This window comes from Paenibacillus sp. sgz302148 (assembly GCF_056120465.1).
Genome location: NZ_JBVYOJ010000007.1, coordinates 173,014 through 228,815, shown reverse-complemented (window position 1 = coordinate 228,815; position 55,802 = coordinate 173,014). Strand labels below are relative to the sequence as shown.

65 protein-coding genes and 1 pseudogene (2 of these 66 only partly in view) are annotated in these 55,802 nt (G+C 52.6%); 11 read left to right on the top strand and 55 right to left on the bottom strand.

Annotated features, from left to right (window positions below):
* The 4 genes from sigF to AC0LWM_RS12635 form a co-directional block, all read right to left on the bottom strand.
* Positions 1-197: the 5' end (the start) of an RNA polymerase sporulation sigma factor SigF gene (sigF, locus tag AC0LWM_RS12650; RefSeq protein ID WP_474675302.1), read on the bottom strand. It extends 559 nt beyond the left edge of the window; 197 of the gene's 756 nt are visible here — the first part of the coding sequence; the start codon lies at positions 195-197; its stop codon lies beyond the left edge, outside the window.
* Positions 198-208: 11 nt separating this feature from the next.
* Positions 209-655, bottom strand: a complete 447-nt coding sequence (gene spoIIAB / locus AC0LWM_RS12645; protein ID WP_474675301.1) for an anti-sigma F factor — start codon at positions 653-655, stop codon at positions 209-211.
* Complete coding sequence (gene spoIIAA / locus AC0LWM_RS12640; RefSeq protein WP_474675300.1) at positions 652-1,005, bottom strand: anti-sigma F factor antagonist; 354 nt, start codon at positions 1,003-1,005, stop codon at positions 652-654. Before spoIIAA ends, spoIIAB begins: the two co-directional genes overlap by 4 nt.
* Before the next feature lie 135 nt (positions 1,006-1,140).
* The gene (locus tag AC0LWM_RS12635) at positions 1,141-2,316 is read right to left on the bottom strand and encodes a D-alanyl-D-alanine carboxypeptidase family protein (protein ID WP_474675299.1); all 1,176 of its coding nucleotides are present in this window, start codon (positions 2,314-2,316) and stop codon (positions 1,141-1,143) included.
* A gap of 234 nt (positions 2,317-2,550) precedes the next feature.
* On the opposite strand from AC0LWM_RS12635, the gene AC0LWM_RS12630 reads away from it, so the two are divergent.
* Positions 2,551-2,727: a hypothetical protein gene (locus AC0LWM_RS12630; RefSeq protein WP_474675298.1), complete on the top strand. Its 177-nt coding sequence runs from the start codon at positions 2,551-2,553 to the stop codon at positions 2,725-2,727.
* On the opposite strand, the gene AC0LWM_RS12625 is transcribed toward AC0LWM_RS12630, so the two are convergent.
* The 6 genes from AC0LWM_RS12625 to ald all read right to left on the bottom strand — a co-directional run bounded on the left by AC0LWM_RS12625 (position 2,724) and on the right by ald (position 7,676).
* Positions 2,724-2,975: an aspartyl-phosphate phosphatase Spo0E family protein gene (locus AC0LWM_RS12625; RefSeq protein ID WP_474675297.1), complete on the bottom strand. Its 252-nt coding sequence runs from the start codon at positions 2,973-2,975 to the stop codon at positions 2,724-2,726. The genes AC0LWM_RS12630 and AC0LWM_RS12625 overlap by 4 nt on opposite strands.
* A 198-nt stretch (positions 2,976-3,173) precedes the next feature.
* Positions 3,174-3,998 carry a purine-nucleoside phosphorylase gene (locus AC0LWM_RS12620; protein ID WP_474675296.1) on the bottom strand — a complete coding sequence of 275 codons (825 nt, stop codon included), beginning with the start codon at positions 3,996-3,998 and terminating at the stop codon, positions 3,174-3,176.
* A gap of 20 nt (positions 3,999-4,018) precedes the next feature.
* The gene (gene deoB / locus AC0LWM_RS12615) at positions 4,019-5,197 is read right to left on the bottom strand and encodes a phosphopentomutase (RefSeq protein ID WP_474675295.1); all 1,179 of its coding nucleotides are present in this window, start codon (positions 5,195-5,197) and stop codon (positions 4,019-4,021) included.
* Between the two features lie 16 nt (positions 5,198-5,213).
* The gene (gene xerD / locus AC0LWM_RS12610; RefSeq protein WP_474675294.1) at positions 5,214-6,119 is read right to left on the bottom strand and encodes a site-specific tyrosine recombinase XerD; all 906 of its coding nucleotides are present in this window, start codon (positions 6,117-6,119) and stop codon (positions 5,214-5,216) included.
* Between the two features lie 106 nt (positions 6,120-6,225).
* Positions 6,226-6,462, bottom strand: coding sequence for a DUF4227 family protein (locus AC0LWM_RS12605; RefSeq protein ID WP_474675293.1), 237 nt, complete (start codon positions 6,460-6,462; stop codon positions 6,226-6,228).
* A gap of 89 nt (positions 6,463-6,551) precedes the next feature.
* Entirely contained in the window at positions 6,552-7,676 is a 1,125-nt protein-coding gene (gene ald / locus AC0LWM_RS12600; RefSeq protein WP_474675292.1) for an alanine dehydrogenase, read from the bottom strand.
* Positions 7,677-7,855: 179 nt separating this feature from the next.
* Between ald and AC0LWM_RS12595 the strand changes: the two genes are divergently transcribed.
* Positions 7,856-9,484, top strand: a complete 1,629-nt coding sequence (locus tag AC0LWM_RS12595) for a S8 family peptidase (protein WP_474675291.1) — start codon at positions 7,856-7,858, stop codon at positions 9,482-9,484.
* A 93-nt stretch (positions 9,485-9,577) separates the two neighbouring features.
* Here AC0LWM_RS12595 and fur read toward each other — a convergent pair whose 3' ends face one another.
* The 4 genes from fur to AC0LWM_RS12575 form a co-directional block, all read right to left on the bottom strand.
* Entirely contained in the window at positions 9,578-10,039 is a 462-nt protein-coding gene (gene fur, locus AC0LWM_RS12590; RefSeq protein ID WP_474675290.1) for a ferric iron uptake transcriptional regulator, read from the bottom strand.
* A gap of 93 nt (positions 10,040-10,132) precedes the next feature.
* Positions 10,133-10,804 (bottom strand): stage II sporulation protein M, encoded by a 672-nt coding sequence (gene spoIIM, locus AC0LWM_RS12585; RefSeq protein ID WP_474675289.1) that lies wholly within the window; start codon positions 10,802-10,804, stop codon positions 10,133-10,135.
* Between the two features lie 66 nt (positions 10,805-10,870).
* A complete protein-coding gene (locus AC0LWM_RS12580) occupies positions 10,871-12,049 on the bottom strand; it encodes an endonuclease Q family protein (RefSeq protein ID WP_474675288.1) in 1,179 nt (392 codons plus the stop codon).
* A 1-nt stretch (position 12,050) separates the two neighbouring features.
* A complete protein-coding gene (locus AC0LWM_RS12575; protein ID WP_474675287.1) occupies positions 12,051-12,611 on the bottom strand; it encodes an NUDIX hydrolase in 561 nt (186 codons plus the stop codon).
* A 152-nt stretch (positions 12,612-12,763) separates the two neighbouring features.
* Between AC0LWM_RS12575 and mciZ the strand changes: the two are divergent.
* A pseudogene (gene mciZ / locus AC0LWM_RS12570) lies at positions 12,764-12,841 on the top strand (Z-ring formation inhibitor MciZ); the annotation flags it as partial.
* A gap of 25 nt (positions 12,842-12,866) precedes the next feature.
* On the opposite strand, the gene AC0LWM_RS12565 reads toward mciZ, so the two are convergent.
* The gene (locus AC0LWM_RS12565; RefSeq protein ID WP_474675286.1) at positions 12,867-14,219 is read right to left on the bottom strand and encodes a DUF3866 family protein; all 1,353 of its coding nucleotides are present in this window, start codon (positions 14,217-14,219) and stop codon (positions 12,867-12,869) included.
* Positions 14,220-14,428: 209 nt separating this feature from the next.
* Between AC0LWM_RS12565 and AC0LWM_RS12560 the strand changes: the two genes are divergently transcribed.
* From AC0LWM_RS12560 to AC0LWM_RS12550, 3 genes are all read left to right on the top strand, one after another.
* Positions 14,429-15,022, top strand: a complete 594-nt coding sequence (locus AC0LWM_RS12560; protein ID WP_474675285.1) for a TetR/AcrR family transcriptional regulator — start codon at positions 14,429-14,431, stop codon at positions 15,020-15,022.
* Between the two features lie 204 nt (positions 15,023-15,226).
* Entirely contained in the window at positions 15,227-16,447 is a 1,221-nt protein-coding gene (locus AC0LWM_RS12555) for an MFS transporter (protein WP_474675284.1), read from the top strand.
* A gap of 42 nt (positions 16,448-16,489) precedes the next feature.
* Positions 16,490-16,669, top strand: coding sequence for a hypothetical protein (locus tag AC0LWM_RS12550; protein ID WP_474675283.1), 180 nt, complete (start codon positions 16,490-16,492; stop codon positions 16,667-16,669).
* Positions 16,670-16,764: 95 nt separating this feature from the next.
* Here the strand turns inward: AC0LWM_RS12550 and AC0LWM_RS12545 are convergent, their stop codons facing one another.
* A complete protein-coding gene (locus AC0LWM_RS12545; protein ID WP_474675282.1) occupies positions 16,765-17,901 on the bottom strand; it encodes a M20/M25/M40 family metallo-hydrolase in 1,137 nt (378 codons plus the stop codon).
* A gap of 88 nt (positions 17,902-17,989) precedes the next feature.
* Here AC0LWM_RS12545 and prli42 point away from each other — a divergent pair, with 88 nt between their 5' ends.
* On the top strand, positions 17,990-18,091 hold the full coding sequence (prli42, locus tag AC0LWM_RS12540) for a stressosome-associated protein Prli42 (RefSeq protein WP_474675281.1): 102 nt from the start codon (positions 17,990-17,992) through the stop codon (positions 18,089-18,091).
* Here prli42 and lipB read toward each other — a convergent pair.
* From lipB to lpdA, 5 genes are read right to left on the bottom strand one after another with little or no spacing between them, the layout of a single operon-like run.
* Complete coding sequence (gene lipB, locus AC0LWM_RS12535; RefSeq protein ID WP_474675280.1) at positions 18,063-18,749, bottom strand: lipoyl(octanoyl) transferase LipB; 687 nt, start codon at positions 18,747-18,749, stop codon at positions 18,063-18,065. The genes prli42 and lipB overlap by 29 nt on opposite strands.
* A gap of 18 nt (positions 18,750-18,767) precedes the next feature.
* Positions 18,768-20,183, bottom strand: a complete 1,416-nt coding sequence (locus AC0LWM_RS12530; protein ID WP_474675279.1) for a dihydrolipoamide acetyltransferase family protein — start codon at positions 20,181-20,183, stop codon at positions 18,768-18,770.
* A gap of 56 nt (positions 20,184-20,239) precedes the next feature.
* Positions 20,240-21,223, bottom strand: a complete 984-nt coding sequence (locus AC0LWM_RS12525) for an alpha-ketoacid dehydrogenase subunit beta (RefSeq protein ID WP_474675278.1) — start codon at positions 21,221-21,223, stop codon at positions 20,240-20,242.
* Positions 21,224-21,226: 3 nt separating this feature from the next.
* Positions 21,227-22,249: a thiamine pyrophosphate-dependent dehydrogenase E1 component subunit alpha gene (locus AC0LWM_RS12520; RefSeq protein WP_474675277.1), complete on the bottom strand. Its 1,023-nt coding sequence runs from the start codon at positions 22,247-22,249 to the stop codon at positions 21,227-21,229.
* A gap of 53 nt (positions 22,250-22,302) precedes the next feature.
* On the bottom strand, positions 22,303-23,727 hold the full coding sequence (gene lpdA, locus AC0LWM_RS12515; protein WP_474675276.1) for a dihydrolipoyl dehydrogenase: 1,425 nt from the start codon (positions 23,725-23,727) through the stop codon (positions 22,303-22,305).
* Positions 23,728-23,968: 241 nt separating this feature from the next.
* Between lpdA and AC0LWM_RS12510 the strand changes: the two genes are divergently transcribed.
* Positions 23,969-24,247, top strand: coding sequence for a DUF2627 domain-containing protein (locus tag AC0LWM_RS12510; RefSeq protein WP_474675275.1), 279 nt, complete (start codon positions 23,969-23,971; stop codon positions 24,245-24,247).
* Between the two features lie 18 nt (positions 24,248-24,265).
* Here AC0LWM_RS12510 and AC0LWM_RS12505 read toward each other — a convergent pair whose 3' ends face one another.
* The 31 genes from AC0LWM_RS12505 to AC0LWM_RS12355 all read right to left on the bottom strand — a co-directional run bounded on the left by AC0LWM_RS12505 (position 24,266) and on the right by AC0LWM_RS12355 (position 50,083).
* Positions 24,266-25,114: a hypothetical protein gene (locus AC0LWM_RS12505; protein ID WP_474675274.1), complete on the bottom strand. Its 849-nt coding sequence runs from the start codon at positions 25,112-25,114 to the stop codon at positions 24,266-24,268.
* Positions 25,111-25,809, bottom strand: coding sequence for a glycosyltransferase family 2 protein (locus AC0LWM_RS12500; protein ID WP_474675273.1), 699 nt, complete (start codon positions 25,807-25,809; stop codon positions 25,111-25,113). Before AC0LWM_RS12500 ends, AC0LWM_RS12505 begins: the two co-directional genes overlap by 4 nt.
* Positions 25,809-26,837: a putative cytokinetic ring protein SteA gene (gene steA, locus AC0LWM_RS12495; protein WP_474675272.1), complete on the bottom strand. Its 1,029-nt coding sequence runs from the start codon at positions 26,835-26,837 to the stop codon at positions 25,809-25,811. The genes AC0LWM_RS12500 and steA overlap by 1 nt, the downstream gene beginning before the upstream one ends.
* A 685-nt stretch (positions 26,838-27,522) precedes the next feature.
* Complete coding sequence (locus tag AC0LWM_RS12490; RefSeq protein WP_474675271.1) at positions 27,523-27,675, bottom strand: hypothetical protein; 153 nt, start codon at positions 27,673-27,675, stop codon at positions 27,523-27,525.
* Positions 27,676-27,689: 14 nt separating this feature from the next.
* Positions 27,690-28,145 carry a macro domain-containing protein gene (locus AC0LWM_RS12485; RefSeq protein ID WP_474675270.1) on the bottom strand — a complete coding sequence of 152 codons (456 nt, stop codon included), beginning with the start codon at positions 28,143-28,145 and terminating at the stop codon, positions 27,690-27,692.
* A 185-nt stretch (positions 28,146-28,330) separates the two neighbouring features.
* The gene (spo0A, locus tag AC0LWM_RS12480; protein WP_474675269.1) at positions 28,331-29,278 is read right to left on the bottom strand and encodes a sporulation transcription factor Spo0A; all 948 of its coding nucleotides are present in this window, start codon (positions 29,276-29,278) and stop codon (positions 28,331-28,333) included.
* Between the two features lie 217 nt (positions 29,279-29,495).
* Complete coding sequence (spoIVB, locus tag AC0LWM_RS12475; RefSeq protein WP_474675268.1) at positions 29,496-30,812, bottom strand: SpoIVB peptidase; 1,317 nt, start codon at positions 30,810-30,812, stop codon at positions 29,496-29,498.
* Positions 30,813-30,938: 126 nt separating this feature from the next.
* Positions 30,939-32,666, bottom strand: a complete 1,728-nt coding sequence (recN, locus tag AC0LWM_RS12470) for a DNA repair protein RecN (protein ID WP_474675267.1) — start codon at positions 32,664-32,666, stop codon at positions 30,939-30,941.
* Between the two features lie 18 nt (positions 32,667-32,684).
* Complete coding sequence (ahrC, locus tag AC0LWM_RS12465) at positions 32,685-33,134, bottom strand: transcriptional regulator AhrC/ArgR (RefSeq protein WP_474675266.1); 450 nt, start codon at positions 33,132-33,134, stop codon at positions 32,685-32,687.
* On the bottom strand, positions 33,131-33,598 hold the full coding sequence (locus tag AC0LWM_RS12460; RefSeq protein ID WP_474675265.1) for a hypothetical protein: 468 nt from the start codon (positions 33,596-33,598) through the stop codon (positions 33,131-33,133). Before AC0LWM_RS12460 ends, ahrC begins: the two co-directional genes overlap by 4 nt.
* A gap of 70 nt (positions 33,599-33,668) precedes the next feature.
* Positions 33,669-34,520 carry a TlyA family RNA methyltransferase gene (locus tag AC0LWM_RS12455; protein ID WP_474675264.1) on the bottom strand — a complete coding sequence of 284 codons (852 nt, stop codon included), beginning with the start codon at positions 34,518-34,520 and terminating at the stop codon, positions 33,669-33,671.
* A 35-nt stretch (positions 34,521-34,555) separates the two neighbouring features.
* A complete protein-coding gene (gene dxs, locus AC0LWM_RS12450; RefSeq protein WP_474675263.1) occupies positions 34,556-36,442 on the bottom strand; it encodes a 1-deoxy-D-xylulose-5-phosphate synthase in 1,887 nt (628 codons plus the stop codon).
* Between the two features lie 219 nt (positions 36,443-36,661).
* On the bottom strand, positions 36,662-37,567 hold the full coding sequence (locus AC0LWM_RS12445; RefSeq protein WP_474675262.1) for a polyprenyl synthetase family protein: 906 nt from the start codon (positions 37,565-37,567) through the stop codon (positions 36,662-36,664).
* A gap of 11 nt (positions 37,568-37,578) precedes the next feature.
* Complete coding sequence (gene xseB / locus AC0LWM_RS12440; protein ID WP_474675261.1) at positions 37,579-37,815, bottom strand: exodeoxyribonuclease VII small subunit; 237 nt, start codon at positions 37,813-37,815, stop codon at positions 37,579-37,581.
* A complete protein-coding gene (gene xseA / locus AC0LWM_RS12435; protein ID WP_474675409.1) occupies positions 37,796-39,169 on the bottom strand; it encodes an exodeoxyribonuclease VII large subunit in 1,374 nt (457 codons plus the stop codon). The genes xseB and xseA overlap by 20 nt, the downstream gene beginning before the upstream one ends.
* A 25-nt stretch (positions 39,170-39,194) precedes the next feature.
* Complete coding sequence (gene folD / locus AC0LWM_RS12430) at positions 39,195-40,046, bottom strand: bifunctional methylenetetrahydrofolate dehydrogenase/methenyltetrahydrofolate cyclohydrolase FolD (protein ID WP_474675260.1); 852 nt, start codon at positions 40,044-40,046, stop codon at positions 39,195-39,197.
* 30 nt (positions 40,047-40,076) lie between these two features.
* Entirely contained in the window at positions 40,077-40,532 is a 456-nt protein-coding gene (gene nusB, locus AC0LWM_RS12425) for a transcription antitermination factor NusB (RefSeq protein ID WP_474675259.1), read from the bottom strand.
* A 158-nt stretch (positions 40,533-40,690) separates the two neighbouring features.
* Entirely contained in the window at positions 40,691-40,927 is a 237-nt protein-coding gene (locus tag AC0LWM_RS12420; RefSeq protein WP_474675258.1) for a DUF2273 domain-containing protein, read from the bottom strand.
* A gap of 15 nt (positions 40,928-40,942) precedes the next feature.
* On the bottom strand, positions 40,943-41,503 hold the full coding sequence (amaP, locus tag AC0LWM_RS12415; protein WP_474675257.1) for an alkaline shock response membrane anchor protein AmaP: 561 nt from the start codon (positions 41,501-41,503) through the stop codon (positions 40,943-40,945).
* 82 nt (positions 41,504-41,585) lie between these two features.
* Positions 41,586-42,002, bottom strand: coding sequence for an Asp23/Gls24 family envelope stress response protein (locus AC0LWM_RS12410; RefSeq protein ID WP_474675256.1), 417 nt, complete (start codon positions 42,000-42,002; stop codon positions 41,586-41,588).
* A 90-nt stretch (positions 42,003-42,092) separates the two neighbouring features.
* Positions 42,093-43,451, bottom strand: a complete 1,359-nt coding sequence (accC, locus tag AC0LWM_RS12405; RefSeq protein ID WP_474675255.1) for an acetyl-CoA carboxylase biotin carboxylase subunit — start codon at positions 43,449-43,451, stop codon at positions 42,093-42,095.
* Positions 43,452-43,462: 11 nt separating this feature from the next.
* A complete protein-coding gene (gene accB, locus AC0LWM_RS12400; protein WP_474675254.1) occupies positions 43,463-43,966 on the bottom strand; it encodes an acetyl-CoA carboxylase biotin carboxyl carrier protein in 504 nt (167 codons plus the stop codon).
* 154 nt (positions 43,967-44,120) lie between these two features.
* Positions 44,121-44,891 (bottom strand): SpoIIIAH-like family protein, encoded by a 771-nt coding sequence (locus AC0LWM_RS12395; protein ID WP_474675253.1) that lies wholly within the window; start codon positions 44,889-44,891, stop codon positions 44,121-44,123.
* A gap of 39 nt (positions 44,892-44,930) precedes the next feature.
* Positions 44,931-45,563: a stage III sporulation protein AG gene (gene spoIIIAG / locus AC0LWM_RS12390; RefSeq protein WP_474675252.1), complete on the bottom strand. Its 633-nt coding sequence runs from the start codon at positions 45,561-45,563 to the stop codon at positions 44,931-44,933.
* A gap of 46 nt (positions 45,564-45,609) precedes the next feature.
* Positions 45,610-46,350, bottom strand: a complete 741-nt coding sequence (spoIIIAF, locus tag AC0LWM_RS12385) for a stage III sporulation protein AF (RefSeq protein WP_474675251.1) — start codon at positions 46,348-46,350, stop codon at positions 45,610-45,612.
* Positions 46,351-46,381: 31 nt separating this feature from the next.
* Positions 46,382-47,581, bottom strand: a complete 1,200-nt coding sequence (spoIIIAE, locus tag AC0LWM_RS12380) for a stage III sporulation protein AE (RefSeq protein ID WP_474675250.1) — start codon at positions 47,579-47,581, stop codon at positions 46,382-46,384.
* Positions 47,582-47,605: 24 nt separating this feature from the next.
* Complete coding sequence (gene spoIIIAD / locus AC0LWM_RS12375; RefSeq protein ID WP_474675249.1) at positions 47,606-47,995, bottom strand: stage III sporulation protein AD; 390 nt, start codon at positions 47,993-47,995, stop codon at positions 47,606-47,608.
* Positions 47,996-48,010: 15 nt separating this feature from the next.
* Positions 48,011-48,214, bottom strand: a complete 204-nt coding sequence (gene spoIIIAC, locus AC0LWM_RS12370) for a stage III sporulation protein AC (protein WP_474675248.1) — start codon at positions 48,212-48,214, stop codon at positions 48,011-48,013.
* Positions 48,215-48,230: 16 nt separating this feature from the next.
* Positions 48,231-48,749, bottom strand: a complete 519-nt coding sequence (gene spoIIIAB, locus AC0LWM_RS12365; RefSeq protein ID WP_474675247.1) for a stage III sporulation protein SpoIIIAB — start codon at positions 48,747-48,749, stop codon at positions 48,231-48,233.
* Positions 48,742-49,752, bottom strand: coding sequence for a stage III sporulation protein AA (spoIIIAA, locus tag AC0LWM_RS12360; protein WP_474675246.1), 1,011 nt, complete (start codon positions 49,750-49,752; stop codon positions 48,742-48,744). The genes spoIIIAB and spoIIIAA overlap by 8 nt, the downstream gene beginning before the upstream one ends.
* A 67-nt stretch (positions 49,753-49,819) precedes the next feature.
* Positions 49,820-50,083, bottom strand: coding sequence for a YqhV family protein (locus AC0LWM_RS12355; protein WP_474675245.1), 264 nt, complete (start codon positions 50,081-50,083; stop codon positions 49,820-49,822).
* Positions 50,084-50,220: 137 nt separating this feature from the next.
* Between AC0LWM_RS12355 and comA the strand changes: the two genes are divergently transcribed.
* From comA to AC0LWM_RS12340, 3 genes are all read left to right on the top strand, one after another.
* A complete protein-coding gene (comA, locus tag AC0LWM_RS12350; RefSeq protein ID WP_474675244.1) occupies positions 50,221-51,021 on the top strand; it encodes a phosphosulfolactate synthase in 801 nt (266 codons plus the stop codon).
* Between the two features lie 29 nt (positions 51,022-51,050).
* Entirely contained in the window at positions 51,051-51,767 is a 717-nt protein-coding gene (locus tag AC0LWM_RS12345; protein ID WP_474675243.1) for a 2-phosphosulfolactate phosphatase, read from the top strand.
* Positions 51,768-51,857: 90 nt separating this feature from the next.
* On the top strand, positions 51,858-52,322 hold the full coding sequence (locus tag AC0LWM_RS12340) for a DUF441 domain-containing protein (RefSeq protein WP_474675242.1): 465 nt from the start codon (positions 51,858-51,860) through the stop codon (positions 52,320-52,322).
* A 52-nt stretch (positions 52,323-52,374) separates the two neighbouring features.
* Here the strand turns inward: AC0LWM_RS12340 and AC0LWM_RS12335 are convergent, their stop codons facing one another.
* The 3 genes from AC0LWM_RS12335 to efp all read right to left on the bottom strand — a co-directional run.
* Positions 52,375-53,628, bottom strand: coding sequence for an aspartate kinase (locus AC0LWM_RS12335; protein ID WP_474675241.1), 1,254 nt, complete (start codon positions 53,626-53,628; stop codon positions 52,375-52,377).
* Between the two features lie 106 nt (positions 53,629-53,734).
* Complete coding sequence (murA, locus tag AC0LWM_RS12330) at positions 53,735-55,033, bottom strand: UDP-N-acetylglucosamine 1-carboxyvinyltransferase (protein ID WP_474675240.1); 1,299 nt, start codon at positions 55,031-55,033, stop codon at positions 53,735-53,737.
* A gap of 396 nt (positions 55,034-55,429) precedes the next feature.
* Positions 55,430-55,802, bottom strand: partial view of an elongation factor P gene (gene efp / locus AC0LWM_RS12325; protein ID WP_474675239.1) — the 3' portion only. The gene runs 185 nt beyond the window's last position; 373 of the gene's 558 nt are visible here — the last part of the coding sequence; the start codon falls outside the window, past its right edge; its stop codon occupies positions 55,430-55,432.

Sequence of the window (55,802 nt, the reverse complement as noted above, 5' to 3'; positions counted from 1 at the left end):
CAACCGATCTGAAACAAATCATCGGGCTCGTATCCCCGGTTCATGAACCGCTGGACGACGGACCAGACAAGCCGAATGTTGCAGCCAACGAGCGTATCGCGCGCGACAGAATCGCCCGATTGGCTTAACGCAATCAATCTTTTAACTTCCGCATCGTCAAGATAGCTGTGAGAAGCTTGCTTCAAATCGACTTCCATAGGCCCAACCCCTAATTGTATAAAGCTTTCATAGATTCGATGCGCTTGCGCATCGTAACGCGCGTTCCGATTCCTTGCCGGGATACGACTTCGATCGCATCCATGAAGTTTTCCATGATCGTAAAGCCCATGCCCGAACGTTCCAGCTCCGGCTTGGAGGTGAATAACGGCTGGCGGGCGAGCTCGATATCCTCGATCCCGTTCCCTTCGTCTTCAACCGTAATGGTGACGGTATCATCCTCGATCGATGCCTTGATCGTGATTACGCCGTCCGGACGATTATCGTAACCGTGGATGATCGCATTCGTCACCGCTTCGGAAACGACGGTTTTCATGTCCGTCAGCTCGTCCAGCGTCGGATCAAGCTGAGATACGAACGCCGCGACGGATACGCGGGCAAACGATTCGTTCGCCGACAGGCTGGCAAATTGCAATGTCATAAAATTCGTTCCGCTCATGATACGACCTCCAAACTGGAAAGTGCCGATCTTTCATTGTCGTGTATCGCTAAGATTTTGAACAATCCCGATAGCTCGAACAATCGATAGACGGACGAATTCACATCGCATACGACCATTTTGCCGCCCTTGCCCGTAATCTGCTTGTACCGGCCCAGTATGACCCCAAGCCCCGAACTGTCCATAAACGTCAAATGCTTCAAGCTTAGGACGATATGGTTGCTCTGTCCCCGATTGATCGCTTCCTCCATCTTCGTGCGGACGGCTTCGGCCGTATGGTGATCCAGCTCGCCGATCAGACGGACGATCAATATTTTGCGATGATGCTCTAGCTCAACCTGCAAACTCATTTATGCTCACTCTCCTCCCGATCATGAACATTCATTTCTACGCCCGGAAAACCAATTCCTGCCTGCCGACAAAACTAGAAGAAAGCCGCTACATTCGGCGAAAATTCGATAAATGCAGCGGCGTCTTGGAGTTGTTTAATCGACAAAAAACAATCGTGCGGCCGTTCGTTTGAGCATCGTCCACCATCCGGCCTTCGGAACGTCGACCGTCGCTTCGATCGTAAATTCCTTGAGCACCCGATCGTCCTTGTAAACGACCAGCTTGCCGATCGGCTGGCCGATCTTGACGGGAGCCTTCAACTCTCCGTTCAATTGCATTTCGTGACGGAGCCCTTTGCCCGCGTCGCCTTTCTTGAGCAGCACACTGTATTGCCTCGCAGCCGCAATCGGCATGACCGGCGTGACGCCTTTGCTGACCTTCACCTTCCCGATCTCGTCGCCCTTCTTGAAGATCGGATAGTTCGTATATTGCGCGAACGCAAAATCAAACATTTTGGACACTTCCGCATTGCGGGTTTTCGTATTCGGTTCACCGAGAACGACGGCTACAACCCGCAATTGATCGCGTTTGGCGGTCGCCGACAAGCAAAACCTCGCTTCGGCCGTAAAGCCCGTCTTTAACCCGTCCGCTCCGGAATAAAACCGGACAAGCTTATTCGTGTTGACAAGCCAGAACGGCTTTTGCGTATCCTTGCGCAAATAGTCCTGGTACAAGCTGGTGAACTTCGTAATTTCCTCATGTCGGAGCAGTTCGCGGGACATGATCGCGATGTCGTGGGCCGACGTATAATGATCTTTGACCGGAAGACCGTTGCAATTCATAAAATGCGTATCGTTCATGCCAAGCTGCTTCGCTTTTTCATTCATCATTTGCACGAAAGCTTCCTCGGACCCGGCCAGCTTCTCCGCGAGCGCTACGGAAGCGTCGTTGCCCGAAGCCAGGGCAATGCCTTTTAGCATATCCTCCACGGTCATTTCTTCCCCGGGCTCCAGAAAAATTTGCGAGCCCCCCATGGATGCCGCGTATTCGCTTGTTTGCACTTTGTCTTTCATTTTGATTTTGCCCTCGTCGATCGCTTCCATGACGAGCAGCATGGTCATCACTTTCGTAATGCTTGCCGGAGGCAGTTTATCGTGGCTGTTTTTTTCAAATATAACCGTGCCCGTGTCGGCATCCGTCAAAATGGCGGATTTGGCGTTCGGCGCCAAGTCAATCGTCTGGGTCGGCGCTTCCTTCGCGAGCGCCGCGGAAGGCAGCAGCATCAACGCGCTTACACAAGCAGCTATGAGAGGGGCGGCAATTCGTTTCAAGAAATTCTCCTCCTACAAATGGCATAATCATCCTGTTGACCTTGTATTCATTGTTTACGCATTTTCCGAAAAATATTCCATTCACAGCCAAAAACGTGGCATGAAAGTAAAAAGATAAAGGCTGGAGAAATGAGACGCTAACTCTCTCTTCTCCAGCCTTTCTATTCAAATACGTATACTTTGGGTTTCGGTAGGCTAACATGATGATAGGCAAATGGAAAGGAGTGGATCCAGGTGGATACACGAATGACGGCCGACGATGTGATCGTCCGGATCAAATCGATGCATGATCGCGGCGAATCGCTAAACAAAAAGAGTGTGAAAAAATCACACCCCGAGTTGATGCAAAGCGCATTATACTATTATCCGAGCTGGGATCATGCGCTGGAACGGACCGGAGTCCGAGCTTAGCGAACCTGCACCGCTTCGAGAGAGCTGACTTTGCGTTCGACGCGTTTGAGTCTGCTCTTTTTTTGTCCATAGCTCATCTTGACTTTTTCGATTTGCGAAAAGTTTATAAAAACATCAAGCCTTTGGCTCAACGCTATCACTTCCTCATCGACAAAGCTGTTTCTTTCTGACGCCAACCGAGCCATTTGTTTACGCAGCATTTCGATCATATCATCCAGTTTACTGTCCATTTCTCCATAAAACTCCATTCTGCAGCCTTCTGCACATCACTTCATGGTCATTATACGACGACGCCCTCGTAAATTTTGTCACTTCTAGTCGAACTATTATTACAATTCTATGACATTTTTGATACCGCTTACGAGACAAAATCATAGCTTTATGCTATCAAAAAAAGCTGATGCCTCGATTGCGAGACATCAGCTTTTGGATTCGATCTTATTGGCTTAGGCCAGCTCAGGAATAAGGGCGAGCACCAGTGAAACGAACTTTCCTTTGACCCGTTCCGTCGTTTCGATAACCTCGTCGTGGGACAACGGTTGATCCAAAATGCCCGACGCCATATTGCTGATGCAAGAAATGCCCAGTACCTCGATGCCGGCATGCCGCGCAACGATGACCTCCGACACGGTGGACATGCCGACGGCGTCCGCGCCCAATACGCGCAGCATGCGGATTTCGGCCGGCGTTTCGTACGTCGGGCCCAGCAAGCCAACGTAAACGCCTTCCTGCAGAGGTACCGCTTTGTCCGCAGCTACTCGTTTCGCCACGGCGCGCAGCCTGCGGCTGTAAGCCTCGGACATATCCTGAAAACGCGGGCCGAGCGTGCTGTCGTTAGGCCCGATCAGAGGGTTGCGGGCCGTCAAATTGATATGGTCGCTGATCAGCATCAAATCGCCCGGAGCATAGGACGTGTTGATACCGCCCGCAGCGTTCGTCACGAGCAGCGTTCGGACGCCCAGCTCCTTCATGACCCTGACGGGGAACGTCACGACATCGACGTCATACCCCTCATATGCATGAAATCTGCCCTTCATCAGCACGACGGGGATTCCGGCAATATCGCCGAGCAGCAGTTCCCCTGCATGTCCCTCCACGGTGGATACGGGAAAATGGGGGATATCCCCGTAATGGATGGTCACGGCATTGTCGATCGAGTCCGCAATAATGCCTAATCCCGAGCCCAGAATAAGCCCGATCCGCGGTTTGACTTGCGACTGCGCTTGAATGTACGCCGCCGCTTCTTGAATATATTGAACCGTTGTTGTCATACGTCGCTCTCCTTAATTCCTCATGAATGAAGTTCATTTAAAAAGCTCGTTCCGATCGCGGGCGGCTCCAGGTTGAAATTATTCGCAATCGTGGCGCCTACATCGGCGAACGTACGCCTTACCCCGAGCGTTGCACCTCCGCGAAGCGATGGGCTCCAGACGAGCAGCGGCACATATTCGCGCGTATGGTCGGTGCCCGCATGCGTCGGATCGTTTCCGTGGTCCGCGGTAATGACGAGAAGGTCGCGGCCGCCGATCTGCTCCATCAGCTCCGGCAGCGCCAAATCAAACGCCTCGAGCGCCCGCGCATAACCGACGGGATCCCGGCGATGGCCGTACAATGAGTCGAAATCGACCAGATTCGTAAATAACAATCCGCGGAACGATTCCTTCATGCCATCGATCGTCCGGCGAATGCCTTCCTCGTTGCTCTTGGTCGGCAGCGCTCGCGTAACCCCTTCGCCGGAATAGATATCGTTGATTTTGCCTATGGCAATGCAATCAAGCCCCGCTTCCTTCACCCGGTTCATCACGGTCGGCTTCGGAGGCTTCAACGCGTAATCGTGGCGGTTGGGCGTGCGTGTGAAAGCCCCGGGCTTCCCGACGTAAGGCCTGGCGATGACGCGGCCAACCGTAAATTCAGGCTCCAGCGTCAGCTTGCGCGCAATTTCGCATGCCCGGTACAACTCGTCCAGCGGGATGATCTCCTCGTGAGCAGCCAATTGAAATACGCTGTCCACCGACGTGTAGACGATCCAGGCGCCGGTCCGCATTTGCTCCTCGCCGAATTCCTCGATAATTTCGGTACCCGATGCCGGCTTGTTGCCGATGACGGGGCGCCCGGTTTCGCGTTCGAACCGTTCGATCAAGGCTGGCGGAAACCCTTCCGGATACGTATGGAACGGCGTCTCGATTTGGAGCCCCATCAGCTCCCAATGCCCGGTCATCGTATCTTTGCCGACAGATACCTCCGCCATCTTGCCGTAATAGGCCAAGGGCCGCTCCGCAGCATCAATGCGATCCAAATCTGCGATATTTCCGAGCCCGAGCCGCTCCAAATTCGGCAAGCGGATATCCGGAACTTGGCGGCAAATCGCTCCCAGCGTGTGCGCGCCGACATCGCCGAACCGCGCAGCATCCGGCAGTTCGCCGATCCCGACGCTATCCAGCACGATTAAACATATGCGATCAAATGGCACTCCGGTTCCTCCGTTCTTATTCCAGCTTGGCGCGGGGATGCGCCGATTCGTACACGTCCTTCATGCGTAGTTTCGTAACCTGCGTGTACATTTGTGTCGTGGAAATGTCGGCATGGCCGAGCATCTCCTGGACGGCGCGCAAATCGGCGCCGTTCTCCAGCAAATGCGCCGCGAAGGAATGCCGAAGCGTGTGGGGCGTTATATCTTCTTCAATTCCCGCTTCGCGAGCGTATTTTTTAATGATTTTCCAGAAGCCCTGCCGTGTCAAACGAGTACCTGCCGGATTGATGAACAAAGCCCGTTCGGCGTCATGCTCCGTCTTTTTCAACAATACAGCCCGAATCGAACCCATGTAAACTCTTAGCGCCTCGACGGCTACTTTACCGAGCGGGATGATGCGTTCCTTAAGCCCTTGTCCGCTGCAGCGGATAAATCCGATATCCAAATTGATATCTTCCGTATCCAGCGATACAAGCTCCGATACGCGAATGCCGGTAGCATACAGCAGCTCGAGCATCGCTTTATCCCGGATACCGAATGGGGTCGTTCCGGAAGGTGCGTCAAGCAGCCGGCCGACTTCATCGATCGGCATGATTTTGGGCAGCTTCTTCTCCGCTTTGGGCAGTTCAAGATAAAGGGTCGGATCCTGCGTGACGCGTTGTTCTCGGATCAGGTAATGATAGAAGGAACGGATCGATACAATCCCGCGCGTGACCGTTGCAGCCGCTTTGCCGGAGAGACGCAAATTATGGATATACTGCATCAAATGGGTTTTGCTTGATTGCTCGATCGAAGTGATGCCTTGCATGTCCAAATATTTGATATAATGAGCGACGTCGCGTTCATAGGATTCCAGCGTATTCCGCGTCAGGCCGCGTTCTGATGAGAGAAACTGAATGAATGCTCGCAGAAGGTTCAACATGTCGAATTTGTCTGCCTCTCTAATGTTCGGATATATTTCCGCTTATAGTATTCAACGCGTTTTCCGGAATTCCTGCACCGCTGGGATTTATTGGCGATTATTCACCTCATTCTCCGAACCAGTAAAAATAAATCAGCCGCTCAAGCGGCGTCCCCCGTTCGCCGAATGCATAAGGCTCTTGCCGGAACGCCTTGACCGCATTTCCCGACGGATGATTGTAGCGATGCGTCGGTTCCATCCAGGATGAAACCGCCTCGATGATCTGATACATCATATACGTCAAAGCAATAAAAATCACGATATATTTCAACCGGGTCATCCATTTGCGCACAGAAAAAATCATCGGCTCACCTCCAAAGGCAGTCGCCCTGGGACAACCACCTGATGTTATATGAGTATGAGCCGACGGTTCATATTATTCGATCGCCGCCCCTATCCGCCAAGAGGCGAATAAGGCAACCCTACCGCTTCCGCGACGGCAGGATGCGTAACAGCGCCTTGATGCGTGTTCACGCCAAGCTTCAGAGGCGCATTGCTTGCGATCGCTGCCTGAAATCCTTTCCCCGCCAACTCCATGGCGTAAGGCAAGGTCACATTCGTCAAGGCGAGCGTCGAGGTGCGAGGTACGGCTCCCGGCATGTTGGCGACGGCATAATGGATAACGCCGTATTTTTCGTAGGTCGGTTCCGTGTGGGTAGTTACCCGGTCTATCGTCGCAATGGAGCCGCCCTGGTCTACGGCGACGTCCACGATGACCGCGCCTTTTTTCATTTCCTGCACCATCTCTTCGCTGACCAGCTTCGGCGCACGGGCGCCGGGAATGAGCACGGAGCCGATCAATAGATCCGCCTTTTGGACGGCGCTGGCAATATTGTAAGGGTTCGACATCAAGGTGCGGATACGTCCCCCGAAAACTTCGTCCAAATAACGCAATCGGTCCGCGCTCCGGTCGATGACGACCACGTTCGCCCCAAGCCCGAGAGCCATTCGCGCCGCGTTGGTACCGACGATTCCGCCTCCGATAATGATGACGTCCGCGGGAGGAACGCCGGGAACGCCGCCAAGCAGGATGCCGCGACCTCCGTAATAAGCGCCAAGAAACTGGGCGCCGATCTGTACGGACATCCGCCCAGCCACCTCGCTCATCGGTGTGAGCAGCGGAAGCGACCCGTTCGGCATTTGAATCGTTTCATAGGCGATGCCCGTTACTTTTTTGGCGACAAGCTCTTTGGCCAATTCAGGTGCCGCAGCCAAATGCAAATACGTGAACAGAAGCTGGTTTTCCCGGAATCGGCCGAACTCCTCGGGCAGCGGCTCCTTCACTTTCATGATCATATCGGATTGCGCCCAAACTTGATCCGCCTCCGCCATTATCTCGGCGCCTTCCTTGGCGAACTGCTCGTCGTTGAATCCGCTCCCTTCCCCTGCTCCTGCTTCAACAAGCACGCGATGTCCCGCCGTTTTCATCATTCCTGCTCCCCCGGGGGTGAGCGCGATTCGATTTTCATTGTTTTTGATTTCTTTCGGAACGCCTACGACAAAAGGCCGCTTTTCCATAACAACCCCGCCTTTCCTGCTATAATATAAGCTTCATTCCATTAAATTGTCCCAATTCGGAATCATCTAACCGAAATAGCATGACCGGACGCCTGAGATACCGAGGTCCGGTTCATCACCATTCTGAAACGCCTACATATAATGGTAGTCATATGCACAAAGCCCCGGAGGGATAATCCATGGCTATACCGCTTCACAAAATATTGTCAACCTACGTTAAACCGAAACCGTCCAGTACGACGGCACGGAAATTGATTGTCATGAAAAATCGGACTTGTTACCGCAACGTGGTTTCTCAATTGCGCAAGCTAGGCATTAAGCCGGTCAGAACCGTTCAATCGGCGCATGCGGTCTGCTGTCATATCGAAAACTCGCACGATTTGGAGCCGTTAGCGAATCATCCGATGGTCGCAAGAATCGAACACGATCACAAGGTGAGAGCGCATGGTGCACATGAAGATCAGGTGCCGCTCGTTAGCGCGATGCTCTCCCCGTCGATTGCGCCGCGCGCGGTCATTCATGCCGCCCCCCGCAAAACAAGGAGGCTCAAAAAAAAGTACCCGCACGGCCGCCGCAAAGCCATTTTCGCGAAAAGACAGCCCATCTCATGGAATCTTCTGCGCATCAAAGCGCCGAATGTATGGGGCCGCTCCAAAGGAGGCGGCGTTCGCGTCGCGATTCTAGATACGGGCATCGCCAAAAATCCGGATCTGCGCATCGCCGGCGGCTATAATGCAATCAACCGCAAGCTGCCTCCCGCCGATCGGAACGGGCATGGCACGCACGTGGCCGGTATCGCAGCCGCGCTGGACAATGCCAAAGGCATCGTCGGCGTCGGTCCGCGCATTAAGCTGTATGCGGTGAAAGTGCTGGACCGCAATGGAGAAGGCTATGTATCGAACATCATCGAAGGACTGGACTGGTGTATCCGCAACAACATGCAAATCGTCAACATGAGCTTTGGCTTTCAAGGCGACAACGAGTTGTTCCACCAAATGATCAAAAAAGCGCATGACAAAGGAATCGTGCTCATCGCTTCCGCCGGCAACAGCGGATCGAATCAGCCTCAATTGGATGCTCCCGCCAAATATAACGAGACGATCGCCGTCGCCGCTTCAACGATCGACAACCGAATCGCCGAATTCAGCAGCCGCGGTTCTGACGTCGATATAGCGGCGCCGGGCGTCAATATATTGTCGACCTACCTGAACGGCGGCTACAAAAGGTTATCCGGTACATCGATGGCCGCACCGCACGTGACCGGGTGCGTCGCCCTGCTGCTCCGGCTAAAGCATTCGCTTCGCCCGGCCGCGGTCAAATCGCTGCTCCAATCGACGGCTCAGCCGCTTCCCGGTTTCACCCCGAACGATGAAGGCTCCGGTATCGTCAACGTTTATAAAGCCGCAACCTCCATCACGGGCAATGTCGTTAGGGCGGCCGAGCAAACTGCCGGAAGCGATACGGTTTCGGAGAAGGGAATATCGGAGCCCATACAATCCCCCGTTCAACAAACGGAAAACTATGCGGATCGATGGACAAAGCTTAGCCACCTGGCGGATCGGCTTTGGAGCGAAAACAGTTCAAGCATGAATCCGCCGGTTTATCCGTTGTTTGCGCCATATATGGAAGGCAGGACACGATGGCCTGGCACAACAGATAATCGTCCGGATTTCACCACGGGTACCCACGCGAGCCGGAACCGAAGCCGAAGCTCGCGCTCGGAGCGGACAGACGATGCGGAAGATCAAGTCCAAACCTCCACCCGGCAGCGCCGGAGCAAACGGTCGCAGCGGGCATCCAATGAATAAAGGCAGCGATTTCGCTGCCTCCATCAGACTTTACGCAAAAACTCTCCGGCAACGATTAACGTTACCGGAGAGTTTGTTGTTGTTGGGATATATTTATTCGGTTGATTCCGGCTTCACTTTGTCTCTGCACCGGTGGCAAATGCCTTGGAAGTCCAGCCGGTGATCCAATACCGAAAATTGATATTCGAGCTCAAGACGTTCCTCGAGCGGTCCAAGCCAATCCTCCATAATCTCGTCCATCGCCCCGCACTGCACGCATATCAAATGATGGTGATGGTGCTTGTTGCTGTCCGTGCGCAAATCGTAACGCGCAACGCCGTCTCCGAAATTCATTTTTTCCACGACATGCAGTTCGCTTAGCAATTCCAACGTACGATAAACGGTAGCAAGACCGATTTCGGGCGCTTTTTCCTTGACGAGCATGAATACATCTTCCGCGCTGAGGTGATCTTCTTCGTTCTCCAGCAACACTCGAACGGTCGCTTCACGCTGCGGGGTCAACTTGTATCCTTGCGATTGCAACTGTTGCTTGATTTTATCGATCCGTGCTTCCATTCTCTCCCTCCTGCATCGAAAGCTTGCCGGTTCCGTCACTTGCTTTCATTATAGGGGGAGTTGTTCGATAAAGTCAAACAATTATGATAGACGCTAGAAGGATGCCCGCATCGCGGACACGATCTCGCTTGCATTCGTAAGCACAGGCGTCACCCACCGCATCATCTCCGGAGATACGTACGCTTCGAACAATGCCGCTCCCAGCAAAATCATCGCCATGGAAACCGTGATCAGGGAGTAGGAAATAAGCGGCTGCTTCAAGGAACCGTTCCGCTGCAAAAACCTGTTGCGGATCAGAAACAGCGAGAAGGATAAGGCCGCGACGGAGCAAATCGTTAATGCGGGAATCACAATCAAATTATGGGGAGCGACCGAAACGAGCGAGAACAAGACGCCGTCCCACGATAGCTGGCCCGCCAAATAACCGACCGCAAAGCCGACGAGCGCCCCCTTCAGGAAGCTGAGGCCCATAATGATCGGCATGCCGACGACCGAAAGCCCGAGCACCCAAATGAATGCAATCCATTTCAGATGCATCGCCGCCAACTGACCGAACGCCGCTTGCGGATCGGCCGTCCCGCCCTGATCGATCGCCAGAAAATAGCTGCCGACATATTGGCTTAAATCCTCTTTCTGCTCCAGCGTCAGGGCGCCTACGATCAGTGCCCCGAAAACGGCTCCCATCACAAACAATACCGATACGAAAATGTAAAGCGATACATGCTCTTTCATATATTGACGCAACGATCCATTGCCGCCGTTCACAGCCGAGCCTCCTCCCTTGTCCATCTTACTATCAAACGTATGAACAAAAGGAGGAAACTATGTCCGTCAGTGTTTACGCATCACTTTGCCGTACGTGCCGCCTCCGCCCGTCTGCAATGCAAGCAAGCCCTTCCGGGCCTGTACGATATACTCGGCGAGCTGATCGCCGGCCGCTGCCGAGAGCTGCTCTTGCGAAACGCGGTGCAGCAAATTCATTTCCGTGCCGAACTCGTCGATCAGCCGCTGCAGCGTTTTTTTGCCGAAGCCGGGGATGAACTCGAGCGGCACCTGCACGTGATACGGCGGACGATCCGGAGCAACCACAGGCTGAGCGCGATCGCCGATCGCCTGGATGCGGTCCAGCACGCCGCGGACGATCTTGAGACTGCCGCAGTTCGAGCAGCGCTGCACCGTGATGGCGGCTTCATCCAGCAGTGAGTCGCATTGCGTACAATAGGTGCGATGATACTTGCCAAGGCGCGGATCCAATCCGTAATTCGCGACGACAGCCCGATCGTTTCGGCCGGATAGCGCAGAAACGACCTCTTCGAAGCTCGGCGACGCCAACCGCATAATGTTGTACTCTCGCCCGATTTTGGCTAGCGAATGCGCATCCGAGTTGGTAACGAACGTATAGCGGTCCAATTCGGAGATATAGCCGGCCATCTCGGTGTCGGCGCTTAGGCCAAGCTCAACGGCTGCAATGCCGTCAAGATCGAGCAAATCGGATAGCCGATCCGAACAGCTGCCGTAGACGCTTTTATGCGGCGTGAAAATGTGTGCGGGAATCAGAACGCCGCCGCGGCCTAGAACTTCCTGCTGCAGCACCCTCGCCGGCACATAAATGCGCTGCGAGCTTAGCGTCACATTTTTCATATGACGACTCATCCAGCTCGTAAACTCCCGCATGCTTTCCAAGGTTGGCAAGTACGCAAGCAGATGCGCCGGTCCCAACCCGGGATCGCGCACTTCGATTTCGCTCCCCAGCAGAACGGTTGTATGACCGTACTGGATGCCGCCCCCTTGCAGCTCCTTCATTTCGCCGCGATCGAGATAATGATCGATTTCCTTTTGGACGGCCGGCGACTGGCAGTCGATGATCCCTACGATGTCGATGCCTTTCCGTTCGGAAGCTTCCTTCGCGATGTTGTAGAACGTCAGATCGCGGCTGGCGCTGATTTTGACCGGCTGTCCTTGCTCTGTCCTCCCGATGTGGATGTGCAAATCGACGACATAATCATTCATGTCAAATCTGGCCCGTTAACCGGTATACCTGCCATGCATAAACGGCCGTTATCGTCTTCGCATCGCTGATGCGGCCCTCGGCGATATATTGCTTGGCTTGGTCCAGCGTAATGGCTTCGCACTCCAGGAACTCGTCTTCATCGGGATTCGCCGTTCCGGAAGTCAGTTCCTCCGCAACGTACAGATGCAAAATTTCATCTGCGAAGCCCGGCGACGTATAGAAGGAGCACACATGCTTGATCGACCCGCAGCGGTACCCCGTTTCCTCTTCAAGCTCCCGCAAGGCGGCTTCCATCGGGTCTTCCCCTTTCTCCAGCTTGCCCGCCGGTATTTCGACCTGGCTTTTCTCAAGCGGCTTGCGGTATTGCTCGACAACGATCATCTTGTCGTCGCCGGTCAGCGCCATAACCGCTACCGCGCCAGGGTGCCTGACGATCTCGCGAGTCGCCGTGCTTCCGTTCGGCAACCGGACGGTATCGACTTGCAAGGAAATGATTTTTCCGTTAAAAATCGGTTCGCTTTGTATCGTAATCTCTTCGAATTTGCGGTGTTGAACGGTCATGATCGTGATCTCTCCCTTTTTTGTTCATACGAATGAATGAATAGGATTGCTATACAAGATGAATATTTCAATTCCTAAATGCATAACTTGTCCAAACAGCTCATAGCAGTATTATATATCAATTCGCTCGTTACCCCAAGGAGGGCAAATTTATGAAAAGCTATATGACCGATCATCAAGTCCGTCTCGTCGGCAAAGCATGGCAAATCCGCCATATGCTGCGGCAATGGCAAAATCGTTCGGCGGATGGCGATGTCACGCTTGCTCATTTTCTGGAGAAAAACGGCGTCTCGTCCACTCCAGCCAATAATGTTGTGCCGCTGCGGCTACACCGGCAAAAAAAGCAGCGTCTTCATGGACCGTCCTCCCCATTGTCGTAATCGGAGCGCCGTACAATCGATGACTCGCCGTCAATTCGGCACTGCGAATCCCCTCGATCCATTCGATCTTATGAAGGTGAATCGACGGGGAGCCCGTTTCCAACTGTTTTCGAATCATTTTGGACTGCTGTTCCGGCAGCGAAGCGGGAAGCGTCAAAACCGCTTGTCTGACCGCTACCGTCGACAGCGCCGTCAAGACGTGATGGCTGAGACCGCGATGACGCTCGCGCCCGTCGGCAAAGCTGATGCGCGGAATAACCGTCGGTTTCCCTTGAAGAGACGAAACCGCATTGACAAGCTCGCCGACCTCAACACCGGTATGCCCTAATGCCGTTCCGGTTCCTGCTATGCCAGGTCCCATGAGGGCAACGATCACATCCGCATGCAAAATATGCTTAGCGGCAAGCAGCGCCGTATACTTATTCACGGTTTCAACATCGCCGCCATAGGCATGGCCGTACGTAACCGTTCCCGCCAGCCAGCCCAGCTTCTTCAGACGATGGACATGCTCGCTCCAGGCGATCGGCAGCGCGGCTCCGTCGCTCATGACATAAGCGATGCGCGGGAGTTGAATCCGTCCGCCCTTCAACTGCTGCTTATGCCGCAACCAGCATATCCATGCGGGCAGCATGCTGTGCAGCTCCCCGATCATGACAGGCACGCCTTCCAGCGTGCTCGGGCGTACGAACAGATCGTGATGCGGACTGCCTTCCTCTTCAGCGGCTTTCACCGCACGCTGCAGCGGCGTATAACGAAGCTTCATGATGGTTCCGGCTGAAGAAAGCCGCGAATCCTCTATGCGTTGTTCCTCTGTAATGGGCGCTTTTTCCCTATCAAGCTCGTTAGCATGTTCGGAAGCATGTTCGGAAGCATGTTCGAAAGTTTGTTCAGGAGCACATTCAGAAGCATGTTCAGCAGCACATTCAGAAGCATGTTCAGTAGAATTTTCAAAATTAGGCTCTCCGTCACATTCGCTTGCTCTCTCCCCAGTTTGACAAAGCCTCTCCGTCAGCGCATATACAAAGTGATATCCGCCGCTTCCCAGCTTCCGGTTGACCGCGGTCGCATTCAGCTTCACCCGATCCCCGATCCGAAGCATTCGAGATATCGTCAGATCATGAACGGCTTTGGCGATCGTCCCGTCATGATCCATTTTCACTTCAAGCCATTGCAGTTCGCCCCGCAGAGCCAGTTGCCCGCACACGACTCCCGTGCTCCATTCAAACATGATGCGTCCTACCTCCTTGCGTTACGTTCTCCGCTTCTATGCTCATACCTATATGCCCGTAAATCCAATCGTATGAAGATCATTTACAGAAAATACACAATTCCAGCCTTCCGGCCGTTGCAAAGCGATTCCAGAATCGATATGATAATAACAGACCGGACGGTCAGTTTATAAGAAAAACACTGTCTAATGCCAAAGGAGTGTCGCGTATGGCACGCCGCCGCGAAGAAGCTGAGCAAACGAAGCGGCTCATTACCGACAAAGCGATGGAGCTGTTCTCGCAGAAGGGCTACGCGGCTACCTCGATGGAAGAAATCCGCACCAGCACCGGAATGAGCAAAGGCAGCATCTATTACCATTTCAAGAGTAAAGAAGCTTTGTTCTTGCACCTGCTTCATATCAATATGCAGAACTGGATCGACAAATGGGAGCTGCTGTCCCGTGAAGCGCCATCGACAACGGAAAAGCTGTACGCGCTTGCCGACCATTTTGCGTCCGATTTTCAAAATCCGCTCATTAAAGCCGCCGAAGAATTTATCGGCAGCCGCGCCGCCAATCCGGAAGTGATGGAACAATTGATGAAGCTGACGTTAACGCCGCTGCCTGTCGTAAAATCCATCATCGACGAAGGGCAGGAAAAAGGCGATCTGCTGGTCGATAATGCGGACGACTTGACCTTGATCGTCTACGCATTGATGGGTGGTCTAGGCATCACGCAAGATACGATGGATTTCGAATCGATCCGGGCGTTATACCGCAAGGCGATCGATATATTTTTGCGAGGTGCCGCTGTTCAAACTTGATTTAACGAAAAAATTTGACCCCCTATTGCTATGACCAGGGAGCCATTTTTTTCGCTCCAATAACTGACTCGTCGGTCAGTTATAGATGGCAATTTTCAAGGGAGGCACACTCGTAATAGTTCTGAAGGCACGCAATAAAACAACATTTTTCTGGCATCATTAACTGACTGAACGGTCGGTTTGGTGTACAAGGAGGTCGGCTTTATGCAAGGTTTATGGAAAAACCGTGTGTTTCGCGTTGTCGTTGCCGCCGATTTGGTGCAACAAATTGCAATTTGGATTCGCAATATCGCTTTATTGTTCTACGTCATGGATCAAACGGGCAACGACCCGGTCGCCGTATCCCTGCTGACAGCTATCGAATATGCGCCGATTTTCCTTTTTTCATTCGTGGGCGGGACGCTTGCCGACCGATGGAACCCGAAAAAAACGCTGATGGCGGGCGACTTGCTGAGCGCAGCCTCCATCGCCGTAATCATCGTTCTGGTATCGATGGGCAACTGGCAGGCGGTATTCGCCGCCACGTTCGTGTCCGCCATCGTCAGCCAGGTCTCCTTGCCCTCCTCCGCGATTATTTTCAAAAAATTCATTCCGGAGGAGCAGGTTTCCGCAGCCATCGGCATTGAGCAATCGATGATGTCGCTATTCGTGATCGCCGGGCCTATCATCGGAACAGCCGTTTATACATGGATTGGACTCAGCAATTCGTTATTATGTTTATGTGCAATGTTTCTCCTGTCCGCGCTGATCCAGCTGTGGCTCCCTTCGACCCCGAAGCCGGAAGCCGCGGCTTCGAACCTATGGTCCGAAATGAAGGAAGGGTTTCGTTATGTGCGCGCCAGCCGGAATTTGCTCGTCATCGCCGTCGTCTTTTCCTTGATCGGCCTTGGATCTGGAATCATTCAACCATTGAGCGTATACGTCCTGATGGAGCGGCTCGGCTTGGAAAAGGAAAGCCTGCAATGGTTCAGCGCATTAGGCGGGTTCGGCATGTTGGTCGGCGGCGTCGCTGCCGCAGCCGTTGCCGATCGGCTGAAGGCGAAACCCGTTTTATTCGCCGGACTCTGTTTTTTGGCGGTATCGACCGTCGTTGAAGTATTATCCGTCTGGATCGCGTTAACGGCCGCCATGGGCTTGCTTGTCGGCATTGCAATGGCGTTTATGCAAATTGTGTTGAGCGCATTAATGATCCGTCTTGTCGACGATTCTTATATCGGCCGCACGAACGGCGCGATAACGCCGCTAATGACCGCCGGCATGCTGATCGGTTCGTCGCTCTCGGGTGTCATCGTCCAGTCATTTACGCTCACGACCGCTTATTTCGTCTCCGCCGCGATCATTTTGGCCGCCGCCTGCTGCGGGTTAGGATTACAAGCGATCAAGTCCCAGGAGCAAAAGATTCCCAAAATTGACCAAGCCGTGTAAACTAAAATAGATCATGACGGTTCATGGAAAGGGGTTTTGGGTTTGGCTTGGAAAAGCATCATGGATCGGGAACAGATCGGCATACGGGTGGATGAGCAGGATACGCTGATCGAAGTGAACAGCGGAGGCGTATCGCCGGTATACGTCACGCTGCGCTTGGGATGTGAGGAGTTGGACATCTTGATCGAGGCTTTGCTGGAAGCACGGGAAATGACAAAGTAGCTTCCACTCTGCCTCTGGATACAGCTCTCATTTTATCGTGAAAACAAGGGGCGTCTTCCCTGCAGTTAACCTGCCGTGAAGCCGCCCCCATTCGTTTATTTGCTCGAGCCCGCGACTTCCTGAATGATCGCTACGACGAGCTCCGCCGTTTTGACCAAATCGGCGACTGCGATTTGTTCCTTGGTCGTATGGATGTGCTCGTAGCCGACTGCAAGATTGACCGTAGGAATGCCCATCCCATTGAAAATATTGGCATCGCTGCCTCCGCCGGATGGAAACGTACGCGGGGTACGGCCGATGCTCCGAATCGCATTCATCGCCGTTATAACAACCGGCGCGGAATCATCGTAATTAAACGCCGGATAGATGACTTCACTGTTGAACTCCGCCTGCGCTCCGTACTCTTTCGCAGCGGCATGCAGCGCCTCACGCATCGCTTCGATCTGCCGGTCCAGCATATCCTGGACGATACTGCGTGCCTCGGCGTACAGCGTAGCCTTGTCGCACACGATGTTCGTCGCTCCGCCGCCTTCGAACTTTCCGATATTGGCCGTTGTTTCCTTGTCGATTCGGCCGAGCGGCATGCGCGAGATCGCCTTGCCGGCCACTTGAATCGCGCTGATGCCATCCTCCGGATTGACGCCGGCGTGCGCCGATTTGCCGGTAATCGTCATTTGGATCCGCGCTTGCGTCGGAGCCGCTACGCAAATATCGCCGATATCGCCGTTCGAATCGAGCGCATAACCGAATTTGGCTTCCATATGCTTCGGATCCATGGCGCGTGCGCCGACCAGGCCGGATTCTTCGCCGACCGTAATGACGAACTGGACTTTGCCGTGCTGAAGGTTATGCTCCCTGAGCGCGCGGATCGCTTCGAACATGGCGGCCAATCCCGCTTTGTCGTCGCTGCCGAGAATCGTCGTGCCGTCGCTGCGGATGATGCCGTCCTCAATGCGCGGCTTAATTCCTTTGCCGGGCGTTACCGTATCCATATGCGACGTGAAGAAGATGGTCGGAATATTCGCAGACACCCCGGCCGACGCTTCCAAAGTGGCGATGAGATTGCCGGCGCCGTGGCCTGTTTTTTCCGCCGCATCATCCTCGAACACATGGAGGCCCAGCGCCTCGAACTTCCGTTTGAGCACGCCGCTGATTTCTTGTTCGTGCTTGGTCTCGCTATCAACCTGCACAAGCTCCATAAATTCTTCGACTAGCTTCTCTTGACGGATCATTGATCTTCCTCCCGCGTGTCAAATAGGGTACAATAGAAATAGAATCAAGCTTTTCACTTTAGTATGTCCGAAAAAGGAGTACGTACCGATGCGAAAAAACAAACTGGTTTTTAAAGTGATCGTTTATGTCATGATCTTCTCGATGCTGCTCTCTACGCTGCTCATAGGAATCGGCTCTCTGTTAGAGTAGGAAGCTCATAGCCGAACACCTCGGCGAACATGGGCAGCAATTGCCCGGCCACTTCTTCCACCGTATGGGTCTGGCCCGTAAAATCCTCAAGGGAGGCCACCCCATACTCCTGAATGCCGCAAGGAATAATGCCCGAGAATCCTTCGATCCCCGACTTGATATTAAAGGCGAACCCATGGCTCGTTATAAAACCCCGCCGCTTGCGGCATTTGTTGAACTTCACGCCGATGGCCGCGATTTTGCGATCGCCGACCCATACGCCCGTATACTCAGGCTTTCGTCCGCCTTCAATTCCGTAGGTTGCCAAATAATTGATGATGACTTGCTCCAGATTGCGTAAATACCCGTGCAAATCCAAGCCTTCCGCATCCAGGTAAATGAGCGGATAACCGACGAGCTGGCCGGGTCCGTGATACGTAATGTCTCCGCCGCGGTCGATTTCGAACACCGAAATGCCTTTCTCCCGAAGCTCCTCTTCGTTAAACAGCAAATGCTCGGGGTGACGCTGCGACCCGATCGTATAGGTCGGCGGATGCTGAAGAAGGAGAAGCGTCTCCGCCCTCTCCCCCTTGTCAATGTCCTTCACCCAAGCTTTTTGCAAATCCCAAGCCGACTCGTAACCGACCATCGGATAATAAATCGCTTCGATTCGTTTCATATATATGCTCCGTTTTCTCTAATACAGCTTCGTATCGAGCGTATAGCTCTCGACATTTTCTTTGACCCGCTGCAGGAACCGTCCGCAAATGACGCCGTCCAGAATGCGGTGGTCGAGCGATAGGCACAAATTCGCCATCGAACGGACGGCAATCATATCGTTGATAACGACCGGACGTTTCACGATCTGCTCGAACGTTAAGATGGCCGCTTGCGGGTAGTTGATAATCGGATACGATAAGATCGAACCAAACGAACCCGTATTGTTAACCGTAAACGTACCGCCTGTCATATCGCTTGGCGATAGCTTGCCTTCTCGCGTGCGGCGAGCCAGATCGTCCACCTCGCGCGCGAGTCCGGCGATATTTTTCTGATCGGCCTTTTTGATAACGGGCGAAAGCACGGAAACTTCCGTCCCGACGAGCAGTGATATGTTGATATCGCGTTTGACGATAATTTTGTCGACCGCCCAAACAGAATTCATGATCGGGTAGTCCTTGATAGCATTCACGACCGCCTTAATCAAGAAGGCAAGATACGTCAAGTTGATGCCTTCGTTGCGCTTGAACTCGTCTTTCAGCTTGTTGCGCAGCAGCATCAGGTTCGTAACGTCGACCTCGATCATCGTCCACGCATGCGGAATTTCCGTCACGCTTTGCCTTGTCTTGCTGGCGATTGTGCTTCGAATCGGCGTTACGTCAATAAAATATTCACCGCGTCCACTGTCCGTTTGCCCTTCCACCTCGATCAGCGGCGTACGAGGGCTCTCCGACAAATGAATGCCGGTCGAACGAACCGGGACGTTCGACACAACCGGCGGAGCGGGCTGTCCTGCCGCTTGAGCCGTCGCTCCTACGGCGGCGTTGGCGGCTGCAACCGTCGATGGCACCGGATTGACGGCCGCTGCGGCTGCCGGCTGCTTGTGCGCCCCGGATTCGATAAATTGCAGCACATCTTTGCGGGTAACTCGTCCTTCCAGGCCGGTTCCGGTCACTTGACGAAGATCGATGCCATGCTCCTCCGCCAAGCTGTGCACGGCTGGCGAGTATCGGCTTCGTACGACTCGGCCCGCGTCGAGACCTTCAGCAGGCTGCTCGGACACAGCTGTAGCCGAGACTGCAGCAGCAGCCGTGACGTTCTCCGACTGGCCGCCCGAAGGCTGCTGGACGGCCGCGGATTGGCCTTGCAGCTCCACGATGCAAATCGCCATGCCGACCGGAACGGTATCGCCTGCCTCGACTAATATTTGCTTGAGCACGCCTTCGACGGTTGACGGCAGTTCTGCATTCACTTTATCCGTAATGACTTCGCAGATCGCCTCGTACCGTTCGATATAATCGCCGGGCTGCTTCAGCCATTTGCCGATCGTCGCCGAAACGAGCGATTCCGCCAGCTGCGGCATGACGATTTCGACATGATTGTTCGTCCCTTGCATAGGTTCCATCTCCTAATCGCTTGAAGTATCTCTTCAACCGTTCATCCTGTAATGATCTAGAACAATGCGAGTTTTTTCATCGCATCTTTGACTTTATCCTTGTTGAGCAAGTAATATTTCTCGAGTGGAGGGCTGTACGGCATCGCTGGCACATCCGGTCCGCACAGCCTCATGATTGGAGCATCCAGCTGGAACAGCATTTCTTCGGCAATAATCGCCGAAACTTCCGCGCCTACGCCGCCGGTTTTATTATCCTCGTGAATAATGAGCACTTTGCCTGTTTTCGCTGCCGCTTCAAGAATCGCCGGCTTGTCGAGCGGCTGGATGGTACGCAGGTCGAGTATGTGCGCGCTGATGCCTTCCTTCTCCAGTTCGGCAGCCGCTTGTTTGGCAAAGTGGACCGGCATGCTGTACGAAATGACCGTAATATCCGTTCCTTCGCGAACGACGTTTGCTTTGCCGATCGGCACGATATAATCGTCCTCTGGCACATCTTCTTCAATGGCCTGGTAGCATTTTTTATGTTCGAAAAATAAGACCGGATCCGGATCGCGCACGGCCGCTTTCAACAAGCCTTTGGCATCGTATGCGGAATACGGAGCTACGATCTTGAGGCCCGGCGTTCCGAAAAAGATCGATTCCGTGCACTGGGAATGGTACAAGCCGCCGAACACGCCGCCGCCGATCGGCGCGCGAATGACGATGGGGCAGCTCCAGTCGTTATTGGAGCGATAACGGATCTTCGCCGCTTCGCTAATGATTTGATTCGTTGCCGGCAGCATAAAATCCGAATATTGCATCTCGGCAATCGGCTTCATGCCGTACATCGCCGCGCCGATCGCCACGCCGGCAATCGCCGATTCGGCAAGCGGCGTATCCAATACGCGCTCCTCGCCGAACTGCTCGTATAACCCTTTGGTCGTCGTGAAGACGCCGCCTTTGCGGCCAACGTCCTCGCCTAGCACGAATACATCTTCGTCGCGCTCCATTTCCTCGCGCATCGCAAGACGAATCGCATCGATATATTGCATCACGGGCATCGCTTATTTCCCCTCCGAATCCGCGTAGACATGCAGCAGCGTGCTTTCAGGCTCCGGGAACGGCGCCATGTCCGCTTCGTCACTCGCTTCATTGATCTCTCGCTTAAGCTGCTCGAGAAACTTCCGATCTTCCTCGTCGTTCCATAAGCCGCATTCCGTCAAATATTTTCTGTACATGGTGGCGCAATCGTTCTGACGGTACTTATCGACCTCTTCCTTCGTACGGTACAGCATATCGTTATCCGACGTCGAATGCGGCGATACGCGGTACATAAACGCCTCGACAAGCGTCGGGCCTTCGCCGCGTACCGCGCGTTCGCGTGCTTCCTTCACGACGCGGTATACTTCGAGCGGATCGTTGCCGTCCACGCGAATCCCCGGAAATCCGTAGCCTAAAGCGCGGTCGGCGATTTTGCCGGCCGTTTGCTTATGCAAAGGAACCGAAATCGCATATTGATTGTTCTCGCACATGAAAATAACCGGTAGCTTATGAACGCCGGCAAAGTTGCAGCCCTCGTGAAAATCGCCCTGGTTGCTCGATCCGTCGCCGAACGTCACGAAGGTGACGAAATCCTTCTTCTTCATCTTCGCGGCAAGAGCGATGCCAACGGCATGCGGCACTTGCGTCGTTACGGGACTTGAGCCGGTCACCATGCGAAGCTTCTTGTGGCCGAAATGCGCCGGCATTTGCCGGCCGCCGCTGTTCGGGTCTTCCGCTTTGCCGAAGGAGTTCAGGAACAGTTCCTTGAACGTCATGCCCGCGGCTAAGACCAGCGTGTAGTCCCGGTAATACGGCAAAATATAATCTTGGGTCAAATCGAGCGCGAATGCGGCTCCGACTTGAGCGGCTTCCTGCCCTACGCCGGAAATCTGGAAGTTGACCTTGCCGGCCCGCTGCAGCAGCAGCGCGCGCTCGTCGAATTTGCGGGCTTTAATCATATACTTATACATTTCAATGGCTTGCTCATCGGTAAGACCAAGCTGACGATGCTTCGTTGTTTGTCCGATCGATGTTTCGTTCGTCATTGGGAAAACCTCCCCATCCGATATTTATAACCTGGTACTAAGACCTGACTCTATTATATACTGTGAAGCGCCTTACCGTCCACTGCCAACATCGCGTCGCCCAGCGCCTCGGATAGCGTAGGGTGCGGATGGACCATCAGGCCGACTTCCCAAGGGGTGGCATCCAATATTTGCGCAAGCGCCGCTTCCGTTATGTTCTCGGTTGCATGCGGCCCGATGATGTGCACGCCTAGAATATCGTTTGTCTCCTTGTCGGCAACCACTTTGGCGAATCCGTCGCTTTCCCCGTAGACAAGCGCTTTGCCGATCGCTTTGAAGTGTACCTTCGCCGATTTGACCTGGCGGCCTTCGGCTTTGGCTTGTTTCTCCGTGATGCCGACGCTCGCCACTTCCGGACGCGAATAAATGCAACGCGCAATCAGATGCGGCTGGATCGGCTTCGGCTTGAGCCCGCAAATATGCTCCGCGGCTTGAATGCCTTCACGCCCTGCTGCATGGGCAAGCTGCAAGCCGCCGTTGACGTCGCCGATCGCATAAATATGCGATTCCGTCGTTTGCATAAACTCGTTGACCCGGATAACGCCCCGCTCCAGCCGAACGTCCGTATTTTCCAAGCCGATCGTCTCGACGTTGGCTTGTCGGCCTATGGATACGAGCAGCTTCTCGGCGCTTAACTCCAACCGGTCTTCGCCGCGAAGGGCTTCGACAAACACTGCCCCGTTGTCTGTGCGGAACGTGTCCACAAGCAGCTTGGCTCCCGTCAATGTGCGGACGCCGCGCTTCTTGAGCAGCCGCTCCAGCTCGCGGGCGATGTCCTCATCCTCGGCGGGCAGCAGCTGCTTGTCCGCTTCGATGAGCGTCACTTTGACGCCGAAATCGGCGAGCATCGACGCCCACTCGACGCCGATGACGCCGCCGCCGACAATCAGAATCGATGCCGGCAAGGCATCCATCGTCAACGCCTCGTCGCTCGTCAGCACATATTCGCCGTCGGCTTTCAGCCCCGGCAGCATGCGCGGACGAGAGCCCGTAGCGATAATGAGGTTGGCCGGGACGATCGTCTCCACCTCGCCGTCCGGCAATTCAACCGCAACGGCCCCGCTGCGCGGCGAGAAGATGGAAGGCCCGGTTACGCGGCCTTTCCCCTGAATGATCTCGATTTTATGCTGGCGGATTAACGATTGAAGCCCCTTGTGCAGCTGCTCCACCACTTTTTCCTTGCGTCCGCGCACTTTCCCGAAATCGAGTGTTACGTCCGACGCCGTAATGCCGTATGTATCGCTGTCTTTCATCGTCGCGTATACTTCCGCGCTGCGCAGATACGCTTTGCTCGGAATACAGCCGCGATGCAGGCAAGTACCGCCTACTTTGTCTTTTTCGATGATAATGACCTTTTTCCCTAATTGTGCCGCCCGAATCGCCGCGGAATATCCGCCGATTCCTCCGCCAAGCACAGCCACGTCGCATTGTATCGTCATGTATAAACCTCCGACAATAGGATTCCTTCAGAATACTCTCTATTGTAACCTTATTTGGCGCCATAAGAAAAGTCCATTCGAAGCATGTCAGTTGATCGCCCTTGCCGCGAAGAATGACTTGCTTAAGATGAAGCTCTTCTCTTAATAGGGTCCGTTCACCAATTCGACAGAAAAAGTAGAAAAGAGTATGATATGATAGTTGGAGCAAAAGCAACACAACATAAGGCGAGGGAAACATGTCATGAAGTTGGTAATTTCGCGATTTATCGCTATCTTGATTCTTGTGATTCCGGGCTTGATGGCCGCATACGGCTTTCTGGCGATGAAGGATTCGCTGTTCGATTATTTCTCCGCGCACGGGAATGAAGACGTTACGCCCGAGCTAGCCTGGGGCAAGCTGCTGCTTGGTATCGTTCTGTTCTTGGCCGGCGTTGCGTTTATCGGCGGATGGATTTTTTTCCGGGATCGCAAACGCAACTATTTATCGCCCCGCTTCCGCAAAAAAAGAAAAAGAACATAAGGCGAAACACGCAGGACGTTATCCCTGCCGTTTCAACCGGCCCAACCGATCCAGCCAGCTCAATACCCGGCTTCGGGTGATCGACTCCGACAACGATCCGCGTTCGGCTGCAACGTGCAGAAGCGCCAGCACCAAGAGCATAAGCAGCTGCAGCCACGCAGGAGACCCAAGCACAAAGCAGCAGCCTAGTGCGAATCCCAACAGATTCGCCCCGCTATCGCCGAGCATGAGCTTGCCCCTGACGTCCGGAACGAATAGTATCGCCGATCCGACCAGCATCGGAACGAGCAGCGGCAAACAGCTTGCCGCGAATCCATAACCGCAAGTCAACAATATGGCCGCAAACGCAAAATACCCTTTTAGAGCACGCCCCGGACGAACGTCAAGCAAATTGATCGTATTCGTCATCAGCGCAATCAACGCTGCCTGCAGCATCCCTTCCGCCCATCCGTTCGCCGTTTCCAAGACGATGAGCATCGCCATCGCAAAGGTCGTTCCGGCCTTCAAGATGCCTGTCGTGATCATTCTCCGATGCCACAGCGCGTCCCAATGACCGCGCAGTCCTTTTATGTTCTTGTCCCCCAGAAGATCGTCCAGTCCGCCTACGATCACGATCAAGGTGCATGACATCAAAATCAACATCAATGTAACCCCTGCATGAAGTTCATCTCGGGTCATATAATCTGAGGATACCATGAAAGGGTAAAGGAACAGCAGCAGCCATAAATACGTCCCCATCCCGCAAACAATAAAGTCCCCGCGATAATTAGCCGCGACGAGCTTCAGCCGCCGGTGTATGATTCGTACAATCGGCAGCATAAGACCCGCCGACACGACAAAAAGACCGAATCTGAACCATTCCGTCATGTAGACCTCCATTTCGCAAGCAGCGTCCGGCTGATTTGTAAGAATTGTTTGCCCCGATGCAATATTCCCGTCCAGTCGCGTCCCGTTTCCCGATGGCGGAAAGGCATGTCCAGCTCCATCACGCGAAATCCGCCGCGTACCGCATCAATCGTTAATCCGACCTCGATCCCGAAACGATCCGCCAGATTGCCGGCTGCCTCCAGCACTTCGCGGCGCATCGCCCGTTGACCGGATAACGGCGAATCCGTCGTATACCCCGACAATCGATGAATGCCGAACCGCGCAATCCTGCGTACGATCCCCCAGCCCCCCTTATTTTGAGGCCGCGGCAGCTTTGCGATGACCATATCCGCCTCACCTTCCTGTAGAGGCGTGAGCAGCTGCCCCACATAACGGGCAGACTCGCCTAGATCCGCATCCAGAAAAACGACGATGCCGTGCTGTGCTGCTTTCCAGCCCTCGGTTAGCGCTGCGCCCTTCCCTTTATTGCGCGTGTGAACGATGACGCGGTCCGCCCATTGCATTGCCTGTTCGCACGTGTCATCCGAACTGCCGTCGTCCACGACGATCAATTCGTCCCATACACGGTTCGCGCCCTCAACTTGAGTCAACCGCAGCTGCCGCAGCGTTGCCCAGAGTCTTTCCGATTCGTTCCATGCCGGAATAATGATCGTGACTTTTTCCGTTCGGTTCATCATAATGGCCCCATCAACTTGCTCAGTCCCTTGACATCAACTAACTTCGCGCCCAGCTTCAGCCGGGCTAGCCAGGTGCTTGCCATTCCTTTGCGGCCTTTCTCGTAAAAGTCAGCCATATGCGTATGGGAGCCAACCGTTACGATTAATTCTGCCTGCCCTTCATGGGCAAGCAATAAAGCCATGTCCTCGCTCGTGCCGGGGATCGCGGCGATATGCGCAGGCAGTCCCAATCGGCGCAGCCGAATCGCACCGGGCGCCCTGCCGTCTTCATAGGCTTGTACGACGATATCCCGGCAGACGGAAAGGGCCGCATCCGAGACGCTGTCCATATCCCCTACGACGATATCAGGCGTCATCCCAAGCTCAAGCAATGCATCCGCACCGCCGTCAACGCCAATCAGCACCGGTTTGGTTCTGGCGATGTACGGCGTAATGGCGAACAAATCGTCGCGGTATCCGCTTCCCCGGGCTACGACGACAGCACCTCTCCCTGCCATATCGGTTTGCAATTCCGGCATCGCGGACAGCGGACGAAGCACGGTTCCTTTGTCCCGGCGAATGTAAGAAATCGTATTATCGACAAAACGATCCAGTTCTGCAAGTGCGTTGTTCGCCGCTTGCTCTTTTTTCTCCGCCCAGTCGAGCTTCGTGAACGGCATAATCGGAATTTCGATGATCTTGCGATGATGATATATACAAAGCCGATTCAACGTAATTCGTCCGACAGATCCGCCGCGTATTCGCTCAAAATAGCTTCGATCCAATTCATAGAGAGGAATATTCCTTTGCAACAGAAGCAATGGACCCGGCGGCAAAAAAATACCGCTCATCATCGCGCCGGCATTGATCACCGCCCTGACCTTGGCGCCGATCAACCCCGAGGCTGCCGCTTCATCCATATCGATATGATCGATGACGGCGATACTATCCGGTTCGATGCTGTGCAGCAGCTTTTTTGTGCTTCGGTTGATATGGATGACGCCTTCTATGATATCCGAAGAAGGATCGGGTAACGTTAACCGCATGGGATGCCTCCTCAGTCGAGATTTGCCCTATACGGTTAGTATGATTTTCCAGGCAATGAATTATTCCCGGTTACGCAATAAAGCATCCAACAATTCACCGACATGATATCGATGTTTTCTTCACCTTAACCATATGTAGCTGCTTTCTTATTCACTTGTATGCCGCATAAACTGCCGGAAAAAAACCGCTACTCGATCGGTTTTGTCGAACCAATAAATAGCGATTCAAAAAAGCCTCATCCTTAACAAAAACGGCGATGCGATCTGTGGCAACGGTTGCTTCCCAACAGCACGATGGCTAACAAATCAAATAAGACAAGCGGTATAATCGGGAAAAAGAACCACGAGGTGTGCGCTTTGTTGTCATCGCGATGGTTGTGGCCGAATGGTTGGAGATACATCGTATTGTTGTCCAAACGGACCACCTTGCCTTCGTATATGCCATGTCTGGTCGTCACGCGGACATTTCGGCCCACATATTTATCATAGCGGCTCGATCGAGTAGAGGACATTGAGATTCCCTCCTTTCATTGTTGATTAATACAATCTATGAATGACTTGGTAGCGCGGTGTGGGTTTCATCGTCATTTTCATAGAGAAATACCGCAAAAAACCGCCGTTGACGGCGGTTTGCTAATAAGGCTGGCGATAGATTGATAGATTGCTGAGCCATTCTCGGCTGAAATCACGAAATTTTCCCCTTGGCATTCAGGACGGCGACGGCGATTTGCTCCCGGTTCGAAATTTGTTCCGCTTCTTCTTCGGCCGACGATCTAACAACAAAACGGGCTTCCCGCGATTCGCCTTCCGAATCGATATATTTGACGAAAAAAGGCATTCAACTCCTCCTTTTCATATTTTATAAAGTGTTACATCATAATCGGCGAAAATTTCTTCGATCATTCGGCTGACTATCGCCCAATCGCCATTCGCTAACCCGCAGCCTATGTTGAATGGCAGCGCAACAGAAGCCTCCCTCAACATAGCCTGTTGTTTCAACTGAAGAAGAGAACGACGCAACGCATCGTAGTTCGTATATATTTGATTGCTTCTGCCATACCGGTATTGCCCGAATAAATTAGCAATCACTTTGCCGCCGGCAGTCCCGATGAGTTGGCATTCGCCTAGTAGTTGTCTTTTGTCCGATTGCAGCTCGCATTTTTCTTTATATGATTCATACACATGCGGGTATGCTGCTCTAATGGCTCTCGCAATTCCGGATCCCATAACCCCCTGGCAATTTACCTGGTGCCCAAGAATGACCTCCGCGGCATTCAATAGATCGCCTTCTATTATTTTTACCGCCAACAAATATGCCTCCAATTCGAATTTCGAAATTTCTGATGTTCACAACCTTCGCTTCAATCTATTTTATTTCAACAGGGACATTCGAAACCCCTTTATTTTTCCAATAAAAAACACTCTGTCATCGGATATACAACATCCGATAAGAGAGTGTTTCGTGTTAAACTATAGGCTTGCTAAAAATCCTTTCAGCTCACCTTATGCTCGATCCGCAGCTTATCCGCCACCATCGCGATGAATTCGCTATTGGTCGGCTTCGACTTGCTGATGTTGATCGTGTAACCGAACAGGTGGCTGATGCTGTCGATGTTGCCGCGCGTCCAAGCGACTTCAATCGCATGGCGAATCGCGCGTTCGACGCGGCTAGGCGTTNATTCGCTATTGGTCGGCTTCGACTTGCTGATGTTGATCGTGTAACCGAACAGGTGGCTGATGCTGTCGATGTTGCCGCGCGTCCAAGCGACTTCAATCGCATGGCGAATCGCGCGTTCGACGCGGCTAGGCGTTGTTTTGAATTTCTCGGCAATCGTCGGATACAACGTTTTGGTGATGGCGCCGAGCAAGTCGATGTTGTTGTATACCATCGTAATCGCTTCGCGAAGGTATTGGTACCCTTTAATATGAGCAGGAACGCCGATTTCGTGAATGATGCTCGTAATGTTGGCGTCCAGGTTTTTGCCTTTGGACAAAGGAATGACGTTGGAGCGCGCCGCGGCGACTGCGGACGAAGTTCCGGCCGTTGAGGCAATCGGGCCGTTGGACACGAGCTGGCGAATCCTGTTCGTTAGCATTTCCATATCGAAAGGCTTCAATATGTAATAGGATGCCCCAAGCTGCACCGCTTTTTGCGTAATGTTCTCCTGGCCAAATGCGGTAAGCATTATAATTTTCGGCTGAGGCGACAGATTCATACCACGCAACCGTTCGAGAACGCCCAGACCGTCGAGATGAGGCATGATAATATCGAGAATCAAAACGTCGGGAACCGACCTTGTCTCCGATAAATGGCGAAGTACTTCTTCACCGTTATAAGCCACCCCTGTAACAACCATATCATGTTGCTCTGAAATGTACTCTGCGAGTAAGTTCGTAAATTCCCGGTTGTCGTCTGCTAACAATACTTCAATCTTTTGCAATGTCCAAAGCCTCCTCAAATGATTGTTTATTGTGTAAGTTGTTGTCTGTTATCCTATATTACGTTTTCGACACGGCCCCATAAAATCCTTCTGTCGAAAAAACTTTTTCTTTCTTTTTTTGTAAAAGTATTTTATAATAAATAATTTGCTACATACCTCAACAGGTTTCCCCATAAAACGAAATGTTTCGACAAAAGACAAAAAATCTTAAGGCGAATTAGCTCGCCCTAAGACTTTGTGCGGTCGGTTTCATCATAATGCCTGCATCCTGCAGCATCCACTCTATAAAACAGCCGTATCCCGAAGTCGGATCATTAACGAATACGTGCGTTACTGCGCCAATCAGTTTGCCGTTCTGAACGATCGGACTGCCGCTCATGCCTTGAACGATTCCTCCGGTTTTGTCGATTAAACGGGGGTCTGTAATTTTGATGACAAGCCCTTTGGTCGCAGGCTGCTGCTGCCTGGAAACATGGACGATTTCGATATCGAATGTCTCAACCTGCTGTCCGTTGACGACGGTCAATATTTGTGCCCGACCTTCCTGCACTTCTTCGGCAAAAGCAACCGGAATCGCTTCTTTGAAGCGGCTGTGATCAGGCATATCCTTCATTTTGCCGAATATTCCGAAATGGGTATTGCGTTCGATATTGCCAAGAACTTTGCTTTCTTTGAAGAAGTGTGCACGTTTTTCTCCGGGTTCCCCCGTATGGCTTTTATTGATCGATGTGACATTGGACTGTACGATTTGGCCTTCGCCAACGACAATCGGCGATTGCGTGTCCATATCGGTAATAATATGACCTAGAGCTCCGTAAACCCCTTGATCCGGTGCGTAAAACGTCAATGTGCCGACCCCTGCCGCAGAATCGCGGATATACAGGCCAAGACGATAGGAACGATCTTCAACATCATAAACCGGCGTAATTTGGGCTTTTGTTTCCTTCCCTCCCCGCAGGATCGTCAGATCGAGCGGCTTCTGTGCTTTACCCGCTTCATCAACAATAGGCGCTACTTTGGAAACATCGTTGACGTATTTGCCGTTAATGCGCACAATCAAATCTCCAAGCTTGATGCTGGCTTCTTCGCCGGGGGAAATTTTTTGATCCTTGGATTTAGCCACAAGATGATGGCCTACCACGAGAATGCCGGCGGAACGAAGCTTGACTCCAATCGTCTGTCCGCCCGGGATAACCTTCAAATCGGGGACGACGCTGACCTTCACCGTTTTTAACGGAATTTTGCCAAAAAGCTTAAGTTTCATTTCGGTCTGGCCTTCATGCTGCGGCTGCAAGGAAATGGGCTTCTTCAAATCGACCTGCAACGATTCCTTAGCATGGCCATTGACATTGACAATGGCCGGATTATCGATCGTCAGTTGAGCGTGAACCGGCATCGTCAGATGCAGTTCCTTGCCTTGCCCGGAGAACAACCTGAGTTCCGTCGGAAATGCGGCGTAGCTTTGAAACGGGGTCGATACGCTAATCAAGCAAACGATGAAGACAAGTAAAAGGCCGAAGCATTTTTTTCTCATGCCCGAGAACAAACATCATCACGCTCCTTCGCTTCCATCGCTCGACGAAGTTGATCGCCATTTGCGTACCTATAAGTTAACCGCCGCCCAAACGTTTTATTACTGCATATCGCTTCCGACAATGCCTTACACTGTGCTTGCTTTCTTGTCTTCCGCCAGCTGTAACATTTCTTTGGCATGATGCAATGTTGTTTCCGTCACTTCCACGCCGCCCAGCATTCGGGCGAGTTCTACGGTTCTGCCCTGTTCATCCAACGCTTTCACTTTCGTTGCCGTCCGCTCCGCCTCGACGACTTTGCGTATTTCATAATGATGGTCGGCCATGCAGGCGACCTGCGGCAAATGCGTAATGGAGAACACCTGGCACGTTGCGGACAAGCGCGATAATTTCTCGGCGATCGATTGCGCGGCTCGTCCGCTCACCCCTGTATCCACTTCGTCGAACACGAGCACGGGAATTCGGTCCACTTTGGCGAATATCGCCTTCATTGCAAGCATAATTCGAGACATCTCTCCGCCGGAGGCGATTTTATGTAAGGAACGAACCGGCTCGCCCGGATTCGCCGACAATAAAAATTCAACGACATCAAAGCCATGCTTCGTAAATCGAAGCCGCGTCCCATCCACTTCCCAGCCTCGAGGATCTTCCTGGCGCGTGATGCTGACCTCGAACTGCGTGCGCTCCATCTGCAGGCTGCGCAGCTCCTGTTCGATTTCCCTAGCCAGCTTCTGGGCGACTTGATGCCGGGCTTCGGATAATTTCCGGGCCAACGCTTCTACCGCGACATATCGCTCATCGGCGTCCTTTTGCAGCTTGGCAATCACTTCATCCTTACGCTCCATGACGTCAAGCTCGCGATTAATCGTATCCAAGTATGTTAAAATTTCAGTAATATTGTCCCCGTATTTGCGGCGAAACGAGTTGATCAAATCCAAACGCTGCTCGATCTCTTCCAGCCGATCCGGATTAAATTCAATTTGCTCCCGGTAATCGCGCAATTGGAATGAAGCATCCTCGAGCTGATAATAAGCCGATTGCAGCTGCTCTACTAGCGGATGTAGCACGGTTTTGTCATAAGTCGAGATGTCGCTTAGCTTCTGAATCGCCTTCGATACGGTCTCGATCCCTTTGCCGCCATAGAGCCATTGGTAAGCATCGGATACGGACTGCATCATTTTCTCCGCATTGGATAGTTTGCGCTTTTCTTCGGCTAACCATTCGTCTTCGCCGATTTTTAATCGCGCGGCTGATATTTCTTCCACCTGAAAACGATACAAATCGATCATTTGCAGCGTCTTCTGGCTCGATTCCTGCAGCTGCTCCAGCTCCTTCAAGGTTGCCGTATAGGCCGAATATGCTGCTTGATAGTCCGATTTGACAGGGCGGATCGAAGCCTCGCCGTATAGGTCAAGCCAATGCATATGCTGTTCAACCTTAAGCAGCGATTGATGCTCGTGCTGGCCGTGTATGTTTACAAGCCGCTCACCTGCTTCGCGGAGCATCGACAAATTAACCAACTGGCCGTTTATCCGGCTTGTGCTTTTGCCGTGCTGCGTCAGTTCGCGGCGAATAACCAAATGCTCATCCGGCGATGCATCGATGCCTTGATTTTGAAGCGTTTCCCATACGGGATGGGTCGGCTCAATATCGAACAAAGCCTCGATTTCCGCTTTTTCGCACCCATAACGAATGATGTCGGCCGATCCTCGTCCGCCGACAATCAAGCTTAAAGCATCGATAATAATCGATTTGCCGGCTCCCGTCTCGCCGGTCAACACATGAAACCCGTCATGAAACGTTACGCGAACCGATTCCACGACGGCTAGATTGCGAATCGACAATTCAACCAGCATGCTGTGCACCGCCTATCTCTACGAAATCATTTCCATTACGCGTCCGATCACTTGCTTGCTCTGCGGCTTCGTCCGACAAATAATAAGGATCGTATCGTCGCCGCAAATCGTACCCATCACTTCCGGCCATTCAATCGAATCGAGCAATGCACCAATCCCGTTCGCCGTTCCCGGCAAGCATTTCATAACGACCAAATTTTCGGTGAAATCGATATGGACAAAATTGTCCACTAACGAACGTTTCAGCTTCTGAAGCGGATTCACTCGCTGTTCCGTAGGGAGCGAATATTTGTAACGCCCGTCCCCAAGCGGCACTTTGATCAAGTGCAGCTCCCGAATATCTCGCGAGATGGTCGCTTGCGTTACTTCCAGTCCCGACGCACCCAATGCTTCGATCAGCTCGTCCTGTGTTTCGATTTCTTGCGTCGTTACGATTTCACGGATTTTGATATGCCTTCGACCTTTCATGAATATCCCCCAATATCGAACTTGATTTTATTTACTTTGCGTTCTTTCGTATCTACATACAGCACTCCCGAGCAATTTTCGAACAGGAGCGGATACGCGAGTAGACGTTCCCTGATGCCGCTGCCGGTCCAATCGATCGGTTTGCGGTCTTTGGCGATTTTGACGACATACAATTCATTGTCCGATCGCGCGAAGCAATCGATGAACAATCGGCTTTCCAATTCTTGATCGTCATCCAGCCGGATATGAATCGGAACTCGATACTTACCGGCCAAAACCTGGTACCCTGCTTCTTGAAGCAAAGCAACCGTGTCACTTCCCTCCAGCTCGGCCAAATTGCCGGCTTCTTCGGGAATTTTCAGCTTAATCGGACCGTACAGCCACCGGTGAAAACGAACATAAATCCACACAACTGCAATCACAATGATGAGCGCCATGACGGCCGTATCGACTGGGAACTGCATGCGATCACCTCGAGTACATATTCGAGGCATAATTTAGCTTTTCCTCTTTTCTAGCAAAAGAAACTCATCCTCAGGATGAGTTTCGGTTGAAGGTCGCTGCCGCTTCCTTGACGACATTACGAATCTTTTCATGAAGCTCGGTATCTTCCGCATCGGTGCGAGCCGCTTCGGTCGAATCGCCCGGAACCGACCAATAAGCCAAAAATTCGATGTTCCCTTCGCCTCCGGTAATCGGGGAAAAAGTTAAACCGTCCAGCTTAAAGCCCAAGTCTCTGGCAAAAGCAAGTACTGACGTAAGCACCTCGACATGCACGGAGGAGTCGCGAACAACTCCGGATTTGCCGACCTTCTCCCGCCCTGCCTCGAATTGAGGCTTGATTAGCGCAACAACGCCGCTCAGCGGTTTTAATAAAGGATACAATGCCGGCAAAATGATTTTTAATGAAATAAACGAAACATCGATCGTCGCAAAATTCGGCTCCGGTCCTTGCAAATCAGCCGGCGTGACGAAACGGAAGTTCGTTCTTTCCATCACGTTGACCCTGGCATCGTTGCGAAGCGGCCAGGCAAGCTGATTGTAGCCGACATCGATGGCATAAACATATGAAGCTCCATTGCGCAAAGCGCAATCGGTGAACCCGCCGGTGGAAGCGCCGATATCCAGCATCACGGCGTCTTGAATGTTAAGCGAAAAATAACGAAGCGCCTTCTCAAGCTTCAATCCGCCGCGGCTTACGTAAGGATGGACCGCGCCTTTGACATGCAAAGCGGAATCGCGGGCAATCTTCGTTCCCGCTTTTTCCACCCGCTCATTGCCGACGTAGACGAGTCCGGCCATAATCGCGGCCTTCGCTTTTTCCCTGCTCTCATAAAAACCTTGTTCCACCAATAATAGATCGATACGTTCTTTATCTGCTGACATCGTTGCTCCTATTGCTTGTTCTGTCGAATGAGGCCTTATGCCCGCTGCCGTTTGCGGGGAAGCATGTTCTTGACTTCGGCTACAATCCTCTCAACCGTTAAGCCCACTTCCTGCTGCTGTTCTTTGATGCTGCCGTGCTCGACGAAATAATCCGGAACGCCCATCGGCTTCACTTGCATATGGAAAATGTTATGCTGAGCATAAAACTCCAAAATAGCACTGCCTAACCCGCCCATCGTCGACGCCTCTTCCAGCGAAATCACATTGAGCTGTTCCTTCGAAAGCTGCAGCAGCATATGCTCGTCGAGCGGTTTGATGAAACGTGCATTAATAACGCGGACGTTCAGCCCTTCGCGCTTCAGCTGCTCGGCTGCTTCCTCAGCGAGCTGCACCATCGGGCCGATCGCCAGAATCGCCGAGGAATCGCCTTCTCGGACAACTTCCCAACTGCCGATCGGAATCGGCGTCAACGTTTCCTGAATCGGAACGCCCACAGCATTAATTCTCGGATAACGGATCGCAATCGGGCCGTCATCGTAATCGACCGCGGTTTTCATCATGTTGCGAAGCTCGTTCTCGTCCTTCGGCATCATAATGACGATGTTCGGAATATGACGCAGGAAAGCGATATCGAATACGCCGTGATGCGTCTCGCCGTCCGGTCCGACAAATCCGGCCCGGTCGATCGCGAAGATCACGTTCAAATTTTGCCGGCAAATGTCGTGTACGACTTGGTCGTAAGCGCGCTGCAGGAATGTCGAATAAACAGCGAACACCGGTTTCCTGCCTTCGATCGCCAGCGCCCCGCACAACGTAGCGGCATGCTGTTCGGCGATGCCTACATCGATCATCCGATTCGGGAATCGCTCCGCGAATTTCAGCAGTCCCGATCCTCCCGGCATCGCCGGCGTGACGGCGACGATACGCTCGTCTTGTTCGGCAAGCTCGATTAACGTTTTGCCGAAAATGTCCGTATACATCGGATTGCCGACCGCCTTCAGCATTTGTCCCGATTCGATCTTGTAAGGCGATGCGCCGTGCCATGTGAAGGAATCGGCTTCCGCCGGAGAATAACCTTTGCCTTTGACGGTGACAACATGTACAAGCACCGGACCTTGGACCTTATCGGCTTGCCGAAGTGCATCCAACAAGAGCGGCAGGTTATGTCCGTCTACCGGGCCCACATACGTTAGCCCAAGCTCCTCGAACCATACGCCGGAAACAAGCATATATTTCAGGCTGTCTTTGACGCGCTCCGCGGTTTTGGCCAGCTTGCCGCCGATCGCCGGAATTTTTTTGAGTAAATAGTTCAGTTCGTCCTTCGCTTTAATATAATGTTTATCGGAGCGAATTTTGCATAAATAGTTGTGCAGCGCACCGACATTCGGAGCGATCGACATTTCATTGTCGTTCAAAATCACCATCACGTTCTTCTTCTCGTGACCGATATGATTCAACGCCTCAAGAGCCATACCTCCGGTCATGGCCCCATCGCCGATCAATGCGATTACTCTGTTCGTCTCGCCCTTCAGGTCACGCGCCATCGCCATGCCGATCGCCGCCGACAGCGAAGTGCTGCTATGTCCGGCTTCCCAAACGTCATGTTCGCTCTCCGAACGTTTCACGAATCCGCATAAACCGTTATGCTTGCGCAATGTATGGAATAAATGTTTACGGCCGGTCAAAATTTTGTGAACGTACGATTGATGACCGACATCATAAATAATTTTGTCGACAGGACTATTAAATAAATAATGCAAAGCAATCGTTAGCTCGACAACACCTAAGTTGGGCGCGAGGTGTCCCCCGGTAGCCGATAGGTTCTCGATGAGGAAATGGCGGATTTCGCCCGCCAATTGTTCGAGTTCTTTAACGGATAACCGCTTCAGGTCGTCTGGCTGGTCAATTTGTTCAAGCAGCACGTGTGTTTCCTCGCTTTCCGAGCACTAAGGGTAGAAAAGATTCTGATCGAAGTACGTCGCGCTCAAATGTATCCATGACTCCGTTATATGAAATGATGGATTGTTCATTCATTCGAGTAAATTTGGCATCTTTTTCGTTATTATTATAACACATCGAGAAAAATATGCCCATTATGTCCATCCATTGCCCGAGGCTAGCATGATGAAACGAGCTGCGAATCAGTGATCCCGTTTCATTAAATAATCGGCAATCTGCAGCAATCGCGAAGGGAACGGAAAGTTCGCCTGCAGGATCGCTTGTTTGCCTTGTTCCGTCAATTCGCTTACTTTGCGCTGACTCGCTTCCAATCCGATAAAATACGGGTAGGTTACCTTGTTCAGCTTCATATCGCTGTTCACTTTTTTGCCAAGCTTCGCTTCGTCGCCGATGATATCCAATATATCGTCTTGGATTTGAAAGGCCATTCCGATGCAATAACCGAAACGCTCCAATGCCTGAAGCTGCGCGTCGGTTGCTCCGGCGATCCTGCCGCCGGCCTTAAGCGAAAAAACGATCAAATCGCTCGTTTTGTGCGCATGGATATATTCCAGCTGCTCTAAGCTCGTTATTCCTTGCTCCCCTTGCATGTCGGCCGCTTGACCGCCTACCATTCCTTTGGCACCGGCCAATGCGGCAAGTTCTTCCACGATGGAAAGTACTTGATCTGCTGCAATGCGGTGCTTGCGAGCGGACTGTACGACGGAATAAAAAGCGTGTGTGAGCAGAGCGTCTCCAGCCAAAATAGCCATCGCTTCGCCGTAAACCTTATGATTCGTCAGCTTGCCGCGGCGATAATCGTCGTTGTCCATGGCCGGCAAGTCGTCATGGATCAAAGAATATGTATGAACCATTTCGATCGCGCACGCGACAGGCATAGCGGCTTCCGTCGATCCGCCGAGCGCTTCGGCGGCGGATAAGACCAGGATCGGACGCATCCGTTTGCCGCCGGCCATCAGCGAATAATCCATGGACTGACGGAGCGTTGCCGGAACATCCCACCCGGACGGCAACGAGGCCTCAAGCTCCGTCTCCACTCGCGACGAAAGCAGTTTTAAATATTCCGAAATCGATAACGCTTCATTCACCGAAAATCACCTTATTCTTCATTCATGGGTGTAAATGCTTTTTTCGTATATTGGCCGTCCTCTTCAATCAGCATATCGATTTTGCGTTCGACTTGCTCCAGCTTCTGACTGCAAAATTGTGACAGCTTCATGCCTTCCTGAAACAGCTCGATCGCTTGCTCTAGCGGCACGTCGCCGTTTTCGAGCCGTTCGACGATTTGTTCCAGCTTGGACAGCGCCTCTTCAAAACTAACCGTTGCTTCGACCATTCCCCGTATCCTCCCCATTCATCGACCACACCTGGCAATCCAGTTCCCCATCGATGAGTCTAACTTTGACCAAATCCCCAAGCTGCACGTCATCCAGCGACTTGACCAGCTTCTTGCGATGTTCATCGTAAACTAGGCTGTAGCCTCGCTGCATGACCTTAAGCGGGCTAAGCGCGTCCAGTTGCCGAATGCCCGCCGTAAGCCGGTAGCGATGGTCCTTATAGACCGATTGCATCGCCTGCTGCAGCAGATGTCTTGCGGTGACGGTCCGCTTGCGCGCTTGATTCACTTGCTCCGCAGGATTGTATGCAGCAAGCGAAGCGGATAAGCGCTTCAAGCGATCCTGTTCGCGGCTGAAGCGGTGCGTCAGCCTGAATTTCAGCCGCTCCGACAATCGGTCGACCCGTTCCGCATGCTCGAGCAAATACCGCCTAGGATACAAGAAATACGGCGAACGCTTGAGCCGGTTTAGCTTCTCCTGCGACCTTTGCACCTGGAGTTTCATCCCTTTGCTCAACCGCTGTTGCAAATGGTTCAGCCCCTGCTTTAACTCCGCGTGATGAGCGACGGCAAGCTCGGCCGCCGCCGTCGGCGTCGCCGCGCGTAAATCGGCGACAAAATCGGCAATCGTAAAGTCGGTTTCGTGACCGACCGCGGATATGATCGGAATGATCGATTTGTAAATGCTCCGCGCTACGATTTCTTCGTTAAACGCCCACAGCTCCTCGAGCGATCCGCCGCCGCGCCCGACGATCAGGACGTCGACCTCGTTCAGCCGGTTCATCTCGTCAATGGCTCTCGCTATGGAAGCAGCGGCTTGCGTGCCTTGCACAAGTACAGGAAAGAGCAATACCGGTACGTTCGGATGCCGGCGCTGCAATGTCGTTACGATATCCCTCACCGCGGCGCCTGTAGGAGAAGTAATGACGCCTACAGCCCGCGGGAAACGCGGGATCGGTTTCTTGACATGGGCCGCGAACAAGCCTTCGTCTTCCAGTTTCTTCTTGAGCTGCTCATAAGCCAGAAACAAACTTCCGATGCCGTCCGGCTGCATTTGCGTCACGTAAAACTGGTATGCCCCGTCGCGCTCGTAGATCGAGATGCTGCCGCGGGCGAGCACCATCATCCCTTCCTTCGGCATAAACGCAAGCCGCTGATTGTGCGAAGCGAACATGATGCTCTTGATTCGGCTGTCGCTATCCTTCAGCGTAAAATACATATGGCCGCTGGAATGGCGGGTGAAGTTCGATATTTCGCCGCGAACCCAAATATCCTGTACCTGCGGATCGGATTCGAGCTTGATTTTGATATATTTCGTTAATTCCTTAATCGATAATACGCGCTGGCCCGGAATAAGGTTCACAATTCGTCAACCTTTCTTATCGGTTCGATTTGCGTGCGGCTTCAAGCGTGTTGTTCATCAGCATCGTGATGGTCATTGGACCGACACCGCCTGGAACCGGCGTAATATGGGAAGCCACTTCCTTCACACGGTCAAAATCAACGTCGCCGGCGAGCTTGCCGTCTGCAAGACGATTGATTCCGACATCAATGACAACGGCGCCCGGCTTCACGTAACTTTCGTCGATCATATTCGCGCGGCCGACCGCAGCGACCAGAATGTCCGCTTGACGCGTAATGTCTTTCATATTCTCTGTTTTGGAGTGGCAAATCGTTACGGTTGCGTTTTCCCTCAGAAGCAGCATCGCTACAGGCTTGCCGACAATGTTGCTCCGGCCGACGACTACGGCATGTTTGCCTGCGATATCGATTCCCGTACGTTTGATCAGCTCAATGACGCCGGATGGCGTACACGGCAGCAAGCAATCGTCGCCGATCGTCAAGTTGCCTACGCTGACAGGGTGGAAGCCGTCGACATCCTTCTCCACCGCAATGGCGTCGATCACCGCTTTCTCGTCGATATGCTTCGGCAGCGGCAGCTGCACCAGGATGCCGTGAATATGTACGTCGCGATTCAATCGATCGATAAGCTTCAGCAGTTCGCTTTGCGACGTCCCTTCCTCGAGGCGGTATACCTCCGAATGAAAGCCAAGCTGCTGGCATGCCTTTTCCTTGCTTCCGACATACACTTTGGACGCCGGATCTTCCCCTACGAGAATTACCGCCAAACCCGGACGAATGCCTTGAGCCGTCAGCTCGGCAGCTTCCTGCTTGATCGATTCGCGGATCGAATCGGACACCGCTTTCCCGCTAATTATGTTTGCGCTCATTTTCGTTCTCCCCCTCGATATCGATACTTGTTAGGAACGGCTTGCGTTCTTGATCCGGTCCAGTTCCTTGATCATCTTGCCTAATACGCCATTGACGAACTTGCCGGATTCGTCCGTGCCGAAATGTTTGGCCAGCTCGATCGCCTCGTTGACCGCTACCTTCGGAGGCACGTCGTCCCGAAATACCATCTCGAAAGCAGCCAAACGCAGGATTTGCTTGTCCACGCGAGAGAGCCTGTCGACCTGCCACCCTTTCAGAAAATCGCCGAGCAACGCATCAATGTCGCTCTTCCGCTCCAGAATGCCGCTCACGAGCTCCTTCACAAATCGCGTCAGCTCCGCGGCATTCTCCAGTTTCACATTTGATTCGTTATCGTGCTGTGCCTCTTCGATCAGCATCGCCACGGCCTGCTCGGCATTCACTTCGTTCATTTCCATCTGGTACAGGCTCTGTACCGTGATTTCCCTTGCTAACCTTCTCTTCATCTACTTCCTCCTGAGGCACTCGGATCTATGGTTATAGTATGCTGTTTTTCCCAAGTAATAAAACGTGTGCCTATTATATCATAAGCCAATTCAAACAGGAACAAATATTCGCACATTCTTCCAGCGCAAATCAAGCGAGGAGTCCTGTGCGAATGCGATCATCGGAACATTTTCCATCTGTCGTTCAACCATTCGTACCATTGTCTCCATGCGAACATGGAACCTTCCGTATCCCGTAAATCCTTGCTTTTACCGATAAGATAAGCGATAAATACGATAAAAGCAACGACGAGCATGTCCCAGAATCCGACAATCAGATACAACAGTCCGAAAAACAAGCCTGCAGCGACGCCTAGCAGCCGCCCGCCGTGACTATCCCACACTTGCTTCCACATACGGGAGCACCACCTCTATTCCACTCGACTGCGAAACGATTGCGTTTGCACGACGTTGGCTACAAAAACGGATACGAAAGCGACCGGAATGCCCGTAACTTCCTCGACGTGCTCCTTCACCGACTTTTGCACTTCCTCGCTCAGGCCGGGAATCGGCGTATCGCCGTCCACAATCGTCCGAATGACGATTTCGAGGCCGGACTGGCTGATCCGGATACGCGCTTTCAAATCTTTGATGCCGCGAACTCGGGTTGCCGCCTTCAGCGCCAAGTTCTCTACGGTTTCGATCGAAATGCGGATGTCTCCCATTTCGTTACGTTGATCAATCGAAGGTGCATGGCCTTGTGACGTTCTGACGGAAAGAATAAACAGCCGGATGCCGATCAGAAGCACGATTACCGCAGTTACGATCGCGGTCGTTTGCAGCCAAGGCAATTCGCCGTACATTTCCCCGAGGAACTGCCTCGAGATGTCGGGGTTGATCCAGCGGGCAGCCACGCTTATGACGACAACTGCGGCGATACTTACGGCAATCGTATAGATGAACAATAGCAGTCGATCCAGTATTTTACCCAAAAGCTTATCCTCCCCGAAAGACTTTCGATTTCACAATATCGGAGCGAACCCCCAGACGTCATCTGGGGGTTGCGGGTTACTTCTAGCGAACGCGCTGGCTCGCTTCTTCTTCTTCGACTTTCTCTATTACTTTAAAATGCACGTCGTGAATATGTACGTTGACTTCAACGACTTGCAGTCCCGTCATCGATTCAATCGCACGTTTGACATTCCGTTGAATGTCGGAGGATACTTCAGGAATGCGGCGTCCGTATTCGACGATGATGGAGACGTTAACCGCCGCCTCGCGTTGGCCGACTTCGACCTTCACGCCTTTGGACAAATTTTTGCGGCCCAGCAGCTCGGCGATGCCGCCGCCGAATCCACCGCTCATTCCCGCTACGCCTTCAACCTCGATGGTTGCGAGTCCTGCGATAATCTCAATAACCTCAGGCGCAATCTGGATACTTCCGAAATCCGTGCTTTCCGATCTTTCATAATCCGGAGCCATCGTATTCATAGGAACACACCTCCTATATGATATAAACCACTATAACATTTCACATGAAATATGACAAACCTTGGCTATTCACGATGCAGACGCTTCCGATCAAGAATTCGGATCGTTTACATCGTGCTCTTCCAAGAACTTGATGTCAAAATCGCCTTGGATAAATTTGTTGTGAGACAACAATTTCAAATGGAACGGAATCGTCGTATGCACGCCTTCAACCGCGAACTCGGCCAAAGCCCGCTTCATCCGCGCGATAGCGTCCTCGCGGGTCGCACCCCACACGATCAGCTTCGCGATCATGGAGTCGTAATGCGGCGATATCGTATATCCCGGATATGCCGCGCTGTCTACGCGAACGCCGAGCCCGCCCGGAGGCAAATAAAACTGAATTTGACCCGGAGACGGCATAAAATTACGTTCCGGATCCTCCGCGTTGATTCGGCATTCGATCGACCAGCCGTTGATCTTCACGTCATCCTGTGTAAAGGAAAGCGGATTGCCTTGCGCGACCGATATCATTTCTTTGATAATATCGACGCCCGTAATCATCTCCGTAACCGGATGTTCCACTTGTATCCGCGTATTCATTTCCATGAAATAAAACTGCCCGTCTTGGCCGAGCAAAAACTCGAGCGTACCCGCCCCGGAATAGTTAACGGCTTTCGCGGCGCGAACGGCCGCATCGCCCATCCGCTTGCGAATGTCCGGCGTCAGCACCGGGCAAGGCGCTTCTTCGACGAGTTTCTGGCGTCTCCGCTGTACGGAGCAGTCGCGTTCGCCCAAGTGAACGACGTTGCCGTGCTTGTCGGCAATAATTTGAATTTCGACGTGCTTCATGCCCGTCAAATATTTCTCTAAATAAACGCCCGCATTGCCGAACGCCTTCTGCGCTTCCTGCTGCGCGGTCGTAATTTGCGTGATTAGCGAATCTTCGTCTTCGGCAATCCGGATGCCGCGGCCGCCGCCGCCGGCCGTTGCCTTAATGATGACCGGGTAACCGATCTGCCGCGCAATCCGTACCGCATCGTCGAGCTCTTCAATTAGCCCGTCCGATCCCGGAATAACCGGAACGTCGGCATCCTTCATCGTTTGCTTCGCCATCGATTTGTCGCCCATCCGGTTAATTGCGTCAGGGGACGGACCGATAAACGAAATATTGCACGATTCGCAAATATCGGCGAAGTCGGCGTTTTCGGCCAAGAAGCCGTAGCCCGGATGAACGGCGTCGCATTCCGTCAAGGTAGCAACGCTCATGATGTTCGTAAAATTCAAATAGCTGTCCTTCGACGGCGTCGGTCCGATGCAATACGCTTCGTCCGCGAGACGCACGTGCAACGCGTCGCGATCCGCTTCCGAATAAACGGCTACCGAATAGATGCCAAGCTCGCGGCAAGCCCGGATAATGCGCACGGCAATTTCGCCGCGGTTGGCAATTAATATTTTATGAAATTTCATAGGATCCCTCACTACTCAGGTTTAACGAGAAACAACGGTTGTCCAAACTCCACGAGTTGGCCGTTCTCGACCAGAATGTCGACGATCTCGCCTTTGACTTCCGCTTCCAGCGGATTCATCAGCTTCATCGCTTCCACGATGCATACGACCGTTTTTTCGTTAACTTTGTCGCCGCTTTTCACGTAAGGCGCAGCGTCCGGCGATGGGGCAGCATAAAACGTGCCGACCATCGGAGATACGATTTTATGTAAATTCGACGTATCGGCCGCCTCTGCTTTAGCCGGAACGGCAGCTGTTTCAGCAGCGTGGATTACCGGCGCCGACGGAACGGGCGATGGAACGGCAGGGAATTGCTGATATACCGGCTGCGGAGCTGCCGGATGTACATTAACAACCTCGGTTTTGCCGGGTTTGCGTATAAAAAGACGCGCACCTTCATTTTCAATTTCCAATTCCTGTACGGATGTTTGGTCGACCAATTTAATCAATTCTTTAATTTCGCTTAACTTAAACAAAGTCATTTCACTCCTTCACTGGTATCCGCAACAAACAACTTTATGTATTATAACACAATCGCCGCTTATTGCTAAACAGTTATTTTGTCCGCAGGAAAGCGTAAGTCCGCCGCCACGGCTGAATGCCCTGGCAGCGGACTCGACATCCGGCGGATTAAGGAATGATTTGTACGGCGACTTGGTAGGATGGCACTTCGAGTTTTTTGCTGACCAGATCCACGATCGATACCGCTTGGCTTTTTTCGAGCTTCTGGCTTTTCAGCACGACTTTGAATTTGTTGTCCGAATCTTCGGAGACAACCGCATTTTCGTATTTGTAATCGTTGATCAAGGTTTCTTCGATATTCGTCAGTTTGTTTTCTTTGTCCTGCAGCTTCATGAGGTCGTCATATGCTTTGCCCAATACCTCATCGCTTTGGCTCGTGTCGGCCATCAGGTTGTTCAGGTCTTGCTCCTTCTGTGCGTACATTTCCTCGCGCTTCATTTGGTAAGCCGTAAAGAAATCTTGCCCGGAAGTTTGCTGGCTTTCGATTTTATCGAGAATCTCCTGGTCGCTGGAACCGTCTTTCGACGCCGTTTCCTTCGTTTGTTCTCCGGAATTTTTCGTTGCGGACTTGTCGGTTTGAGCACCATCCGTTGCAGCTTTGTCCGTTGCTGCTTTGTCCGTTGCTGCTTTGTCCGTAGCAGTGCCGTCCGTTGCCGTACCCTGCGTCGATTTGTCGCCCGTTGCCGCCGATTCCGTCGTCGTATCGCCCTCATTCACGACTTCGTTGACCGTCGTCGTGTTATCCTCTGTCATTTCCGTACCGTTCGCCATTTGATGATTATTTTTCGCAGCGTCGTCCGTGAATAAGTAGTAAGCCGATAAAATGACCATCAAACTTAACATCGATACTAGCCAAACCGTTTGTCTTTTCGTATTCATTGGATATTTCCTCCCATATTTTTGTATTTTGGTATTGTTTTATTGCTGTTTGCGCGGTACGATCGATATCCGATTCGCCGCGACACTAAGCCCTTTGCCCACCGCATCAAAGATCAACTTTTTGACCGTTAAGTTTTCAGCACCTTTGGCAACAATGAGAACCCCCCTTATTTTCGGCTTGATTTTTTTAATGATGATTGGCGTCTGGTCTCCGGATACTTCGTAGAAGACGACTTCCCCGCTGCGGGTTATATCGGTAACGTGGCGGCGCGCGCCGTTTTTGTCCGACTCGTCGGTCGTTTGCTGCGTTTCCTTCTTGTTCTTCTCAACGACGACCTCTTCCGTCGAATCGATGGTGACTAGCACATCGACGGCGCTGACGCCAACGATTTTTTCCAATATTTCTTTGATCTTCGATTCGTACTTCTCCTCATACAGCTGAAACGGGTTTTGCGGATCGGAACGGCCGAACGTCGCTTCATCGGTTGGTGCAGCTGCATTCTTATCGTTCTTCGGAGGATCTACGGAGCTGACCGGTATAAAAGAATTCAAGATCATGATCGCCAGGCCAATTCCGCCGATGAGCAGCAGCCAGCGCATGGCGTTCACCCGCTTCGTTCCGCCCGGACCGCCGCCAACCCATTTTTCGAGCGACTGCAGCCATTTCGCCATGTTGCGCCCCCCCTTTCTCCATCCATTTCCGATTAACGCATTCCGATTATCCTGCCCGGTCGGCGAACGATACGCGTACCTGCCGATCGGATATCCCCCATGCTTGCTGCAAAATTCGAACGACTTCGGCTCTCGCCTGATTCAGCCCCGGCTCTTCTTGCCCAATGCTTGCCGCCGCTTGCTCATCTCCGTCCCGGGCTGAAGTTTTCTTGTTGCCTGAGCCCGCTTCAATGTTCACTTCGACGGGCTTGATCGGGTCCATCGGCTTGATGTTCACATCATCCCCGCCTACCGTCGTTTGATTGCGATCGGTCTTTATTTCCGGAGCTATGCGTTCCAGCACGACCGAAACGGTTCCGATCTGCGGCTGACCTTGCTCGTCCATTGCGGTTTTGACCTGCACTTGTCTTACGGTTAACCCGTTTTGCTGCTCGAGCATCGATTTTGCCGTATCGGCCAATTTGGACTCGACCCACTCGCGGGATTTCCTTTCGGTATCCGCTTTGATTCTAGCCCCAGCCTGCAAAATCTCGTTCAGCTGCCCCCGTTCACCGTTGTGTCCGGAAGCGGCGACGATTTGTTCCTGGACGGCCGCCGAGAGCTTGCCGCTCCAATCTCCCCGCAGCAGCTGTACGACCGGCGACAAGATCGTCATCAGGATGAACAAGCTGACAATCAGCTTGATATACCGCTGCAGCGCATTGTTCGGAAGGAGCAAATCCGCAAAAGCGGCAATCAGGATGACGAGAATAATTTGCTTGAGCCAATCGCTGAGCCATTCGATCATGCCGCTTCCTCCTGTCCGCTTGCCCTGGCTGCTAGCGCAGCATGACGGTCAAATTGCCGGCGGTCAGCATGATTGTAATCGCAAAGAAGAACATCAGCCCCACCGAAGCCAACGCGGCAAAGACGTAGATCATGCTTTTGCCGATCGTTTTCAGGCAAGTGACGATCGGACTGTCGCCGAGGGGCTGCATTACCGCCGCAGCCAAATTGTAAATGAGCGCCAAGGTCAATATTTTGAGCGCCGGGAAAGCGCATAAGAAGATGATAACGATGACGCCGGCAAGTCCGATTGCGTTTTTGACCAGCAGCGATGCCGTAATCACCGTGTCCGCCGCATCGGAGAACATTCGGCCGACGACGGGGACAAAATTGCCCGTAATGTATTTGGCAGTTCGGATCGTCACGCCGTCGGTAACGGAGCTTGTTGCGCCCTGCACGGAAATGACGCCGAGAAATACCGTTAAAACAAATCCAAGCAACCCCACGCTGATCGTTCTTAACAAGCTCGCCAATTGTGTCACCTTATACTTGTCCGTCAGCGAACTGACGATATAAAGTACCGCCGAAAAAAACAACAGCGGAAACACCACCGTATATATGAGCGTGCCCACGGTATGGATCATGAACACGATAAGCGGGTGCATCACGGAAACCGTCGCCACATTGCCCATGGAAGCGAGCAAGGTCAGCAGCAGCGGAACCATCGCCATCATGAAATGGATCATGCTTTCGATAGCCGACTTGGCATATCCGATCGCTACGCTGAAGCTGTTGATCGCAATGATGATCAGCACCATATAGGCAATCGCATAAGCGACCTTGCTGACCGCATTTTTCTCGAAGGCGCTTTGCAGCGTCTCCAGAATGACGCTGAACACGGTTAGGATGACGATCGAGACAAGTAGCTTGCCGTTATATAAAATCTCGTGGAACAAATAACGAGCAAGTCCCTGGAAAATCGTCGAGATGCTGAATCCTTCGCCGCCGGGCAGTATCATCTCCATTAAAGTCGGCGTACGGCTATCCGGGAAAAACCCTCCGTATTCTTTCGTCAACTTGTTCCAGTACGTTTCGATTTGATCCGTGGGCAGTTGCTTGACCTGGTCCTGAACGGAAGTCATTTCAGGACCGGCGGCAAACGCTTCGCCCGCAAACCCGATGATCATCGAAAGGAGGAGGACGGCGAATATTTTCCACGACACGGTTTGGCGCATCTTTTCAGTTAACGGCATCCCGCCCACTCCTGTTGTTTCTATTTAAGCCGGCAGCAGCTTCATGACCGTTTCGATGATGGCGCCGATGATCGGAACCGCCATCATCATGATCAGTATTTTGCCGGCGAGCTCTATTTTGGAAGCGATGCTGTCTTGTCCGGCGTCCCGCATAATTTGCGCTCCGAATTCGGCGATATAGGCGATGCCGATCATTTTCAATATCGTTTTGAGAAAAATCATATTGATGCCGGAGCGCGTCGCCAGATCTTCCAGCACGCGGATTATCGAATCGATTTTGCCGATCAGGAACAAAAAGATGAACACGCCCGTGAAGACGGTAAGCAGGAAAGCGAACATCGGCTTCTGCTCCTTGACGACGAGAATAAGCACGGTTGCGATCAGAGCCAGTCCGACGATTTGGACGATTTCCATTGCGGTTCACCTGCTTTACTGGAACAAAAATATCGTTTTGATTTCCTGAAACAAATCATTGAGCAGCCTGACGACCATAAACAGGACGACGACAAATCCGATCACCGTTACCCAATGCGACATGTCTTCTTTGCCCATTTGCTTCAGAACGGTATGAATCATCGCAATGATGATGCCGATGCCCGCTATTTGGAAAATCGCGCTAACATCCATGTTCATGCCATTGGCACCTCTCTTAATACATCAAAATGACGATTAATGCACCGGCTAATACGCCCAAGCTTTTCCACATCTTCTCATAGCGGCCCTGCTCGTCGCGGGCAGCCTGCTCCTCGGCTTGCAACTGGCTCATCGCCAGCCGCAAATGCTTGCTCTGATCGGCGCGGTCGCTGATGCCAAGCGAAAATCCGAGCTGCCGGACGGAATCCCGTTCCGTATCGTTCATCGCCGTTTTCGGCCACATTTCTTCTACGGCCTGCTGCCAGCTCTCCTGCGCGGTTAACCGGGAATCCCCTTCCAGCTGCTCACCGGCTTTGCGGAACAACGATGCGAGAGGCTCGGCCAATTGCCGGCTTATGCGCAGCAGCGCGTCAGGCAGCGGCGTGAAGCCGTAACCGATTTCGGTTTCCAGCCGCTGCAGCGCTTGGATAAGCTGGCGAATTTGTCTTGGGCGGTTGGCATAGCGGGCCGCTTGATAAAAGCCGATGAGCGTACCTGCGATCACAACGAGGATGGCACCTAACAGTTTAAGCATAATCGCCTCCCGCCGATTTTATCGTTTCCTTATAGGAACGGCGTTCATCATGCAAGCTTCCGGCATCCATCACGCGGCTGACGACACCTTGTCCGACAGTTTTGCGAAGAACGACATACCGGGAGAACACGCCATCCTCCATAAGCTGTGACAAGATCGGGCGCCGCCTTGCATCCTCGACATCCCGGCCGTGTGCCGTGGCGATGACACTGATCCCGGCGTGCATCGCTTCCCGAATCGCCTCCGCATCTTCCTCGCGGCCGATTTCGTCCACGATCAGCACCTGCGGCGACATGGAGCGGATGAGCATCATCATGCCTTCCGCTTTCGGGCAGCCGTCCAGCACATCGGTGCGCGGGCCGACATCAAAACGCGGAACTCCCCGCACGCATGCGGCGATTTCCGACCGTTCGTCGACGATGCCGACTTTCATCCCGCTCCACTGCACATCGAGCCTGCGCCAAATGCCGTACCCGATGACCCGGGCCAAATCCCGGATGAGCGTTGTTTTCCCTTGCTGCGGCGGCGAGATGATCAGCGTATGCCGGATGCTCTGACCCGGGATGTCGAGCAAGTGCGGAATGACCGATTCCGCGGCTCCGGTAACTTCCCTTGCAATCCGGATGTTGAAGCCGCTGATGTCGCGAAGCAGCTTCACTTTGCCATGCTCCATGACGGTTCTGCCGGCCAGTCCAACGCGATGCCCGCCCGGGACGGTCACATAACCGCGCTTCAATTCTTCCTCCAAGGTGTAAAGCGAATGGTTGGCAATCAGGTCTAGCAGCTTCATGCAGTCTTCGTGTGTCGGCCGGTATGCTTGCTGCGGCTGATCGTCCAGCGTCCCTTGTTCGGTGACGAAGGCGAATCTTCCGGCATATCCGACCTCTAGCGGACGACTCTCGCGAATTCGGATTTCTTCGAGCCGTTGCCGCACTCGCTCCGGCATGCGGCCGATGATCGCAAGCAGCGGCTCCGGCAATAGATTCGGCCATGTTCCTATCATCGTAAGCCGCCTCCCAAGTTGTCCTTTTGCATCTATATGTATGCTTGGCCTATCAAAATATGCTTCCTTACTTTTTGAAAATACCGATCAATAGACAGGCGATGCCCAGACCGATCCATATAAGCTTGCTAGGAGACAGTTTATCGGCAATGCCGATCAGTCCGATCGTCGTTGTCGTGAGCAATACGATCGGACCGACAAAAGCGAGCATCGAATTGACGACGAGCGCTTTCTCCACCTCATTCAACCTAAGCATGACGAGTGCCGCGGTAATTTCAATGCAGCCCGAAATGATCCGGAGTGCCGCCATGCTGAGCACAAATTTATTCATTCATTTCCCTCCCTTGTCCTTCTTTCTTCAATTTATGCAGGCTCGTCTCATTTTAGGCATGATGGGCACCTGACCCGACCGGGCTGCATATATTGCTCACATGCAACATACATTGAAATGAAGTAAGGAGAGTTCACATGGACATCACCGCACGTCTGGATTGGCATCCACGCTTATCGGACCCGACAGGCGCAAGAATCCGCAAACCGAGACAATACGGCAAAACGATGGTCATCGATAAAGGAATCGGGCTGCACGCTTTCGAAGATTTGCTGCTGACGGCCGGAGAGCATATCGACACGATCAAGCTCGGCTTCGGCACTTCGGCTCTCTACCCGCAGCAGGTGCTGCGCAAAAAAATCGCTCTTGCAAGGGCGTTCCAGGTTGAAATTATGCCAGGCGGCACGTTTCTCGAAGCCGCTATTTGCCACAACGTCGTTAATGAATACTTCGACATGATTGAGGTGCTTGGTTTTACAGGCGTGGAAGTGTCCGACGGGACGATTGAATTAAGCAGAACGCGAAGAAGCGAGTTAATCCGGCGGTGCGTAGAACTCGGCTTTCAAGTGTATGCGGAATACGGCAAAAAACTATCGGGCTCCACTGTCGATATCGAGGAGCTTGTCCAGACGGTAGAAGAGGATCTTCTCTGCGGAGCGTCGCTCGTTACGATCGAAGGACGCGAGTCCGGCGTCGACGTCGGCATTTACGATGAGAACGGCAAGTGCCGCGAAGAGGATTTTCAGAGGATCATCGATGCGCTTCCGAACCAGCAAATGCTCATGTGGGAGGCGCCGCAAAAATCGCAACAAGTGTACATCATGCAAAAGCTGGGATGTAACGTCAATTTGGGCAATATTGCGCCCGACGATATTCTGTCCGTCGAATCGCTGCGCAGAGGACTTCGTTCGGATACGCTGATAGGGCTCGGACAATAGCTTTCAACAAGAATCGGGAGGCGATAGGCATGCTCGTGGAAGTCATCGCGAGCGTCAACGAGGCGAGGTCGGATTTGTTCGTGAACAAAACGGCCATCGTCATCGATGTTCTTCGTGCGACGAGTACGATGATTACGGCGCTCGCGCGCGGAAGTTCGGGGATTGCGCCTGTTGAAACCGTTCATCAGGCAAAAAGCATGATGGAACAAGGAGATCTGCTCGGCGGGGAACGATACGGCAAAAAAATCGCCGGTTTCGATTTCGGCAACTCGCCGCTGGAGTACAGGACGGATGATGTGTCCGGCAGAAAAATCATTCTGACGACAACGAATGGAACTCGCGCCATCCAGAAGGCGCAAAAAGCGGCTCATGTGCTCGCCGGTGCCATGATCAACGCGGAGTTATGCGCGCAAACCGCCTTCAAACTCAAGCGGGATATCGTCCTGTTATGCTCCGGCACGCAAAATGAATTTTCGCTTGAAGATGGACTTTGCGCCGGCTTGATCATAGACGAGCTGTCGAAGCTGAGCGATTCTACGCTGCACGTGAATGATTTCGGCACGGCAATGCATTTGACTTATCTTCATGCAAGCCATATGATCCCGGAAGCGATCATGCAATGCACGAACGGCAAACGCCTCTGCAAGCTAGGTTTCCGGGAAGATGTCCATTATTGCGCGCAAAGCAACATCGTACCGCTGGTACCGGTGCTTCGCGGCGAAACGATGCAGCCTTATTCATGCTGATTCGGCACCCGTTCATCGTTTGAAGAAAAACAACATTGATTCTAGCTGACGGCCATATTCGGTTGCACATATCTCAGGAGGTTGCTTGGAATGAACGGTGAACTGGTGCTAGTCATCTTAATCGTCGTTGGTCTGATCGGAAGATCCCCGATCATTACGACGGCCGCGTGCATTTTGCTGGTCGTGAAGCTTGTTCATCTGGAGAGATACTTGCCGACAATCGAAAGGCGCGGGCTGGAGCTTGGGTTGTTGTTTCTGACGATGGGCGTTCTGGTCCCTTTCGCTTCGGAACGGATCACGATGAAAGACATTACGGCAACACTGACGAGTTGGCCGGGGATCATCGCATTGGCCGGCGGGGCAATTGCAACTTATATGAACGGAAAAGGTTTGGAATTATTAAAAATAGACCCACAAATGATTGTGGGTCTTGTCATCGGTTCCATATTCGGCATCTTGTTCCTGCGGGGCATCCCGGTAGGTCCGTTGATGGCCGCAGGCATCACTGCCGTCTTATTCAAAGTCATTCACTTCATTATGAGCCGGATCAGCTGATCCGGCTTTGAATCAGCTTCGAAGCAAGGCCCCACTTTGTGGGGTTGTTTCGTTAGCGGCGTTCCGACGGACCGCCTACGAATGCTTGCTCTGCCGTATCCAGGCCATAACCGGTATGCAGCGCGCGAATGACGTCATGCAAAGCCGAGCTCTCGATGACGCACGATACTTTAATTTCGGACGTGCTCACCATCTTGATGCTGATGCCCTGCTGCGAGATGATGTCGAACATTTTCGCCGCAACGCCCGGATTGCTGACCATCCCTGCGCCAACGATCGAAACTTTGACCAAATCTTGCTCGAACGTCGCCTCGGTGTACGAAACTTCCCCGCGAATCCGTTCAATGACACGCATCGCATTCTCAACGTCGTTCAAAGCTACGGTAAACGAAAATTCCGTTTGCCCGTCGCTGATTCCGCTTTGGACAATGATATCTACATTGATTTTTTCCGCAGCCAACGCCGAGAACACTTTAGCGAGCTGCCCCGGAACATCGGCAACGCCCAAAATACTGATCCGCGCTACATTTTTATCATATGCGATCCCGCTCACGACAACGCCTTGCTCCATAGTCGCTTCCTCCTTCACATGAGTGCCATCATTATAAGTAAAACTCGATCTGACTACCAGCGGCACCTGATAATGCTTCGCGTATTCCACCGCCCGTGGATGCAATACCGCCGCCCCTAGGTTAGCCAACTCTAGCATTTCGTCATACGATATTTCGTCCAGCTTGCGCGCGACCTTAACGATCCGCGGATCCGTCGAATAAATGCCGTCAACATCCGTATAAATTTCGCACAAGTCGGCACGAATCGCCGCCGCCAGCGCAACCGCCGTCGTGTCGGAACCGCCCCGTCCGAGCGTAGTGATCTGGCCGTCCTCCGTCATGCCTTGGAAGCCTGCAACGATTACGATACTGCCTTCGTCCAACGACGTAAAGATACGATCCGGCTTAATGTCCGTGATGCGGGCTTTGCCGTGTACGGCTTCCGTCATCATTCCTGCCTGCCAACCCGTATAAGAAACCGCATGATGCCCAAGGCTGTGAATCGCCATGGACAATAACGCGATCGATATTTGCTCACCCGTCGTCAGCAGCATATCCATTTCGCGAGCCGGAGGATTATCGTTTAGCTGCTTGGACTGATCGATCAAATCGTCCGTTGTGTCACCCATCGCCGAAACAACGACCACGCATTTATGGCCTGCTTCTTTGCGCTCCACGATCCGTTTCGCCACACGCTTCATCCGTTCCGTATCGCCCACGGAGCTGCCGCCAAATTTCATCACTATCAGAGACAAAGCTTGTTCACTCCCAACCATGACTTTTACATACATTGAATCATTATAGCACAACGCCTCTATGTACGGATATCCCCTTTAAGAAGAAGTGCGTCATTTTTCTGAATTATTGAACATCCGATAGAAGCAGCCCGGATGCCGAATTACGAGATTCGCAGACTTTGATATTCGCTCCGAGCGAAGCAAACGCCTCGACTACATTTTCATAACCGCGCTCGAAATGGTGAACTCCCGTAATTGCGGTCACCCCTTCCGCCGCTAAGCCTGCGAGAATCAAACAGATGCCCGCCCGAATGTCCGAGGCATGAACTAAAGCTCCATGCAGAGGCATGCCGCCGTTAATGAAGGCGACACCCGGACGAAGCTTGATATCCGCCCCCATCCGCTGCAATTGCACGGCATGGTTGAATCGATGCGGATATATTTTATCGCTGACGATGCTTTTACCGGCCGCTTGCGTGAGCAGGGCGGTCATCGGCTGCTGCAGGTCGGTCGCAAAAATCGGATACATCCCGGTTCTGACTCTTGTCGCTCTTAATCTGCCCGTAGAGTAGGCTGTGATCGAGTTGTCACCCTCCTCGACCTGGACGCCGATCTCCGTCAGCTTGGCGATGCATGAACCAAGATGCTCCGGCACAACATCATTAACGGTAATGCTGCTGTCCGGTAACATGCCGGCTCCAATCAGAAAAGCACCGGCTATCAATCGATCCGGAATGACTCGATAGGTCGTCCCCCTCAAGGAGGAGACTCCTTCGATTCGGATCGTATCGGTGCCCGCGCCTCGGATGTTGGCTCCCATTTGGTTGAGCAGGTTCGCCGTATCCGTAACCTCGGGGTCTTTAGCCGCATTGTGCAAAATCGTCGTGCCCTCGGCGCGGACTGCGGCCAGCATGCTATTGATTGTCGCGCCCATCGTGATCATGTCAAAGAAAATGGAAGTGCCGGTCAATCGCTTGGCTTCAACCTCGTAATACTTCTCATGAAAAGTAAATTTGGCGCCCATCATCTGCAGCGCCTTCACATGCTGCTCCATCGGACGACTCACAAAATCGTCGCCGCCCGGGTAGCCTAACGCCACTTTCCCATGAGAAGGCAGCAAAGCACCGACAAAATAATAAGCTGCACGGTATGCAGACGATTTAACGGGATCGAGGTACGCATGCTTGATCGTGCTAGGGTCGATATGTACGGCTCCTTCTGCATCTCTTGCAATCGACAAGCCTATCTCTTGCCCCATTTCACATATCACTTGAAAGTCGGATATATTCGGAATGCCCAGCAGCGTTACGGGTTCATCCGCCAAACATGCGGCTGCCAGCAAGGCGAGAGAGCTATTTTTAGAGCCCGGGATATCGATGCTGCCTTGCAGCTTGGGCGTTTGTTCAACTTGGATCCATTTCATGAAGTTATCCTCCTACAACTTGTTCATCTTTGGCAATAAATAAAGCTGAGGTCGAGCGAAAATTTATGTATCGTTTTAATCGCAATCGTATCGATGATGCTGCCGGACGCGGCCCTTATTTTGCCTCCCGATTAAAAAAAGACTCGATATGTCCGCTATGACGGATTATTTGCCATTATTAAAGAATTCGTAACGACTTTTTAGGAATAGTCGGTAGGCAAATATTTAAGTATGTCGAATGGAGTCATACAGCAATATAGTATTCCGTATAGTTCATGATAGTCAACTTGAATATTCACGTCTCATCGTTTTATTTCATGGTTATTAGGTGATTTTATCGTTTTTTCACACAAAAAAAAAGCCACCCATCGGGTGACTTTTAAGCTCCTGCGGAAATTAAGCGCGGGAAATGTATTTGCCTTCGTTCGTATCGATCAGCAATACGTCGTCTTCGTTGATGAACAGCGGCACTTGCACGTTCAGGCCGGTTTCGACCTTCGCATTCTTCGTTGCGCCCTGTGCCGTATTGCCTTTAACGCCCGGCTCGGTTTCAACGACTTTCAGTTCAACGCTGTTCGGCAGGTTGATTCCGAGAATTTCGCCTTGGTAGCTGGCGATTTTAACGTTCATGTTTTCCGTCAGGAAGTTCAATTCCCATTTCAGCTGATCGGCTGTCAGGCTGAATTGGTCGTAAGTTTCGTTGTCCATGAATACATGCTCATTGCCGCTTGCATACAAGTATTGTACGGCACGGTTTTCCACGTGCGCG

What these genes read in the sequence shown, in the direction of transcription:
- spoIIAB (WP_474675301.1), bottom strand. Translation starts at nt 655, where the DNA reads ATGAGCGGAACGAATTTTATGACATTGCAATTTGCCAGCCTGTCGGCG.
- spoIIAA (WP_474675300.1), bottom strand. Translation starts at nt 1,005, where the DNA reads ATGAGTTTGCAGGTTGAGCTAGAGCATCATCGCAAAATATTGATCGTC.
- AC0LWM_RS12625 (WP_474675297.1), bottom strand. Translation starts at nt 2,975, where the DNA reads ATGGAGTTTTATGGAGAAATGGACAGTAAACTGGATGATATGATCGAA.
- AC0LWM_RS12620 (WP_474675296.1), bottom strand. Translation starts at nt 3,998, where the DNA reads ATGACAACAACGGTTCAATATATTCAAGAAGCGGCGGCGTACATTCAA.
- xerD (WP_474675294.1), bottom strand. Translation starts at nt 6,119, where the DNA reads ATGTTGAACCTTCTGCGAGCATTCATTCAGTTTCTCTCATCAGAACGC.
- AC0LWM_RS12605 (WP_474675293.1), bottom strand. Translation starts at nt 6,462, where the DNA reads ATGATTTTTTCTGTGCGCAAATGGATGACCCGGTTGAAATATATCGTG.
- ald (WP_474675292.1), bottom strand. Translation starts at nt 7,676, where the DNA reads ATGGAAAAGCGGCCTTTTGTCGTAGGCGTTCCGAAAGAAATCAAAAAC.
- AC0LWM_RS12595 (WP_474675291.1), top strand. Translation starts at nt 7,856, where the DNA reads ATGGCTATACCGCTTCACAAAATATTGTCAACCTACGTTAAACCGAAA.
- fur (WP_474675290.1), bottom strand. Translation starts at nt 10,039, where the DNA reads ATGGAAGCACGGATCGATAAAATCAAGCAACAGTTGCAATCGCAAGGA.
- AC0LWM_RS12580 (WP_474675288.1), bottom strand. Translation starts at nt 12,049, where the DNA reads ATGAATGATTATGTCGTCGATTTGCACATCCACATCGGGAGGACAGAG.
- AC0LWM_RS12575 (WP_474675287.1), bottom strand. Translation starts at nt 12,611, where the DNA reads ATGACCGTTCAACACCGCAAATTCGAAGAGATTACGATACAAAGCGAA.
- AC0LWM_RS12565 (WP_474675286.1), bottom strand. Translation starts at nt 14,219, where the DNA reads ATGTTTGAATGGAGCACGGGAGTCGTGTGCGGGCAACTGGCTCTGCGG.
- AC0LWM_RS12560 (WP_474675285.1), top strand. Translation starts at nt 14,429, where the DNA reads ATGGCACGCCGCCGCGAAGAAGCTGAGCAAACGAAGCGGCTCATTACC.
- AC0LWM_RS12555 (WP_474675284.1), top strand. Translation starts at nt 15,227, where the DNA reads ATGCAAGGTTTATGGAAAAACCGTGTGTTTCGCGTTGTCGTTGCCGCC.
- AC0LWM_RS12545 (WP_474675282.1), bottom strand. Translation starts at nt 17,901, where the DNA reads ATGATCCGTCAAGAGAAGCTAGTCGAAGAATTTATGGAGCTTGTGCAG.
- prli42 (WP_474675281.1), top strand. Translation starts at nt 17,990, where the DNA reads ATGCGAAAAAACAAACTGGTTTTTAAAGTGATCGTTTATGTCATGATC.
- lipB (WP_474675280.1), bottom strand. Translation starts at nt 18,749, where the DNA reads ATGAAACGAATCGAAGCGATTTATTATCCGATGGTCGGTTACGAGTCG.
- AC0LWM_RS12530 (WP_474675279.1), bottom strand. Translation starts at nt 20,183, where the DNA reads ATGCAAGGGACGAACAATCATGTCGAAATCGTCATGCCGCAGCTGGCG.
- AC0LWM_RS12525 (WP_474675278.1), bottom strand. Translation starts at nt 21,223, where the DNA reads ATGCCCGTGATGCAATATATCGATGCGATTCGTCTTGCGATGCGCGAG.
- AC0LWM_RS12520 (WP_474675277.1), bottom strand. Translation starts at nt 22,249, where the DNA reads ATGACGAACGAAACATCGATCGGACAAACAACGAAGCATCGTCAGCTT.
- lpdA (WP_474675276.1), bottom strand. Translation starts at nt 23,727, where the DNA reads ATGACGATACAATGCGACGTGGCTGTGCTTGGCGGAGGAATCGGCGGA.
- AC0LWM_RS12510 (WP_474675275.1), top strand. Translation starts at nt 23,969, where the DNA reads ATGAAGTTGGTAATTTCGCGATTTATCGCTATCTTGATTCTTGTGATT.
- AC0LWM_RS12505 (WP_474675274.1), bottom strand. Translation starts at nt 25,114, where the DNA reads ATGACGGAATGGTTCAGATTCGGTCTTTTTGTCGTGTCGGCGGGTCTT.
- AC0LWM_RS12500 (WP_474675273.1), bottom strand. Translation starts at nt 25,809, where the DNA reads ATGAACCGAACGGAAAAAGTCACGATCATTATTCCGGCATGGAACGAA.
- steA (WP_474675272.1), bottom strand. Translation starts at nt 26,837, where the DNA reads ATGCGGTTAACGTTACCCGATCCTTCTTCGGATATCATAGAAGGCGTC.
- AC0LWM_RS12490 (WP_474675271.1), bottom strand. Translation starts at nt 27,675, where the DNA reads ATGCCTTTTTTCGTCAAATATATCGATTCGGAAGGCGAATCGCGGGAA.
- spoIVB (WP_474675268.1), bottom strand. Translation starts at nt 30,812, where the DNA reads ATGAGAAAAAAATGCTTCGGCCTTTTACTTGTCTTCATCGTTTGCTTG.
- recN (WP_474675267.1), bottom strand. Translation starts at nt 32,666, where the DNA reads ATGCTGGTTGAATTGTCGATTCGCAATCTAGCCGTCGTGGAATCGGTT.
- ahrC (WP_474675266.1), bottom strand. Translation starts at nt 33,134, where the DNA reads ATGAAAGGTCGAAGGCATATCAAAATCCGTGAAATCGTAACGACGCAA.
- AC0LWM_RS12460 (WP_474675265.1), bottom strand. Translation starts at nt 33,598, where the DNA reads ATGCAGTTCCCAGTCGATACGGCCGTCATGGCGCTCATCATTGTGATT.
- AC0LWM_RS12455 (WP_474675264.1), bottom strand. Translation starts at nt 34,520, where the DNA reads ATGTCAGCAGATAAAGAACGTATCGATCTATTATTGGTGGAACAAGGT.
- xseB (WP_474675261.1), bottom strand. Translation starts at nt 37,815, where the DNA reads ATGGTCGAAGCAACGGTTAGTTTTGAAGAGGCGCTGTCCAAGCTGGAA.
- folD (WP_474675260.1), bottom strand. Translation starts at nt 40,046, where the DNA reads ATGAGCGCAAACATAATTAGCGGGAAAGCGGTGTCCGATTCGATCCGC.
- nusB (WP_474675259.1), bottom strand. Translation starts at nt 40,532, where the DNA reads ATGAAGAGAAGGTTAGCAAGGGAAATCACGGTACAGAGCCTGTACCAG.
- AC0LWM_RS12420 (WP_474675258.1), bottom strand. Translation starts at nt 40,927, where the DNA reads ATGTGGAAGCAAGTGTGGGATAGTCACGGCGGGCGGCTGCTAGGCGTC.
- AC0LWM_RS12410 (WP_474675256.1), bottom strand. Translation starts at nt 42,002, where the DNA reads ATGAATACGATGGCTCCGGATTATGAAAGATCGGAAAGCACGGATTTC.
- accC (WP_474675255.1), bottom strand. Translation starts at nt 43,451, where the DNA reads ATGAAATTTCATAAAATATTAATTGCCAACCGCGGCGAAATTGCCGTG.
- AC0LWM_RS12395 (WP_474675253.1), bottom strand. Translation starts at nt 44,891, where the DNA reads ATGAATACGAAAAGACAAACGGTTTGGCTAGTATCGATGTTAAGTTTG.
- spoIIIAG (WP_474675252.1), bottom strand. Translation starts at nt 45,563, where the DNA reads ATGGCGAAATGGCTGCAGTCGCTCGAAAAATGGGTTGGCGGCGGTCCG.
- spoIIIAF (WP_474675251.1), bottom strand. Translation starts at nt 46,350, where the DNA reads ATGATCGAATGGCTCAGCGATTGGCTCAAGCAAATTATTCTCGTCATC.
- spoIIIAE (WP_474675250.1), bottom strand. Translation starts at nt 47,581, where the DNA reads ATGCCGTTAACTGAAAAGATGCGCCAAACCGTGTCGTGGAAAATATTC.
- spoIIIAD (WP_474675249.1), bottom strand. Translation starts at nt 47,995, where the DNA reads ATGGAAATCGTCCAAATCGTCGGACTGGCTCTGATCGCAACCGTGCTT.
- spoIIIAC (WP_474675248.1), bottom strand. Translation starts at nt 48,214, where the DNA reads ATGAACATGGATGTTAGCGCGATTTTCCAAATAGCGGGCATCGGCATC.
- spoIIIAB (WP_474675247.1), bottom strand. Translation starts at nt 48,749, where the DNA reads ATGCTTAAACTGTTAGGTGCCATCCTCGTTGTGATCGCAGGTACGCTC.
- spoIIIAA (WP_474675246.1), bottom strand. Translation starts at nt 49,752, where the DNA reads ATGATAGGAACATGGCCGAATCTATTGCCGGAGCCGCTGCTTGCGATC.
- AC0LWM_RS12355 (WP_474675245.1), bottom strand. Translation starts at nt 50,083, where the DNA reads ATGAATAAATTTGTGCTCAGCATGGCGGCACTCCGGATCATTTCGGGC.
- comA (WP_474675244.1), top strand. Translation starts at nt 50,221, where the DNA reads ATGGACATCACCGCACGTCTGGATTGGCATCCACGCTTATCGGACCCG.
- AC0LWM_RS12345 (WP_474675243.1), top strand. Translation starts at nt 51,051, where the DNA reads ATGCTCGTGGAAGTCATCGCGAGCGTCAACGAGGCGAGGTCGGATTTG.
- AC0LWM_RS12340 (WP_474675242.1), top strand. Translation starts at nt 51,858, where the DNA reads ATGAACGGTGAACTGGTGCTAGTCATCTTAATCGTCGTTGGTCTGATC.
- murA (WP_474675240.1), bottom strand. Translation starts at nt 55,033, where the DNA reads ATGAAATGGATCCAAGTTGAACAAACGCCCAAGCTGCAAGGCAGCATC.